54 protein-coding genes and 1 other annotated feature (1 of these 55 running past the window's edge) are annotated in these 57,671 nt (G+C 44.9%); of the genes, 14 read left to right on the plus strand and 40 right to left on the minus strand.

Annotation, left to right across the window (positions count from 1 at the left end):
- Together ATL39_RS15765 and tyrS are read right to left on the minus strand one after the other, a co-directional pair.
- Positions 1-270 (minus strand): helix-turn-helix domain-containing protein (locus ATL39_RS15765; protein ID WP_170146892.1); only part of this gene is annotated, 270 nt, incomplete at its 3' end.
- 68 nt (positions 271-338) lie between these two features.
- Entirely contained in the window at positions 339-1,616 is a 1,278-nt protein-coding gene (gene tyrS / locus ATL39_RS15770) for a tyrosine--tRNA ligase (protein ID WP_281270906.1), read from the minus strand.
- 71 nt (positions 1,617-1,687) lie between these two features.
- Positions 1,688-1,888 (minus strand) — a binding site (T-box leader).
- 127 nt (positions 1,889-2,015) lie between these two features.
- Between tyrS and ATL39_RS15775 the strand changes: the two genes are divergently transcribed.
- Positions 2,016-5,483, plus strand: a complete 3,468-nt coding sequence (locus ATL39_RS15775; protein ID WP_211327005.1) for a transglycosylase domain-containing protein — start codon at positions 2,016-2,018, stop codon at positions 5,481-5,483.
- 66 nt (positions 5,484-5,549) lie between these two features.
- On the opposite strand, the gene acsA is transcribed toward ATL39_RS15775, so the two are convergent.
- A complete protein-coding gene (gene acsA / locus ATL39_RS15780; RefSeq protein WP_120194344.1) occupies positions 5,550-7,268 on the minus strand; it encodes an acetate--CoA ligase in 1,719 nt (572 codons plus the stop codon).
- Between the two features lie 232 nt (positions 7,269-7,500).
- Between acsA and ATL39_RS15785 the strand changes: the two genes are divergently transcribed.
- From ATL39_RS15785 to ATL39_RS15795, 3 genes are read left to right on the plus strand one after another with little or no spacing between them, the layout of a single operon-like run.
- On the plus strand, positions 7,501-8,133 hold the full coding sequence (locus ATL39_RS15785; protein WP_120194345.1) for a GNAT family N-acetyltransferase: 633 nt from the start codon (positions 7,501-7,503) through the stop codon (positions 8,131-8,133).
- A 22-nt stretch (positions 8,134-8,155) separates the two neighbouring features.
- Complete coding sequence (locus ATL39_RS15790; protein ID WP_120194346.1) at positions 8,156-8,797, plus strand: acetoin utilization AcuB family protein; 642 nt, start codon at positions 8,156-8,158, stop codon at positions 8,795-8,797.
- Positions 8,797-9,969: an acetoin utilization protein AcuC gene (locus ATL39_RS15795; RefSeq protein ID WP_120194347.1), complete on the plus strand. Its 1,173-nt coding sequence runs from the start codon at positions 8,797-8,799 to the stop codon at positions 9,967-9,969. Before ATL39_RS15790 ends, ATL39_RS15795 begins: the two co-directional genes overlap by 1 nt.
- A 127-nt stretch (positions 9,970-10,096) precedes the next feature.
- Here ATL39_RS15795 and ccpA read toward each other — a convergent pair whose 3' ends face one another.
- From ccpA to ATL39_RS15860, 13 genes are all read right to left on the minus strand, one after another.
- Positions 10,097-11,101, minus strand: a complete 1,005-nt coding sequence (gene ccpA / locus ATL39_RS15800) for a catabolite control protein A (RefSeq protein WP_120194348.1) — start codon at positions 11,099-11,101, stop codon at positions 10,097-10,099.
- Between the two features lie 261 nt (positions 11,102-11,362).
- The gene (locus tag ATL39_RS15805; RefSeq protein WP_120194349.1) at positions 11,363-12,439 is read right to left on the minus strand and encodes a bifunctional 3-deoxy-7-phosphoheptulonate synthase/chorismate mutase; all 1,077 of its coding nucleotides are present in this window, start codon (positions 12,437-12,439) and stop codon (positions 11,363-11,365) included.
- A gap of 220 nt (positions 12,440-12,659) precedes the next feature.
- Positions 12,660-13,109, minus strand: coding sequence for a YtxH domain-containing protein (locus ATL39_RS15810; RefSeq protein ID WP_120194350.1), 450 nt, complete (start codon positions 13,107-13,109; stop codon positions 12,660-12,662).
- A 5-nt stretch (positions 13,110-13,114) separates the two neighbouring features.
- Positions 13,115-13,573 carry a DUF948 domain-containing protein gene (locus ATL39_RS15815; protein ID WP_120194351.1) on the minus strand — a complete coding sequence of 153 codons (459 nt, stop codon included), beginning with the start codon at positions 13,571-13,573 and terminating at the stop codon, positions 13,115-13,117.
- Positions 13,574-13,762: 189 nt separating this feature from the next.
- Positions 13,763-15,070 carry a UDP-N-acetylmuramate--L-alanine ligase gene (murC, locus tag ATL39_RS15820; protein ID WP_120194352.1) on the minus strand — a complete coding sequence of 436 codons (1,308 nt, stop codon included), beginning with the start codon at positions 15,068-15,070 and terminating at the stop codon, positions 13,763-13,765.
- 122 nt (positions 15,071-15,192) lie between these two features.
- Complete coding sequence (locus ATL39_RS15825) at positions 15,193-15,852, minus strand: hypothetical protein (RefSeq protein WP_120194353.1); 660 nt, start codon at positions 15,850-15,852, stop codon at positions 15,193-15,195.
- A 17-nt stretch (positions 15,853-15,869) separates the two neighbouring features.
- Positions 15,870-16,970 carry a nicotinate phosphoribosyltransferase gene (locus ATL39_RS15830; protein ID WP_120194354.1) on the minus strand — a complete coding sequence of 367 codons (1,101 nt, stop codon included), beginning with the start codon at positions 16,968-16,970 and terminating at the stop codon, positions 15,870-15,872.
- A gap of 157 nt (positions 16,971-17,127) precedes the next feature.
- Complete coding sequence (locus ATL39_RS15835) at positions 17,128-17,316, minus strand: hypothetical protein (protein ID WP_120194355.1); 189 nt, start codon at positions 17,314-17,316, stop codon at positions 17,128-17,130.
- A gap of 195 nt (positions 17,317-17,511) precedes the next feature.
- Positions 17,512-20,025 (minus strand): DNA translocase FtsK, encoded by a 2,514-nt coding sequence (locus tag ATL39_RS15840; protein ID WP_120194356.1) that lies wholly within the window; start codon positions 20,023-20,025, stop codon positions 17,512-17,514.
- A 103-nt stretch (positions 20,026-20,128) separates the two neighbouring features.
- Positions 20,129-20,761: a YtpR family tRNA-binding protein gene (ytpR, locus tag ATL39_RS15845; protein WP_120194357.1), complete on the minus strand. Its 633-nt coding sequence runs from the start codon at positions 20,759-20,761 to the stop codon at positions 20,129-20,131.
- Between the two features lie 69 nt (positions 20,762-20,830).
- A complete protein-coding gene (locus tag ATL39_RS15850) occupies positions 20,831-21,631 on the minus strand; it encodes a DUF1444 family protein (protein ID WP_120194358.1) in 801 nt (266 codons plus the stop codon).
- An 80-nt stretch (positions 21,632-21,711) separates the two neighbouring features.
- A complete protein-coding gene (locus tag ATL39_RS15855; protein ID WP_120194359.1) occupies positions 21,712-22,038 on the minus strand; it encodes a thioredoxin family protein in 327 nt (108 codons plus the stop codon).
- A 19-nt stretch (positions 22,039-22,057) separates the two neighbouring features.
- Positions 22,058-23,068 carry a PTS sugar transporter subunit IIC gene (locus ATL39_RS15860; protein WP_120194360.1) on the minus strand — a complete coding sequence of 337 codons (1,011 nt, stop codon included), beginning with the start codon at positions 23,066-23,068 and terminating at the stop codon, positions 22,058-22,060.
- A 129-nt stretch (positions 23,069-23,197) separates the two neighbouring features.
- On the opposite strand from ATL39_RS15860, the gene ATL39_RS15865 reads away from it, so the two are divergent.
- Complete coding sequence (locus ATL39_RS15865; protein WP_120194361.1) at positions 23,198-23,638, plus strand: YtoQ family protein; 441 nt, start codon at positions 23,198-23,200, stop codon at positions 23,636-23,638.
- Positions 23,639-23,684: 46 nt separating this feature from the next.
- Here ATL39_RS15865 and ATL39_RS15870 read toward each other — a convergent pair whose 3' ends face one another.
- Positions 23,685-24,197, minus strand: coding sequence for a DUF84 family protein (locus ATL39_RS15870; protein ID WP_245961012.1), 513 nt, complete (start codon positions 24,195-24,197; stop codon positions 23,685-23,687).
- 1 nt (position 24,198) lies between these two features.
- Positions 24,199-25,272 carry a M42 family metallopeptidase gene (locus ATL39_RS15875; RefSeq protein ID WP_120194362.1) on the minus strand — a complete coding sequence of 358 codons (1,074 nt, stop codon included), beginning with the start codon at positions 25,270-25,272 and terminating at the stop codon, positions 24,199-24,201.
- A 149-nt stretch (positions 25,273-25,421) separates the two neighbouring features.
- Here ATL39_RS15875 and ATL39_RS15880 point away from each other — a divergent pair, with 149 nt between their 5' ends.
- A complete protein-coding gene (locus ATL39_RS15880) occupies positions 25,422-25,727 on the plus strand; it encodes a PepSY domain-containing protein (RefSeq protein WP_120194363.1) in 306 nt (101 codons plus the stop codon).
- Between the two features lie 88 nt (positions 25,728-25,815).
- Here ATL39_RS15880 and ATL39_RS15885 read toward each other — a convergent pair whose 3' ends face one another.
- The 8 genes from ATL39_RS15885 to pulA form a co-directional block, all read right to left on the minus strand.
- Complete coding sequence (locus tag ATL39_RS15885; protein ID WP_120194453.1) at positions 25,816-27,732, minus strand: PTS fructose transporter subunit IIABC; 1,917 nt, start codon at positions 27,730-27,732, stop codon at positions 25,816-25,818.
- A 29-nt stretch (positions 27,733-27,761) separates the two neighbouring features.
- Positions 27,762-28,676 carry a 1-phosphofructokinase gene (pfkB, locus tag ATL39_RS15890; RefSeq protein ID WP_120194364.1) on the minus strand — a complete coding sequence of 305 codons (915 nt, stop codon included), beginning with the start codon at positions 28,674-28,676 and terminating at the stop codon, positions 27,762-27,764.
- On the minus strand, positions 28,673-29,428 hold the full coding sequence (locus tag ATL39_RS15895; protein WP_120194365.1) for a DeoR/GlpR family DNA-binding transcription regulator: 756 nt from the start codon (positions 29,426-29,428) through the stop codon (positions 28,673-28,675). The genes pfkB and ATL39_RS15895 overlap by 4 nt, the downstream gene beginning before the upstream one ends.
- A 312-nt stretch (positions 29,429-29,740) precedes the next feature.
- Complete coding sequence (locus ATL39_RS15900) at positions 29,741-30,583, minus strand: YtnP family quorum-quenching lactonase (protein WP_120194366.1); 843 nt, start codon at positions 30,581-30,583, stop codon at positions 29,741-29,743.
- A gap of 78 nt (positions 30,584-30,661) precedes the next feature.
- Positions 30,662-31,303, minus strand: a complete 642-nt coding sequence (trmB, locus tag ATL39_RS15905) for a tRNA (guanosine(46)-N7)-methyltransferase TrmB (RefSeq protein WP_120194367.1) — start codon at positions 31,301-31,303, stop codon at positions 30,662-30,664.
- Between the two features lie 21 nt (positions 31,304-31,324).
- Complete coding sequence (locus ATL39_RS15910) at positions 31,325-32,266, minus strand: carbohydrate kinase family protein (protein WP_120194368.1); 942 nt, start codon at positions 32,264-32,266, stop codon at positions 31,325-31,327.
- A gap of 68 nt (positions 32,267-32,334) precedes the next feature.
- Positions 32,335-33,183, minus strand: coding sequence for a phosphotransferase family protein (locus ATL39_RS15915; protein WP_211327006.1), 849 nt, complete (start codon positions 33,181-33,183; stop codon positions 32,335-32,337).
- A gap of 41 nt (positions 33,184-33,224) precedes the next feature.
- Complete coding sequence (gene pulA, locus ATL39_RS15920) at positions 33,225-35,372, minus strand: type I pullulanase (protein WP_170146971.1); 2,148 nt, start codon at positions 35,370-35,372, stop codon at positions 33,225-33,227.
- Between the two features lie 105 nt (positions 35,373-35,477).
- Here pulA and purU point away from each other — a divergent pair, with 105 nt between their 5' ends.
- On the plus strand, positions 35,478-36,344 hold the full coding sequence (gene purU, locus ATL39_RS15925) for a formyltetrahydrofolate deformylase (RefSeq protein WP_120194370.1): 867 nt from the start codon (positions 35,478-35,480) through the stop codon (positions 36,342-36,344).
- A gap of 24 nt (positions 36,345-36,368) precedes the next feature.
- Here the strand turns inward: purU and ATL39_RS15930 are convergent, their stop codons facing one another.
- From ATL39_RS15930 to ATL39_RS15940, 3 genes are read right to left on the minus strand one after another with little or no spacing between them, the layout of a single operon-like run.
- Positions 36,369-37,313 carry an NERD domain-containing protein gene (locus tag ATL39_RS15930; protein WP_120194371.1) on the minus strand — a complete coding sequence of 315 codons (945 nt, stop codon included), beginning with the start codon at positions 37,311-37,313 and terminating at the stop codon, positions 36,369-36,371.
- A 51-nt stretch (positions 37,314-37,364) separates the two neighbouring features.
- Positions 37,365-38,054 (minus strand): LrgB family protein, encoded by a 690-nt coding sequence (locus ATL39_RS15935; RefSeq protein ID WP_120194372.1) that lies wholly within the window; start codon positions 38,052-38,054, stop codon positions 37,365-37,367.
- Positions 38,047-38,412 (minus strand): CidA/LrgA family protein, encoded by a 366-nt coding sequence (locus ATL39_RS15940; RefSeq protein ID WP_120194373.1) that lies wholly within the window; start codon positions 38,410-38,412, stop codon positions 38,047-38,049. The genes ATL39_RS15935 and ATL39_RS15940 overlap by 8 nt, the downstream gene beginning before the upstream one ends.
- 75 nt (positions 38,413-38,487) lie before the next feature.
- Here ATL39_RS15940 and cysK point away from each other — a divergent pair, with 75 nt between their 5' ends.
- Both cysK and ATL39_RS15950 read left to right on the plus strand, forming a co-directional pair.
- On the plus strand, positions 38,488-39,420 hold the full coding sequence (gene cysK, locus ATL39_RS15945) for a cysteine synthase A (RefSeq protein WP_120194374.1): 933 nt from the start codon (positions 38,488-38,490) through the stop codon (positions 39,418-39,420).
- A gap of 241 nt (positions 39,421-39,661) precedes the next feature.
- Positions 39,662-39,880, plus strand: a complete 219-nt coding sequence (locus ATL39_RS15950; RefSeq protein WP_120194455.1) for a DeoR family transcriptional regulator — start codon at positions 39,662-39,664, stop codon at positions 39,878-39,880.
- A 78-nt stretch (positions 39,881-39,958) separates the two neighbouring features.
- Here the strand turns inward: ATL39_RS15950 and ATL39_RS15955 are convergent, their stop codons facing one another.
- The 5 genes from ATL39_RS15955 to ATL39_RS15975 all read right to left on the minus strand — a co-directional run bounded on the left by ATL39_RS15955 (position 39,959) and on the right by ATL39_RS15975 (position 44,721).
- Positions 39,959-40,678 carry a pseudouridine synthase gene (locus ATL39_RS15955; RefSeq protein WP_245961013.1) on the minus strand — a complete coding sequence of 240 codons (720 nt, stop codon included), beginning with the start codon at positions 40,676-40,678 and terminating at the stop codon, positions 39,959-39,961.
- Positions 40,656-41,330: a hypothetical protein gene (locus tag ATL39_RS15960; protein WP_120194375.1), complete on the minus strand. Its 675-nt coding sequence runs from the start codon at positions 41,328-41,330 to the stop codon at positions 40,656-40,658. The genes ATL39_RS15955 and ATL39_RS15960 overlap by 23 nt, the downstream gene beginning before the upstream one ends.
- Positions 41,331-41,386: 56 nt before the next feature.
- Complete coding sequence (ftsW, locus tag ATL39_RS15965; RefSeq protein ID WP_245961014.1) at positions 41,387-42,523, minus strand: putative lipid II flippase FtsW; 1,137 nt, start codon at positions 42,521-42,523, stop codon at positions 41,387-41,389.
- Positions 42,524-42,601: 78 nt separating this feature from the next.
- The gene (locus ATL39_RS15970) at positions 42,602-44,218 is read right to left on the minus strand and encodes a putative polysaccharide biosynthesis protein (RefSeq protein ID WP_120194376.1); all 1,617 of its coding nucleotides are present in this window, start codon (positions 44,216-44,218) and stop codon (positions 42,602-42,604) included.
- A 104-nt stretch (positions 44,219-44,322) separates the two neighbouring features.
- On the minus strand, positions 44,323-44,721 hold the full coding sequence (locus ATL39_RS15975; RefSeq protein ID WP_120194377.1) for a secondary thiamine-phosphate synthase enzyme YjbQ: 399 nt from the start codon (positions 44,719-44,721) through the stop codon (positions 44,323-44,325).
- A 125-nt stretch (positions 44,722-44,846) separates the two neighbouring features.
- Between ATL39_RS15975 and ATL39_RS15980 the strand changes: the two genes are divergently transcribed.
- On the plus strand, positions 44,847-46,121 hold the full coding sequence (locus ATL39_RS15980) for a BaiN/RdsA family NAD(P)/FAD-dependent oxidoreductase (protein ID WP_120194458.1): 1,275 nt from the start codon (positions 44,847-44,849) through the stop codon (positions 46,119-46,121).
- Positions 46,122-46,154: 33 nt separating this feature from the next.
- Here the strand turns inward: ATL39_RS15980 and ATL39_RS15985 are convergent, their stop codons facing one another.
- Together ATL39_RS15985 and leuS are read right to left on the minus strand one after the other, a co-directional pair.
- The gene (locus ATL39_RS15985) at positions 46,155-46,535 is read right to left on the minus strand and encodes a potassium channel family protein (protein ID WP_120194378.1); all 381 of its coding nucleotides are present in this window, start codon (positions 46,533-46,535) and stop codon (positions 46,155-46,157) included.
- Positions 46,536-46,818: 283 nt separating this feature from the next.
- A complete protein-coding gene (leuS, locus tag ATL39_RS15990) occupies positions 46,819-49,239 on the minus strand; it encodes a leucine--tRNA ligase (protein WP_120194379.1) in 2,421 nt (806 codons plus the stop codon).
- Between the two features lie 254 nt (positions 49,240-49,493).
- On the opposite strand from leuS, the gene mnmL reads away from it, so the two are divergent.
- The 3 genes from mnmL to ATL39_RS16005 all read left to right on the plus strand — a co-directional run bounded on the left by mnmL (position 49,494) and on the right by ATL39_RS16005 (position 51,643).
- Entirely contained in the window at positions 49,494-50,459 is a 966-nt protein-coding gene (mnmL, locus tag ATL39_RS15995; RefSeq protein ID WP_120194380.1) for a tRNA modification radical SAM protein MnmL/YtqA, read from the plus strand.
- The gene (gene mnmM / locus ATL39_RS16000; protein ID WP_120194381.1) at positions 50,456-51,016 is read left to right on the plus strand and encodes a tRNA 5-(aminomethyl)-2-thiouridylate-methyltransferase MnmM; all 561 of its coding nucleotides are present in this window, start codon (positions 50,456-50,458) and stop codon (positions 51,014-51,016) included. Before mnmL ends, mnmM begins: the two co-directional genes overlap by 4 nt.
- 69 nt (positions 51,017-51,085) lie before the next feature.
- A complete protein-coding gene (locus ATL39_RS16005) occupies positions 51,086-51,643 on the plus strand; it encodes a beta-class carbonic anhydrase (RefSeq protein ID WP_120194382.1) in 558 nt (185 codons plus the stop codon).
- Positions 51,644-51,678: 35 nt separating this feature from the next.
- On the opposite strand, the gene ATL39_RS16010 is transcribed toward ATL39_RS16005, so the two are convergent.
- On the minus strand, positions 51,679-52,737 hold the full coding sequence (locus tag ATL39_RS16010; RefSeq protein ID WP_120194383.1) for a tetraprenyl-beta-curcumene synthase family protein: 1,059 nt from the start codon (positions 52,735-52,737) through the stop codon (positions 51,679-51,681).
- Between the two features lie 55 nt (positions 52,738-52,792).
- Positions 52,793-53,569 (minus strand): alpha/beta hydrolase, encoded by a 777-nt coding sequence (locus ATL39_RS16015; protein ID WP_120194384.1) that lies wholly within the window; start codon positions 53,567-53,569, stop codon positions 52,793-52,795.
- A gap of 102 nt (positions 53,570-53,671) precedes the next feature.
- Between ATL39_RS16015 and ATL39_RS16020 the strand changes: the two genes are divergently transcribed.
- On the plus strand, positions 53,672-54,214 hold the full coding sequence (locus ATL39_RS16020) for a gamma carbonic anhydrase (protein ID WP_120194385.1): 543 nt from the start codon (positions 53,672-53,674) through the stop codon (positions 54,212-54,214).
- 55 nt (positions 54,215-54,269) lie between these two features.
- Here ATL39_RS16020 and ATL39_RS16025 read toward each other — a convergent pair whose 3' ends face one another.
- Together ATL39_RS16025 and fdhF are read right to left on the minus strand one after the other, a co-directional pair.
- Positions 54,270-54,794, minus strand: coding sequence for a helical membrane plugin domain-containing protein (locus ATL39_RS16025; RefSeq protein WP_120194386.1), 525 nt, complete (start codon positions 54,792-54,794; stop codon positions 54,270-54,272).
- Positions 54,795-57,671: the 3' portion of a formate dehydrogenase subunit alpha gene (gene fdhF, locus ATL39_RS16030; RefSeq protein ID WP_120194387.1), read on the minus strand. It continues 105 nt past the right edge of the window; 2,877 of the gene's 2,982 nt are visible here — the last part of the coding sequence; its start codon lies off the right edge, out of view; the stop codon is at positions 54,795-54,797. It abuts the gene before it with no gap.

Below are 57,671 nucleotides of genomic sequence, written 5' to 3' on the forward strand. Positions count from 1 at the left end.
GAGGCCGAAGGCCTCCGCCGTCTCCTGAAGGGAAGCTCCTCTTTGTTTTCTCCAGTATAAAACATCCCATTTAAAGGAACCAGTGTAGGTGCTTTTTTTCGTTTTTCTTTTTAATCCCTCTCGGCCCAAGAGTCGATAAGCATCGACCCATTCTTTTATCGGACTCATGGACGGTAGCCCATACTTTTTAGCCAACCGTTTATATCCTTTAGGACCGCGAAGGTATTCCTGAACCAGTTGTTCTTTAAACGCATCACTATATTTAGCCAAAGAAAACACCCCAAACGTTAGATTTTACTCTAACTTTTGGGGTGCACTACCAACCGGCTGCTTTTTTTCTACTTAAATGATACTAGCGCGTATTTCTTTTTTCCTCTTCTAACAATAGTGTACCTGCCGCCGATTTTATCTTCAGCGGATAATTGTTTTTGCAGGTCGGTGCACCGGTCACCGTTTATATATACAGCTCCATTTGTAATATCTTCTCTAGCCTGTCGTTTGGAAGGCGACAGTTTTGCTTCAACAAGCGTATCAATTAAACCGGGCTCTTCTTCCGCCCCTGCCTGATGGGTAGGAACATCTTTAAATCCCTGGGCGATTTCTTCTGCGGAAAGCTTCTTCACATCGCCTCCCCCAAATAAGGCTGTGGAGATATTCTGTGCCTGCTCTACTGCTTCTTTACTATGAACAAATGCTGTCAACTCTTCAGCCAGCTTTTGCTGGGCTTCTCTTTTTTCCGGTGCTTCCTGCATTTTCTGTTCATATTCTTTTATTTCTTCCGCCGGAAGGAACGTAAAGTAGTGTAGAAACTTAATAACGTCTCTATCATCTGTATTTATTAAGAACTGGTAAAACTCATACGGCGTCGTTTTAGACGGATCGAGCCAGATTGCTCCTCCTTCTGTTTTACCAAACTTTGTGCCGTCTGCTTTTGTAACAAGGGGAATGGTAAAGCCAAATGCTTCTGCTTTCTGTTCTTCATCCGCACTTTTTCTGCGGATAAGCTCGAGCCCTGCCGTAATATTACCCCACTGATCGCTGCCGCCGATCTGCAGGCGGCAGTTTTTTTCTTTAAACAGATGGAGATAATCCAGGGATTGAAGAATCTGATAGCTGAACTCTGTAAAAGAAATACCATTCTTAATTCTCGATTCCACTGATTCTTTAGAAAGCATATAGTTGACGCCAAAATGCTTTCCAACATCCCGTAAAAACGTAATAACGCTCATTTCCCCAATCCAGTCGAAATTATTTACAATCTCTGCTCCATAGTCTCCCGTAAAATCAAGATGCTTCTGCAGCTGGCTGCGGATTCTCTCGCTGTACATTTTCACTACGTCTTCTTCATTCAGCGACCGTTCCACGCTTTTCCCGCTTGGATCCCCAATAAATCCTGTTGCGCCTCCTACTAAAGCAAGCGGCTTGTGCCCGGCCAGCTGAAACCGGCGCATTGTAATAATAGTAAGCAGGTGACCGATATGAAGACTGTCACCTGTGGGATCGAATCCGCAGTACAGCGTAATGAATTCTTCGTTTAAAAGTGCCTCCAGCCCTTCCCTGTCAGTAACCTGATTTACTAGTCCTCTTTGTTCCAAATCCTGTAAAATAGTCATTATGTCTCTCCTTTTTTGATTTAACCACTCATACGCTGCGGCCATCAGGCAAATAAAAAAAGCCCGCTTTTAATAAAAGGGACGATGTTTACCGCGGTACCACCCTTTTTTAAAAGCAAAGCTTTTCACTCAAGCCGTTAACGGCGGCCGCCGTCTTCATTTACTAAAGAAGCTCGGATAACGTAATTCACTTTTTAATATGTACCGGCTTTCACCAGCCGCCGGCTCTCTGATACAGGGATTAAAAAGCTACTTCATTTCGTCTGCGCTTTTGTATTATTTACGATAATCACCATTTAACACCGTTTTTTCTGAGATGTCAAGCATCGATGCCGATGGCCTCTGGTTTAAATATAGGTCTTTTTTATGCTATAATGAGCTAGAAATTTAGGGGGTCGCTGCATGAAAAATTTTTTATACAAAGCAAATAAACGAGTGGATTGGTTTAGAGGAAAACAGCTGGGAGAAGAATCTTATTCCCGTTCCAATATTATTATAAATATTGTTCTTGTTGCTGTCATTGCTGCTATTTCGTCTATCCTTTTTATCGGATCAGTCGGTGCCGGCTTTTTTGTATCTCTGGTCGATGATCAGGAAGCACTGAATGAAGAGGAAATGCGGGCGGAAATTTATGATTATGAGCAGGCCAGTGATATGTATTTTGCCGGTGGTGAATCTCTCGGCAACGTTCCTGCCGATATTGAAAGAAAGCAGGTACCACTTGATGATATTTCCGATAACCTCGTAGATGCAATCATTGCCACTGAAGATGAAGATTTCTATGACCATGACGGCATCGTGCTTACTGCTTTGTTCCGGGCTACATACCAGGAAATGAGCAATGCAAGCGTCCAGACCGGGGGCAGTACGTTAACCCAGCAGGTTATTAAAAATCAAATTTTAACCAACGAAGTAAGCTTTGAAAGAAAAGCAAAAGAAATTCTGCTTGCCCTTCGTCTTGAAGGATACCTGAGCAAAGAAGAAATTCTGGAAGCCTACCTCAATCTGGTGCCTTTCGGCCGGAATGCAAATGGATTGAATATCGCAGGCGCCCAGTCTGCAGCTGAAGGAATCTTTGGCGTGGAGGCTTCAGAACTCAATATCGCCCAAGCTGCCTTTATTGCAGGACTGCCCCAGAATCCATACGGATATACGCCTTTTGAAAATAACGGAACAGTTAAAGACGAATTCGAAGCAGGCATTAACCGAAAAAACCGCGTATTAAATGATATGAATGAAAAAGGCTACATTTCTGAAGAAGAGTACGATGAAGCAATGGCTTATGATATTGAAGAAAATTTAGCAGAGCCAAGTGATACCGTTACAGATGAGTACCCTTATATCACTAGTGAAGTTCAAAGAGAGGCATCGACAGTTCTGCGCGAGCAGATGCTTGAAGAAGACGATGTAGATCTGGATGCAATGGATGAAGAAGAACGTCAGCAGACGCTTGAACAATATACGGCGGATGCAAGAGAAGATCTCGCCATCGGTGGATATGATATTCATATCACAGTAGATAAAAGTATATATGACGGCATGCAGGAATCCATTGAAAGCTCTACGTGGTTCGGTCCGGATCGCACGAACGGTGACATAACCGAGCAGGAAGAAGTCGGCGCAATGATGATTAATAATGAGACAGGAGCCATCATCAGCTTTGTCGGCGGCAGAGATTATGAAACCCAAAATCTAAATCACGCTACACAAACGTTCAGACAGAACGGCTCCACTATGAAACCGCTCCTTTCCTACGGTCCTCTGCTGGATAGTGGCGAACTACATCCAGGTTCTACTGTAGCGGATGTACCGACAGACTATACTACCGGAACCGAGATCAACAATGCCGGCAGTGGTTTTGAAGGTTTTATCCCTGTCCGCGAAGCACTTCAGCGCTCGCAGAATATTCCTGCGGTCAGGAGTTTCTGGGAGCTGGATCAGGAGGAAGCTAAAGATCACCTGGAAAGTCTTGGCTTCACGAGACTTTCTGAAGAGGAACCCGTTGAATCAACCGCTCTGGGCGGCCTGGAGAACGGTGTTACCGTATCGCAGAATACGAACGCTTTTTCGACATTTGCTAATGAAGGCCAGTACCATGAGAGTTATATGGTAGAACGTATCGAAAAGAAAAATGATGAAGAAGTAACCTACGAACATGAAACGGAAGAAACAGAAATATTTTCACCACAGACGAGCTATTTAATGGTTGATATGCTCCGTGATGTTCTTGAATCACCTGGTACAGCCTCCCAGCTCTCTTCCTACCTCGATGCTGACGGAGACTGGGCCGGAAAAACGGGAACAACAACCGATCAGGTAGACGCCTGGTTTGTAGGAATGAACCCGGAAGTCACGATGGGCATCTGGCTGGGCTATGATAACCGTGAACAGCAGAATCAGCTGGAAAGCCCCTACAACGGCTATTCCTACAGTGAACGCACCCAGAACATATGGGCGGACTTGATGAATGCTGCAAACGAAGCAAACCCTGATGCCATAAATACAGACAGCACCTTTGCAGAACCTGATGGAATCGTTGAACAAGAAATATGCGGTTTATCCGGCCTGCTTGTTTCTCCGATGTGTGAAGAAGCAGGACTCGCTGTAACAGATTTAATGAATGAAGAATTTGTACCAACGGAAGAAGACGACAGCCTGCAGGAAGGCGACCTCGTAGAAATTGACGGAAGCACCTACACTGCCTACGATGAAACACCGGATGACTTTACTCTATCAGGAATTATTATGGATGAAGATTACTTCGAAGATATTGATAACCCGGCAGAGTATTTCCCTGAAGATATAGGAGATATTACGGTAGACCGGGAAGCACCTGATAATGAAAGAGATCCTTCTACTGTTTCAGGGGTATCAGGCAGCGGAGACGAGCTTACCTGGTCGGAACATTCGGATGATGATATTGTCGGCTACAGGATATATGAAGGCAGCAGTGTTGAAGATACTGTTGTAGGAAAAGACAACACTTCCGCCAGCGTTGGATCCGGTACTTTCACTGTCAGAGCCGTAGATACCCGCGGAAGAGAATCTTCTAATTCTGCAAGCACAGACATTTCTTCCGGAACAACGGAGACAGACGACGAAGAATCAAGTAATGATGAAAGCACGGAAGACGAAAGCACTGAATCTACGCCTTCTACTACGCCGGACGAAGATTCCGGAGAATCGGAAGAGTCTTCTGAAGAAAGTTCTTCTACTACAGAAGAAGAAATAAACAGCACTGAGCAGGAACAGGAATCTCCTGAAGAAAGTCCACAAGAAGAAAATAACGACGAAAACAATTCTTCAAATGAAGAAGATTCTGGAAGCAGTAATGGTTCAAATGAAGAGGAAAACTCTTCCGACAACGGCGGCAGTGAAGAACAGACACCTTCAGATAATAATACTGACCCGCCGGCTGAAGAGGATTCTTCTCCTGAACCTGCTGAAGAACCAGAGACTCCGGAGGAATCGGAAGAACCAGCCCCTGAACCGGAAGAAACTCCAGAAGAGCCGCAGGAAGAAGCCCCTGTGGAAGAACCCGCCGATACCAATGGATCAGGTTCAGAAACGGATGAGTCCTCCGGCTCAGAGACTCCGCCTGAGGAAAGCAGTGGTACCAGCACAGAGTCTGAAGAGGAAACCGGTTCTCAAGGCAGCGGCTCTACTCCGGTAAATCGGGAAGAAGAGGAAGAAACTGAAGAAGAAACAGAACCCGATACAGATCCGGAACCTGATTCCAGTCCGGAACCGGATTCCAGTTCGGAATCTGATTCTAGTTCAGAAACGGAGAACAGTTCCGATACCCAGGCAAATGCTGAACCTGAGGAAAATACTGAATCAGAAGACAGCCCGGAACCAGAGGAAGAATAAACCATTTTCCGATCAACTCTCACTAAAACCCCCATTCCTTTTAGGAATGGGGGTTTTTAGCGTATATTATTCTTCCATTGTAGATAGATCACCTGTTGGAAGATCAAGTTCCCATGCTTTAAGCACACGTCTCATGATCTTTCCGCTTCTTGTCTTAGGAAGTTTGTCTCTGAACTCAATTTCACGTGGAGCCGCATGAGCTGCCAGTCCTTCTTTAACGAAGACCCTGATCTCTTCTTTCAGCTCATCAGTTACTTCATAACCGTCGCGAAGCGCAACAAATGCTTTAATAATTTCGCCTCTGACAGGATCCGGTTTACCTATTACTCCGGCTTCAGCAACAGCAGGATGTTCAACCAGTTTGCTTTCTACTTCAAACGGTCCGACACGTTCACCGGACGTCATAATTACGTCATCAATTCTTCCCTGGAACCAGAAGTAGCCGTCTTCATCCATATACGCGGAGTCACCGGAAATGTACCAGCCTGCCACCTCGAAATAGCTGTTAAACTTCTCTTCATTGTTCCAAATCGTTCTCATCATGGAAGGCCATCCGCTTTCTATAGCCAGGTTACCCATTCGATTTGCCGGGAGCTCTTCGCCCTGGTCATTTACAATCGCAGCTTTTACGCCTGGAATCGGCTTGCCCATAGAACCGGGCTTTATTTCCATTGATGGGAAATTACAGATCATCTGCGCCCCTGTTTCAGTCATCCACCACGTATCATGAATACGAAGGTTGAATACTTCTTCGCCCCATCTTACCACTTCGGGATTAAGAGGTTCGCCTACGCTTAAAATATGTCTTAATTTGGAAAGATCATATTTTTTTACTACTTCATCCCCTGCGCTCATCAGCATTCTAAAGGCTGTTGGAGCACTGTACCATACTGTTACTTTATAATCCTGCAGTGTCTGGTACCAGTCCTGCGGGCTGAAACGGCCTCCTCTCACTACGTTGGTAGCTCCGGCAAGCCATGGGCCGAAAATGCCGTAGGATGTTCCTGTAACCCAGCCTGGGTCGGCTGTGCACCAGTATACATCGTCGTCTTTTAGATCAAGCACCCATTTTGCTGTCTGGTAGTGCTGCAGCATAGCATTATGGACATGAAGCACGCCTTTTGGCTTACCTGTAGAACCGGAAGTATAATGAAGAATCATTCCATCTTCTTTATCCATCCATTCCGGCTCGAATTCGTCGCTGGCGGCACTCATTCTTGAATTAAAGTCCAGATACGGACCTTCTTCTTTTACATCTTCTCCGTAAATAAATACCGTATCGAGTGCAGGAAGATCATCTACAGGCACTCTTTCCAATAAAGTAGGCGTTGTAAGAAGACCCTTTGCACTGCTGTCTTCCAGGCGGTCTCTGACTGCGCCTTCCATGAAGGCTTCAAACAACGGCCCTACAATTGCTCCTGCCTTAATAGCACCCAGAATAGCAAAATACAGCTCGGGGGACCTTGGCATGAAAATAAATAAGCGGTCTCCTTTTTCGATTCCTGCTTCTTTTATCATATTTGCTGCTTTATTTGTATGCTTTTTCATCTGCTCAAACGTATATTCTTCATTTCGTTCAGCGTCGCTGTAATACAGTGCTATTTGATCTTTCTTTTCAGGCATATCCGCGTACCGGTCAATCGCTTCATGAGCCAGATTTATTTTACCTGTCTCATACCAGGAAAATTCTTTCTCAATATCCTCCCATTTAAATGTCTTCACTGTATCTTCATAACTTTTTAAATTGTGATCTCCGTCTCTTGGAGGAAGCGCTTTCAGTTGCATTGATGATCGACCCCTTCTGCTAAATGATATGTGTTCTATTACACATTATAATATAATATGAATATTTCTTCAATTTATAATCTGGCAAATTTAGGCTTTCTGACGCTGACTATTAGTTACTGTAGGGATTCTGCCGAAGAAATTCCCTTAAATCCCCAATATTTTTTTCAGGTGTTGTATAATAAAAGTAATTCTATCATTAGTTCATTATATGCTAAAAGGTGGTACTTGGATGAACCATAAGAAGAAATACTATTCGAAGGAACTGGAATTCAACGGCAGAACACTGCTTATTGAAGGTCCTATATCCGGAAAAAAAATTCATGAGTACGAACTGCACGAAGGACTGGTCGCTTTCCGTTCTCCATCTGAACAAAAGAAAGCGCTTATTAGTATTGCCGACCTTCCCGAAGGCCGTATTAACGTTGTAGTGGACGACAACACAATTGTCGGTTACGTCACGTTTGTGTATCCGGATCCCCTGGAACGCTGGTCGGAAGCAGAAATGGAAGAACTCCTTGAACTTGGTGCGATCGAGGTAGCAAAAGACTACCGGGGAGCTAAACTAGGCTCCAATCTGCTTACTTTCTCCATGCTTGATGATGCGGTGGAGGATTTTATTATCATCACAACAGAATATTACTGGCACTGGGATTTAAAAGGAAGCGGCCTGAGCATTTGGGAATATCGAAAAGTAATGGAAAAAATGATGAATGCCGGCGGTCTCGAATGGATGGCAACAGACGATCCGGAAATCAGCTCCCACCCGGCCAACTGCCTTATGGTACGTGTCGGCAGCAGAGTTTCCCAATCTTCCATGCAGAAATTCGATGCTATCCGGTTCACTAACCGCTTCATGTACTAACTGCAAAAAGGAGGACATAAATATGCTCGTTGAAGAGATTATGAAAACAGACATGGTAAAAATAAACAAAGATACTACCATTCAGGAGGCAATGGATCTGCTGCAGAAACACCGTATCCGTCATATTCCTGTTGTTGATGAGGATATGCTGATTGTAGGTATCGTTTCCGACCGTGACATAAGAGATGCGAGTCCATCTGTGTTTCAGCTGAATGCTTTGAAAGAAGAATTAAACCGTCCTGTGTCGGATATTATGAAGTACCCTGTTATTACAGCCCACCCGCTCGATTTTGTAGAGGAAGCAGCCGTTGTATTATTTGAAAACGATATCAGCGCCCTCCCTGTCGCTGTTGACGATAAACTTGTCGGTATGCTGACAGAAACTAAAGTTCTTCATACTATTGTAAAGCTTACCGGGGCCCATCAGCCTTCCTCACAAATTGAGGTAGTCGTTCCAAACATTTATGGTCATCTGGCTGACCTGTCAGCTTTATTCAAAAAGCATAAAATTAATATAACGAGCGTACTCGTTTATCCAAGCGAAGACCTCACACATAAAGTGCTTACCTTCCGGGTTCAGACGATGGACCCCCGGCCGACCATGAGAATGATTGAAGAAGCAGGCTATCATGTAAAGTGGCCTCACTTTCCGGGGATAGAGTAATGACTAAGGATGCTGTTTTCGTCTATTCAGAGGACCAGATGCAGTATAAGTTTAATGATGACCATCCTTTTAACCATCTGCGTCTTCGTTTAACCTATGACCTTCTTCTTTCCCTGGATGTTATTCAGGAAGACGACATACTTACTCCCCGTATGGCAACAGACGAAGAAATTAACCTCTTTCATGATGACGCTTACATTGAAGCTGTTCAGGCAGCTGGTAAGGGTACATTGAGTGAGGGAATTGCTGCCAACTACGGGATAGGTACAGAGGATACCCCTATTTTCAAAAATATGCATGAAGCATCTGCCCTGCTCGTAGGCGGTACACTGACCGCCGTAGACGCCGTTATGCAGAATAAAGCTCAGCACGCCCTGCATCTTGGCGGCGGGCTGCACCATGGGTTCCGCGGCCGTGCTTCAGGCTTTTGCATATATAACGACAGTGCGATTGCGATTGAATACATGCGCCGTCATTACGGAGCCCGTGTGCTGTATATTGATACCGATGCCCATCACGGCGATGGTGTGCAGTGGGCGTTTTATGACACGCCGGATGCCTGTACTCTTTCCATTCATGAAACGGGCCGGTACTTATTCCCCGGCACTGGAAGCGTTAATGAAAAAGGACAGGGCCAGGGATTTGGTTTTTCTATTAACGTGCCGGTGGATGCTTTTACGGAAGATGATTCGTTTATCTCCTGCTACGAAACGGCGATAGAAGAAGCTGCTGCTTTTTTTAAACCTGACGTCATTCTCACTCAAAACGGCGCGGACGCTCATTACTACGATCCTTTGACTCATCTGTCCTCCACTATTAAAACATTCGAAATGATCCCCCGCCTAGCGCACAAGCTTGCGCATAAATACTGCGGAGGAAAATGGATTGCCGTAGGCGGCGGAGGATATGATATCTGGAGAGTTGTACCAAGAGCATGGTCTATGCTGTGGCTGGAAATGATAAACCGTCAGGATCTTTTAAAGCATCCAATCCCGCCTCAATGGATAGAAACCTGGCAGGAGCAGTCGCCGCACCCGCTTCCGGATAAATGGACAGATCCGGAAGATATGTATGAGCACATTCCCCGTCAGGCAGAGATAACCGGAAAAAATGAAAAAACACTGGAAAAATCGCTGTACTATATTCGAAATGAAAAGAAAACGAAGAAATAAAAATAAGGCACCGCTTCTGTCTGCAGGCGATTATGAACGCTTCAGCCGCAATAAAATCCCATATAAAAAAGCTGCGTCTCTCAAACAGAGATGCAGCTTTTTCTGCGGACCAAACTATTAAGTCCTGTTATTTCAGCGTACTTGAGTTTCTATATTCCAATCTATGCGGAAGTACTACTACTTTTTCATCTACTTCTTCTTTGTTCATATACTTTGTCAGCAGTCTCATCGATACCGCACCAATATCATACATAGGCTGCACTACTGTCGTCAGTGTTGGTCTCACCATAGTTGCAAGACGCGTATTATCAAAGCCAATTACTTCTACTTCTTCCGGCACTTTTTTTCCTTGATCCTGAAGGCCGTGAATAACTCCTAAAGCCATCTCGTCTGTTCCTGCAAAAATAGCACTCGGCGGATTGCTCACTTTCATGAGTGTATCTGCGGCCTGAATACCGGAATCATACGTATAGTCGCCGATGGCTACTAAAGAGTCATCAAAGTCGAGGTTTTTTTCAGTAAATGCTTTTTTGTAGCCGCTGAACTTCTGAAATCCGTTCACCGGATCCTCGAGAGAACCGGACACCATACCTACACGGCTGTGTCCAGCCTCTATAAGCTCTGTCACTGCATCAAAAGAAGCCTGCTGGTAGTCAATGTTCACTGAAGGAAGTTCGCCGTCCTGATCCACTGTGGCAGCCAGTACTACCGGCACAGGAGAACGCTTGAACTGCGTCACATGTTCTTCCGTGATTTCACCGCCCATAAATAAAATTCCATCCACCTGTTTTTCCAACAGCGTGTTAATCAGGCTGATCTCTTTATCCTTATTCTGATCGGAGTTGCACAGAATAATATTGTACTTGTACATGGTTGCAATATCTTCAATACCACGGGCTAATTCAGCGAAAAAGATATTGGCAATGTCCGGGATAATGACTCCTACCGTGGTTGTTTTTTTGCTCGCAAGTCCTCTTGCGACAGCATTTGGACGATACCCCAGCCGTTCAATGGCATCGAGCACCTTTTTTCTTGTTGCCGGCTTTACATTCGGGTTTCCGTTTACTACACGGGACACCGTAGCCATCGATACTCCCGCTTCTCTTGCTACGTCATAAATAGTTGTATTCAATGAAAGGCCTCCTTTTTTTCCATCTTTACTTCATACATTTATTGCTATCATATTATAACTTAAGGAGGTTCTGCAATTCCTTTAAGCCTTATTCTTGTGTATTTCATGAAAATTTATTAATTTTTTCATAAAATATTTCCTATACGATCTTATTCTATTTTCCTGTGTATAGCAAATAATAAAGCGTTTTATCCAAACAAAAACAAAAGAGGCGAGAATCGAACCAGGTCGATTACTCTCCTCTTTTATCGTTTGAATCGTTTAGTATTTGTATAGTCCTGAGTCACGAAGCGATGTCAGGAAATCCTGGAACTGTGGAATGTTCATCTGCTGGGCAGAGTCGGAAAGCGCTACGGCAGGATCCGGGTGTACTTCCGCCATAACAGCATCTGCTCCAATAGCAAGTGCAGCTTTCGCTGTTGGAAGAAGCAGGTCTCTTCTGCCTGTTGAGTGTGTTACGTCCACAAGGACCGGAAGATGGGTCTCCTGCTTTAAAATAGGCACGGCTGAAATATCAAGCGTGTTGCGCGTTGCTTTTTCATACGTACGGATACCGCGCTCACAAAGCATAATGTTTGAATTACCTTCGGAACTGATATATTCTGCTGCATTGATGAATTCATCAATCGTCGCAGAAAGGCCTCTTTTCAACAATACAGGTTTATCTACTTTACCAACTTCTTTTAAGAGTTCAAAGTTCTGCATGTTTCTTGCGCCAATCTGGATAACATCGATGTATTCTGTAGCCATTTCTACATCTTTCGGGCTTACAATTTCGCTGATAACAACCATATCAAGTTCATCTGCTACTCTTTTAAGAATTTCGAGGCCTTCTTTACCGAGACCCTGGAAATCATAAGGAGACGTTCTCGGTTTAAACGCTCCACCTCTGAGAAGCTTCAGTCCCTGCGCTTTCATTGCTTTAGCTACTTCGTATACCTGCTCGTAGCTTTCTACTGAACATGGGCCAAGAATAAGGCGCTGATTGCCGTCTCCTATAGTCTCTCCTTTAAGATCAACGATAGTATCTTCCTGTTTCTTTTTACGTGATACAAGAAGGGCTTTACGGTTGTCATCTTCCTGAATTTCCAGACTTGCTTTGAAGATCTGCTTAAATAAATGCTGAACCGTAGACGTTTCAAAAGGTCCTTTATTGTTTTCAGCAATTAAATCAAGCATGTTTCTTTCTCTTACCGGATCAAATCTATTTTTACCTCCTGTATCTTTCACCTGGCCGATTTTTTTAGCCAAAGAAGCTCTTTCATTAATCAAATCCAAAATTTGAAGGTTTACTTTATCTAGCTCGTCTCTTAGTGCATCCAGCTGTTCGTTACTCATAACCTGCTCCACTCCCTAGTCTTTTCTGCTTTTTATGATTATACTGCTATTATAAACGAAGTTTATTACTATGTCAGCCTTTTTTTCTTTATTAATTAGACGCTTTTAAGCGTTAAAGCGTTTTATGCTGAATCAAAAGCTTTTATTCAATAAATTTTGTTATAAAATTTTGTTTGATCCCATTAAAAAGCCCGCATTTTTAGATGCGGGCTTTTTCCTTTTAATTTGAAGGTTTGTTATTGTTCAAGTCGGATTGAAGTTTTTCTACTTCTGATTTAATTTTTGAAGACTGCTCGCTGTCTGCGTGCTCCAGCTCTTCTGTTAATTCATCAGCAAGCTCATCCGCCGTTTTCTCTGAATCGCTTTTCACGTTGCCGGCTGCATCGGATGCAGCTGACTTTACTCTGTCATAAAATTCATTGGAGTTTTCGCTGACGCTTTTGGCAATAGTAGATGATTTTTCCTTAGCTGTAGACGCCCACTGCGATCCTTTATCATAAGCGGTGCTTGTGAAGTCGGAAGTTCTGGTGGTAGCTGATTTGGTGCTGTCCGTAATATCAGTACGGAGTTCGCTTCCAGACTTAGGAGCAAGCAGCAGTGCGGCGCAGGCGCCTGCAATACCGCCAATCAGCGTGCCAATCAAAAAATCTTTTGAATTAGTATCTGCCATTTTGATTATCCCCCAGTCGTCGTATTCGTATTTTGAGCCGTTGATTCGGGATGCGGCTGTCTTGCCTGCCATCTCGTGTATAAGTCAATAGCTGCGTTTCCCCACTGCATTGCGCGGGCTACCTGATCAGACTGATGTTTGGACTGCGTCGTAACGGTATCAGACATTTCTTTAAAAGTGTAATTTATTGATTGCACTGAATCACCAACATCTTTCAACGACTCAAACAGTCCATTCAAAGATTGGGATTTTTTCTGTACATCATCCACAATTAATGTTGATTTCTGTACAAGATGTTCCGACTCCGTTGTGATACCTTCTACTTGTTTCTCTACACGGTCCAGCGTTCCTGCCACGTTCTGCATCGTGCTTGAAGCAGCTTTAAGCGTCTGGACAATGAATATAACAAGCACAGCAAACGCTATTGCAACGATTAATGCGCTTATGTAGAGTAAGATTTCCATAAACGTACTGCACCTCCTTCTTTACCTATTTTAAATACCACTCTTACTGGAAAGTGAAACATTAATATTATCATTCTTTCTCTATTTTAACTAAATTTTCTTATAAGAAAAGAAGGTTTTATCTTTTTATTGAATTTTCCTCCGTCTTTCATAAAAAAAAGCACCTGTATCTTAACAGGCGCTTTATCTTTATTCCGGCACGTTCGCTACATTTTCGTAGGCCTTTTGAAATTTTTGAATATCGCCGGCACCCATGAATAAAATAACGCCGTCTTTGTGCTTACTAAGCTGATCCATATCTTCTTCGGAAATCAAAGAGGCTCCTGGAATTTTTCTCTGAAGGTCTTCGATTGTTAATTCTGTATTCTGCTCACGGGCAGATCCAAATATGCTGCAAAGATAAACATGGTCCGCCTGCTTCAGGCATTCTGCAAAATCATCCAAAAATGCCTGGGTTCTTGAGAACGTATGAGGCTGAAAAACAGCAATTACTTCTCTGGTGCTGTATTTCTGCCGGGCTGATTCAATGGTTGCCTTAATTTCTGTTGGGTGATGGGCATAATCATCGATCAATATTTGATTGTCGACTTTCTTCTCTGAAAACCGGCGCTTCACGCCGCCGAAGCTCTCCAGCTGTTTCTTGATAATTTCTGCCGGCATTTCCTCATAGTGGCAGAGTGCAATAACTCCCAGTGCATTGAGCACATTGTGGCGGCCAAAGCCGGGAATGGAGAACGTACCATAACGATCTCCTCTAATATGCACATCAAATGAAGTGCCCGCTTCACTCGTCTGAATATTATCCGCATTAAAATCATATTTACCATCAATGCCGTAATACATAATTGGGACAGAGGCATGCAGGCTCTGCAGGTGCTCATCATCACCACAGGCTACAATACCTTTTTTCACGCCCTGTGCCATTTCCTGAAAAGCATCGACTACATCGTCTACGTCTTTAAAGTAATCGGGATGATCAAAATCAATGTTTGTCATAATCGCATAATCCGGCTGATATTCCAGGAAGTGACGACGGTACTCACATGCTTCAAACGCAAAAAACGCACTGTTTTCCTCGCCTTTTCCTGTCCCATCTCCAATTAGATAGGAAGTCGGTTTATATGCTCTCAGCACGTGGGCTAAGAGACCTGTCGTTGACGTCTTACCGTGGGAGCCAGCTACGGCAATAGAAGTAAAACGGTTTGCAAATTCTCCGAGAAACACCGGGTATTCCATAACAGTCATACCCAATTCTTTTGCACGCTTTACTTCTTCATGATTTTCCCCGTAGGCAGCTGAAGAGATAAGAACCTGGCCTTCCTTAATGTTCTCTTCCTGAAAGGGATAGATGGGAATGCCTCTTTCTTCGAGAGGAAGCTGTGTAAAGAATGGCTTCTCTACATCAGAACCTTGTACTGGTATCTTCATATCATGCAGGATTTGTGCCAACGCACTCATTCCTGATCCTTTAATTCCAATTAGATGGTGCGTATTCATGTTAAATACCTCCAGTATTCATCCTGCTGTAGGGCAGGGACCTTTAAATCAAGTCTCAGGCAAACACTTCATCATTATAGCAGATAGGTGCCTGCCGTCCAATAAATGTCCTTATAATCCTGCTAATGACCTAGAACATGCCTGTACCATATAATACCATGATCTTTTGCAAAAAGTCTCTTGTATTCCGGGGAACGCCTGCCATTTTTTTCGCTGTTCCAATAATAGTCTGCTTCTTTTTCATTTAAGCAAACCGGCGCCGGTCTATGAAGGGAATACGTTTTGCCGCGGTATGTAATCGTTCGTACGAGCACAACGGGTAATGGGAAGGGATCAGCTGCTTCGGATGGAAATAGATGAACGGTTGATTTAGAAGGGGTCTCCAGAAAAAACCGCCCATCTAAAATGGAACCTTTGCGTTCATTTATGGAAAATAGTTCAAGAGCTGACACCATAATCAGCGCAGCCAGCTGGCGCTGGGTCGAAGAAAGCGAGGCTGCCTCCGCTTTAATAAACTGATCAAACAGCCTGGAGCCCGCGACGCTTTTATAGTCGTATTTCATCCAGTCCAAAAAATTTATATTCCATTCCCCTTGTTCGAGCTCAGCAGTCGGACACCCGGTCCATTCTTCAAATAAATGTTTCGCCCTCACTTTTTCACGAAGATTGGTATGGGCCTCCACCCATTCCGAAAAACGGCTCAATAAAGAAATCAGCGCTTCATCCGCCTCCGCCTGCTGCTGCTTTTTGTATGCCTGAAAATCAGGAATATCATTTGACATGAGGCACCCCTGCTTTTCTAATTAATTTTTTCCAAACGTGGATTCGGCCGGTGTTTCCTGCCTGATTTTGCTTCATGTTCTCCATTAAGAAGCACGTTGTCACCTGTGAAGCCAATATGAATTTTAAGAAGGCTGCCCCCGACCCCGTACATATCAATCGGAACCTGCTGGTCTTCATACATCGCGATCCGGTCGACTGTAAAACCGCCGCTGGCTACAATTTTCACATGCTGAAAACCTTCTGCATCAAGTGCTTCACGAAGAGCGAATATAAGCTCCGGATTAACGCCTCGTGGATCAAAAGCCCCCATCACTTCCGGGTTTCTGCAGAAATACTGATCTACTACTCCGTTGGATGTGTCCACTCGCACTCCTTTTAAATCTTCTCCAAAGGCACGGGCTACTTTTAATGCATCCGTAATAACATCATTATTATAATCAACCAGCGCCATCAGCTCATCTTCCGGATATGTCTCCTTGTAAGCTCTCGTAGCTTCAACGATATCTCCCTGGAACAGCTGAATTAAAGCGTGGGGCATCGTTCCCATTCCTTTTTTTCCCCACCATTCGCTCATCGCATGCGTAGCCTGGGCCGTTGAACCGCCTATATGTGCGGAGTAGCCGTCTCCTGCCTGCTGCGTAAAGTGATCATCTCTGTCGCCCATAAAAATGACTGGCTTCTGCCTGCCGGAACGACGGGCTGCTTTTACTACGTCATATACGTTTGTTGCCACTGAAGTTCTTCTCGCGAAAATACCATCGATGACCCCTTCCAGAAAACCAAAGTTCTGATAAGGTCCTGTTACAGAAAGAACTGTCTCATAAGGAGCCACTTTATCTCCATCTTTTAAAGACAGAATCTCCAGGCTTTCCGGATCTTCCGCAAATGTTTTAATTAAAGCAATGACTTCATCCGTGCCGCACAGTACCGCATTTTCTTTTTGAAAAAACTGCGTAGTAACAATATCTTTGGTTTTATACTTTCTGGCAATTTCTCTTGTTTTTAAAAAGTAAACAGCAGAAAACCAGCCTTCTCCCACCCGCTCATCAAACTTGAATGTCTTATTTGTTAAACGGCTGATCTCTCCGCGCATCTTATATTCTATTTCTTTTGGCATAAACAGACTCCTTGTATACTGGGCCTTTACGATAGTTTCGGGGCCGTATCTTTATTTAGTAGATAATCTTAAAATGAAGTCCGCGCATGATGCCGCGGACTTCATTTGATTGATAGGCAGTATTCCAGATAACGGTGCCTGCCTAAATCGTATTCATTTAGTGAATCAAGGCGGTTTTTCCTTGTTCCATAATAACTGCTTCTACTATTTCCTGTGCATCTTCTGCTTTCACGCTGCCAAATCCGTACTGCAGCACAATCGAAATATTTTTTTCGTAATCTGTTAACAAAGCCAGAACCTCCGGATAAACAAACTCCAAAAGAATGTTCAGCTGAATCTGTTCCATAAGAGCTCCCTCCCTGGTTGTAAGAAATCAGCTTGCCTGGAAAGCATGACAGCAGTTCCGCATAAGCGGCCTGCCTGTTTGTTTGAAGCCTTAGGAAAATGGTTGTTACATTTGTTATCTCTTATCATATAGAACCTTAAAGTAATTGACAAGACTTTGCATTTAAAAGGAGAAATGCAGGGCACCTGCCAGGTCTTAGGAGTGGCTCATGTCTTCTAGTTCTCTCGGCGAAACAAGTACCTTTCTCGGCTTGCTTCCCATAGCTTCTGACACAAATCCTTTTGCTTCCATCAGGTCAATCAGCTTGGCTGCCCGGTTGTAGCCGATGGAAAACTTTCTCTGAAGCAGGGAGGAGGAAGCCCCGCGGTGCTCGCTGACAAACACGCAGGCTTCTTCAAATAAATCATCCTGGACTTCAACAGCTTCGGTCTGCTTTATTAATTCATCCTGTTCGATAAAGTAATCCGGCTTGCTTTGATTTTTCACGAAATCTGTCACTGCCTCAATTTCTTCATCGGTTACAAACGTACCCTGAACCCGAATCGGCTTGGGCGCTCCATTTGGATAAAACAGCATATCGCCTTTTCCGATCAGTCTTTCTGCTCCACCCATATCAAGAATCGTACGTGAATCAATCTGGGAAGATACCGCAAACGCTGTTCTGGAAGGGATATTGGATTTAATCAATCCGGTAATAACATCTACAGAAGGACGCTGGGTCGCAAGAAGCAGATGAATGCCGCATGCCCTTGCTTTCTGGGCAATCCGGCAGACTGAATCTTCTACTTCCTGAGGGGACACCATCATTAAGTCGGCTAATTCATCAATCACAATGACAATGTAGGGCATTTTAGACGCATAATTTCCCTGCTTTTGCATTTTTTCGTTATATTTTCTGCTGTCTCTTACTCCTTCATGCGCAAGTTTTCTGTAGCGGTCTTCCATTTCCTGAACCGCCCATTTCAGACCTGCTGTTGCTTCTTTTGCATCATGAATAACCGGAGTCACGAGATGGGGAATATCTTTATAGGCAGCGAGTTCCACCATTTTTGGATCGATCAGCATCAGCTTTAAATCCTCTGGAGAAGCTTTATAGAGCAGACTTATCAATATAGAGTTAATACAGACACTTTTCCCTGACCCTGTAGCACCGGCTATCAGCCCATGGGGCATCGTCTGCAGATCTGCTGTAATCGGGGCACCGGATATATCAAGGCCAAGCGCTACCGTCAGCGGAGACTCGCTGCGGATGAATACGTCCCGGCGCAGAATCTCTCTTAAAAATACAGGCTGGCTTTCTGCATTAGGCACTTCGATTCCAATGGCATTTTTCCCCGGGATCGGGGCTTCCATCCGAAGATCTTTCGCAGCCATAGCAAGCTTAATGTCGTCTGTCAGATTAGTGATCTTATTCACTTTCACTCCCGGCGCCGGTTGAACTTCGAACCTTGTAACGGAAGGTCCTTTTGTTACTTCGGAAACCACGGCTTTTACATTAAAATTGCGAAGCGCTGCTTCAAGCTGCTCCTGCTGTGCGGCCAGTGATGCCTCATCATCATTTGAGACACGAAGCGGCGGGTTTAATAAAGAAAGAGAAGGATAAATATAGCCGCCTTTGTTTTTTCTGCCGGCCGGCTGAGAGTTCAACCTCCGTTTTGCAGGCATCATTACATTATACGGATTCTTTTCCCGTGTTTCTTCTGAAGCGGTTTCCGGCCTGGTTTCTGTTGCTGTGCTTGATGGTTTTTCCTGGGAACGTGTCTCTTCGAAAGAAAGAGTACGCACCTTCGATTCTTCTTTTCTGCCGGTCTGTTCATTTATTTCGTCTTTCACTTCGATGACCGGAGCCCGGCGCGCTTCTATTTTCCGCTTTTCATTCGGCTTTGGAATGTCTATTTTTTCACCAGCGGGGGGATTTGAAGGTTGCTTTTCTTGTTCCTCCGGGTAAAGATAAGCTTTTTTTTTAAGCTCTTTCTGTTCGAAAGAAGGAGGTGCTTCCGTTTGTTTCTGTTGATATTCCCGGTTTTTCTGCTCATCGGCCTTCGGTATATCTGTTTGTTTGTATTCTGGTTTTTTCTTTAACGAGTCGCGGTGCAGCGGGAAATTTTCATAACCAAATACAGGAGAAGGAATGTGTCGTGCTTTAAAGTCCCTCCCCTGGAAGTAGCCTGACTCTGTCTTGTCGGAAGCGGCCGGTTCATGAACCGGGTCCATCCGCTTCTCCGGACGTTTTGGCTTCTGATAAGGTTCTGCCGGACGTTTTTCTGTTCTTTGTGATGGTCGTTTCTCTGTTTTTGGAACGAAAGCCGGCCTGTCTTTTTTATTCCGTTCAAACGCAGGTATATCATAGATGTTCTGCCGGCGCTGTCTGGCAGCGCTGTTTGCTTCCTGTTCTCCCGGCTCCTGCTGTTCCACGTCTGCTTCTGTTTCATCGAGGGACAGCGGAAAGCGGAATTGACCTTTCTGCGGATAATGATGAAGTACACGCTGTTCTTTTTTCTTTTCTCGTTTAAATGGTTCCACAGGCTCTGCCTGATTTATTTTTTTATCTGTCATATTTATAGGAGTTAAAGGGGGCTGTTTCACGCGGCCCTTCTGATTAGGTTCACTTGTTGGTTTTTCATTTTTTTCTTCAATATAATCATTTTCATCTTCGCCGAGAAAAAATGATTGAAGGGACTGCATCCATCGTTGAAATGATCCGGCCATTTATATTTCACTCCTGTCGGTGTTAAGCTTAAGTATCAGCCGTTCTTTCTCTATTGTAAAGGAGCAGGAAAAAATCCACTAGCCCCGCTAGTGGATTTATTCGTTATTTTTCACTTTTTTTTGCGTGATATTGGGATAAAAAGTCCTCTCCGGTCGTATATTCTTCATTTAGGATATAAATTCCCTCTTTTTGAAGGTGGGAAGGCAGGACAAGTTCTTTTGCAGAACAAATCATTCCGTTGGAAGCCACGCCGCGGAGTTTTGATTTTTTTATTTTCATTCCAGTCGGCATATAGGCACCTGGAAGCGCAACGGGCACTTTCTGGCCTTCTTCGATATTGGAAGCTCCGCAGACAATCTGCGTAGTTCCGCTGCCGATATTAACCTGACAGACGTTCAGCTTATCCGCATCCGGATGCTTTTCAATCTCCTCAAGATAACCTACTACAAAAGAAGGTTCAGCCGGCACTGCCACCGTTTCTTTCACTCCATTTTCATCGAGCGCCTTCTGGATTAACGCCACCAGCTCTTCATCCACTGCAAGCATTCCCTCCCCGTGAATCGTTCCATAGGAAGAAGCGGAAAAGATTGTATAACCGGTCGTTTCCTTTGTTTGTTCGTGGTAAAGCCTCGCTACGCTGCCGAGTACTTCTGTTTTTCTTTTTTCTTTTGCAATTTCTTTTAAAGAGACAAGTAGTGTATCTCCAATACCCTGTTTGTTATAAAAAACGTTCATGATTGTAAGCTCTCCTTTTTCTGCACATTCGTACCATATTGTACCACAGGTCCGCTGAAAAATGAGCCTTTAATTACGGTCCGGCTTCTTCTTTGCCAGTATAAACACAGGTTCTAGTTTACCATCAGCGTACGTGAAGGAAAGAGCGGTTACCGGCACTTTGCCATCGTGGAAAAAGCGGAACACAATCTGGCCGAGCACATCAAAGCCCTGCTGGTTTTGAATATCCGCAAATATAAGGCTGTCCTGATGCGGAACAGCTACAGCAAGCTCTCCGGATGTTTTAGCATCCATTTCTTCAAGAAGCTTCTCGTTTAAGATCCGGCTTGCATCATACCCGTCTTTTGCATTAACGAAATAAAAAGTATTTCCCGCAACCGTTTCTGTTTTGTAGGATACCTCAAGCGAGCGCAGATTAAACAGCGCAGCTTCTTTAATTGTCTGTTCCGACAAACCTTCCGCTGCCAGAGCATCTTCATCAAGCAGCGTATAGGCCTCTCCCATATCAAGAGCATAGTATACTCTTGTTTCTGCAGTATGATCGGATGTTAACAATTTCTGCCCGTTTCCTTTTTCCGTCGGAAACGAGGTGGAGCGGATAACCGGATAAATATAGGCTTCGCGTCCTTTAATCTTAATATCTTTTTCCATTGCTTCCAATGAAACGGTAATAAAACGAACCGCATCCTCTACCGATTCCTCCGCCTTATCCCCGTGTTTTGCCAGCCATTTATTCAGATCAAGCTCTACCCCTTTTTTAATCGTTGTATGATCTACCCGGAGTGTGGTGGTTTCTTCATCATAGGACATGACCCGGTTTTTGCCGGCCAGCTCTTTTTCAAGTATTGATTTCAATTCATTAATTTCCATATTAACGGCCTCCTGACCTTGTTACATGCAAACGGCGCTTCACAGAACCTGCTGTAGATAGCGCCGTTTATCTTATTATTTTACGCCTTTTCTTTTAATGATTCATCAAGAAACTGCTTAATTTCTTCCGGTGTTTTTCGATCCCTGCTTACAAAACGATGGAGTTCACTGCCCTTTGAAAACGTTAGAAAACTTGGAATTCCCATAACACCCTGTTCCTGGCAGATCTCAATAAGCTCATCTCTGTCCAGATGATAAAAAGTAAAGGAAGAATACTCTTCTTCAATAGCAGGAAGCTCCGGTTCAATGACGCGGCAGTCCGGGCACCAGCCGGCAGAGAACATAATAACTGCGGCTTCTTCTTTGATCGCTTCATTCCATTCTTCTCTAGTGTGTATATTTTTCATATGGCTGACACTCCTTTTTTTATCCTTGATCTATTTTCATATCCCCTAGTTTAATCCAATTTCGTTTCCGCATCCACTCAGAGAGGCTGAGACTGATCACGGCCGGCCCCGCGATCTGCAGAAGAAAAATAAGACCGACAATCCCCCAGGTCCAGCCCATACTCTCAAGCGTCATGATAGGACCAACCAGACCGCTTGTACCCATCCCTGCACCGGCTGCGTTGTTTTCCATTAAAAAAACCATCGTTGATAATGGAGCAAACACAGCCCCTGCCACTGTAGGCGGAATAAGTATTAAAGGGTTTTTAATAATGTTGGGGACCTGCAGCATAGAGGTTCCGATTCCAAGAGCTGCCAGACCGCTTACTCCGTTTTCCCTATAGCTGCTTACGGCAAACCCTGCCATCTGGGCGGCACATCCTACGGTAGCCGCTCCGGCCGCTATTCCTTCCAGCCCGAGCATAATAGCTATAGCTGCGCTTGATATCGGCGCAGTGAGCGCCAGTCCCATGAGCACCGCAACGAGTATTCCCATTATAAACGGCTGCTGGGCTGTTGCCCACATAATCAACTCGCCGAAGGTAACAAGCGCACTCTGCAGGACGGGTCCTACAAACGAAGCCACTGTAAATCCGGATGCAATAGTTACAAAAGGCGTTACAATAATATCGAGCTTTGTTTCCTTAGAGACGAGCTTACCAAGCTCAATAGACAGGAGAGCGGCAATAAAGGCTCCAGCCGGGCCGCCAAGCTCTGCCCCGGCTGCTCCTGTCACTACCGCCGAAAATAAAACGAGCGGCGGTGCTTTCAAGCCATATGCTATGGCTGCCCCTATAGCAGGGCCCATCAGTCCCATGGCAAGAGTACCCATATCTATAAAAAAGGGCCAATTCACCTGTTCACCAACTGTTTGAATAATTAAACCGATAATAAGGGAAGAAAATAAACCTAAAGCCATATAGCTCAGCGCCGTCACTCCGTATGTCTTTACAGATATGTTTACACCCTTACGCAAAAAAAAGGACTTCATCCAAGAGCCTCCTGTCATTTACTTTTCTTCAACTTCTCTATTATAATAATCCACTCTCCGGATTACAAGCAGGTTTTATGTAAAGCGAAAAAGGCTATGAATAGGGAGAGACAGAAGGAGGAATCATTGATGCAGTTAAACGTATATCTAGCCGGCCAGATACATGACAACTGGCGAGAGGACTTTCGGAAGAAAGCAGAAGATAAAAACCTTCCGCTCACCTTTTCCGGACCAATGGAAAATCACGAGCGCTCTGATAATATTGGGGAAGAAATTTTAGGAAAACAGCCAAACTCCATCGCAAAAGATGAAGCAGCTTCGAGCTTTAATAATCTGCGGACACAGCTGTTAATGCAGAAATCCGATGTCGTTGTTGCATTGTTTGGAGAACAGTACAAGCAGTGGAACACCGCTATGGATGCAAGTGCCGCCCTGACCATGCAGAAGCCGCTTATTATTATCCGGCCTAAAGAACTGCACCATCCTGTCAAAGAACTGGCAAATAAAGCAAATGCGGTGGTGGAAACACCCGGGCAGGCGCTCCAGGCTTTGGCTTATGTGTTTGATTAAGCAGCAAAGAACGCTCCTCCCATAGCGGAGAAGCGTTCTTTTTCTTTTACTGCTGCCTGAAATGCTGTCTCTGTCCTTCCAGCAGCTGCACGATGTGGGAAAACATAGACGTTCTCGAGATCATCCCATTTGTAAACACGCCGACAGCTCCTTCTTGATGACTGACTCCGCTTCGTGAGGTATAGTCGTCCATAATGTCTTTAAGCTCTTTTCCTTCCCGGAGAGAGATGAGAAATTCTTCAGGCAGTGCCAGTCTCGCCCCGGAAGCTGTATATACCCGGCTTCCATCAGCAAGAGCGCCCCAGCTGCATAAATACAATGTGCCGTCGACCAGCATAATACCGCCCTCCAGGCCAATTCCCCAATTTCCTTCATCTGAGCAGGCCCGGGCCCGTTCTATCGCTCCCTGCCTTGTTTCCTGATCGCTCATCGGCTGCTCGCTGATTGTTACCTCCACAGGCTTTCCTATTACCTGTAAAGCTTCGGAATACACAGAACGAACGGCATTGATTTTGGTTTCGTTTAAAGACCCGACTGTAATTAATGGAGACGGGTTCAAATTATACCTGGCTCCTAATGCTGTCCAGGGTGGACTGATCGGTATTCTGAACCAGTTTCACGATCAGTTCCTTCGCTGCTGCATAATCATCTACGTGCATAATCGAGGCTGCCGTATGAATATAACGGGAGCAGATGCCAATGACTGCTGAAGGCACTCCTTCATTTGTTGTATGCACCCGTCCTGCATCTGTTCCTCCCTGCGACATAAAAAACTGGTAGGGAATGTTATTTGATTCTGCGGTATCCAAAACAAAGTCACGCATGCCGCGGTGTGTAATCATCGTCCGATCAAATAAACGCAGGAGGGCTCCTTTTCCAAGGTGTCCAAAGGCATCTTTTCCACCGGTCGCATCGTTGGCCGGACTTGCATCCAAAGCATAAAATATATCCGGCTTGATCATCTGCGAAGCGGTCGCCGCTCCGCGCAGCCCTGCTTCTTCCTGCACCGTAGCGCCGGAATACAACCGATTAGGCAGTTCAGCATGCTGCAGTTCTTTCAAAAGCTCAATAGACAAGCCTGCTCCGTAGCGGTTGTCCCAGGCTTTAGCCATAATTTTCTTTGGATTAGCCATAGGTGTAAATGGGCAGATCGGCAGAATCGGCTGGCCGGGACGGATCCCGATTTGGGAGGCATCTTCTTTATCATCTGCTCCAATATCTATGTACATACTCTTCAAAGGCATTGGCTTGGAACGCTGCGACTCTTCGAGCAGGTGAGGCGGTGTTGAACCAATTACCCCGGTGACGGGTCCGTTATCTGTTAAAATCTGCACCCGCTGTGCCAGAAGCACCTGGCTCCACCAGCCGCCCAGTGTCTGAAAATTGATCATTCCTTTGTCATTTATGGATTTTACCATAAAGCCTACTTCATCCATATGTCCGGCTACCATCACTTTAGGGCCGTCTGGATTTCCTGTCTTTACGCCGAAAACGCTCCCCAGGTTATCCTGAATAACTTCCTCGCTGTATTTGGCAAGCTCGGTTCTCATATAGTCTCTCACCTGATGTTCAAACCCCGGCGCTCCCGGGAGTTCTGTAAGTACTTTAAACATATCCATAGTTTCCTGATTCATGTTGTACTCCTTTCGTGACTCAAACGATTTGGTTTTATTTTACCGAAGGTTTAACTTTTTATCTACCTTGGGAATATATAGACATTGGAAAAAATCATTCCATACGATATAATAAGTGGAAACGAGAAATGGAAAGGCAGGTTTGAATAATGAAAACAAGCGATATTCTAGTAGGGGTCGGCGTTGGAATCGTAGCTGGCTATGCTTTAAGTGAATGCACTGCAAAGGACCAAATCTCGCCCGAAAAAGCCTTGAAAAAGGTAAAGGAAAACGTGAAAGATCACATTTCCATTAACGGCTCCTGGATTCATATGACTCCGGAAAACTACAAAAAAGACCAGCTGGAATACCGGGTTTACCGCGGCGGCCTTTCTAGTACCAAAGAAGGCAGAACAAGCCAGATGGACTTTATTGTGGATGCCAAAACCGGCACCATTCTTGAACTTTCTTCTTAAAACAGATGTATCCTCCCTGTACGGTTTTTGTGCAGTGGAGGATTTTTTCATGCAAAAAAAGAGCTCCCATACGGGAACTCTTTCTTTTTTATGCGCGGATAGGTTTTTTAAGAATCGCGAGCAGAAGCATTGTTACAACAGATCCGATCAGGATCGACAATGCATACAGCCACGGGCCGCCTCCCTGCACAGCGTTTAGGAAGAATACGATAAATCCGCCGTGGGGAGCCAGAAGTTCTGAATTAAAGAACATTGCCAGGCCGCCGGCTGTAGCCGAACCAATTACTGCGGCCGGAATAACCCGGGCCGGGTCCGCTGCGGCGAATGGAATAGCTCCTTCTGTGATAAAGAAGCCGCCCATTAGATAGTTGGAAACACCGGCATCTCTCTGTTCTTTTGTAAAACGGTTTTTAAAGAATGTAGTAGCAAGTGCGATTCCGATTGGCGGAACCATACCACCGGCCATTACGGCTGCGTGCGGTGCGAAGTTGCCTGCTGTGATCATGGCGATACCAAACGTGAAGGCTGCTTTGTTAATTGGACCACCCATATCAACTGCCATCATACCGCCTAACAGAATACCAAGCAGAATAATATTTCCTGTACCCAGTCCTCCGAGCCAGTCCTGAAGGAAAATATTCAGGGTAGCTACCGGCGGAATAATAATAAAGTACATAATTAAACCGGTAATCATAATGTTTAAAACCGGATAGAACAAAATCGTTTTGATTCCGTCGAAGATTCTTGGAAGTCCTGCAAGAGCTTTTTTAATACCAAGTGCCATGTAACCTGCAAGGAAACCAGCAATTAGTCCTCCAAGAAATCCAGCTGTAACCGGATCTTCCCCAACGCCTTGTGTGGCCATTAAACCGGCGATCATACCAGGCGCAAAACCTGGGCGATCGGCAATGCTCATTGCGATAAATCCGGCCAGTACGGCAATAAAGAGTCCAAAGGCAAACTGTCCGCCGATGGCGTTAAGAGCTACAGCGAAAGTATTTTCCGGCTCGATGCCCCATAAGAAGGAGATGGCGATTAAGATACCACCGCCGACAACAAATGGAAGCATATTCGATACACCGTTCATTAGATGGCGGTAAATTGTGTTAATCACGCCTCGTTTTTCACCGGTGTTCTCTGATTTTGTATCTGATCCGGACGCTCTATGAATGGAAGCGTCTTTTTGTTTCGCCCGATTAAGCAGCTGTTCCGGTTTACGGATTCCGTCTGCTACCGGTACGGAAATAACAGGCTTTCCATCAAAACGGTCCATTTCGACTTTTGTATCTGCTGCGACGATAATCGCATCGGCATTGGCAATATCTTCATCGGTCAGACGGTTTTTCACGCCATCTGATCCATTCGTTTCCACTTTCAGGCGCATGTCCATTTCTTTGGCTTTCGCTTTCAGGGAGTCAGCTGCCATATACGTATGGGCAATACCTGTCGGGCAGGCAGTTACCGCAAGATATGTCGGTATGCCGGCATCTGCCGCACCTCCAGCAGGTGAAGCCTGGGCTGTCTGTTCTGCTTCGTCTTCTCCAAGTTTTTCTTTTTCTTTCTGATCGACTGCTTCCAGAATTTCTTCTTCACTGGAAGCCTGGAGCAGTGTTTCCCGAAAGCCTTCATCCATTAAAAGGGTGGAAAGCCTGGATAGTGTCTGCAGGTGGCTTTCATTTGCGCCTTCACTGGCAGCAATCATAAATACTAAATGAGCCGGCTGGCCGTCCAGTGATTCATAATCTGTTCCGCCTTTCGAGCGTCCAAAAGCGATGGAAGGTGTCTGCACCGCACTTGTCTTCGCGTGCGGTATAGCGATTCCTTCGCCGATTCCGGTCGTGCTTTCATTTTCTCTTGTCAAAATAGCTTCACGGTAACGATCCTTATCGCTCAGACGGCCTGCATCATCAAGCTTTTGTACTAACTCATCAATAACGCCGTTTTTTTCCGTAGACCGCAGATCAAGAATAATCGTGTCTTTCTTTAACAGTTCTGTAATTTTCATAACCATTCACCCCTCCAAATTACTATATGTTATAACCTTGTACACTCCATCTGCCCCAGCAGCTCTTCTACCTGTTCTTTTGTGCAGAACGTTTCTGAAAACGCAGTAGCACTTCCTGTCGCAACTGCAAAGGAGATAATATCTTCCGGCGTACTCTGCTTCTGGTGTTCATAGATAAATCCAGCTACAAGAGAATCGCCGGCACCTACTGAATTAAGCGGCTTTCTCGGCGGCACCTTAGCGATAAGCTGTCCTCCGTCATGCAGGTACAAAGCTCCCTCTCCAGCCATCGAGATTACTACATGATTCACACCAAAGTCTTCCCGAAGTCTGCTGCCGTAATGCACAGCCTGCTCCATCGTTTCTACTTCCGCGTTATACAGCTCCGCCAGCTCGTGATGGTTCGGCTTTACAAAATCAGGTCCTGCTTTTAATGCTTCCTTTAAGGCTTCTCCACTCGTATCCAGGTAACAGGTAATATTTTTTTCTTTTAACAGGTGGATCATTTCTTTATAAATCGTTTTCGGGAGGCTTGCAGGAACGCTACCCGCCAGAACAACACTATCTTCGGATGTTAATCCGGAGAGCTGGTCTTCAAGTTCCTTTATATTTTCTGCTGAAATCTCCGGCGAAGCACCGTTGATTTCGGATTCTGTATCCCCGCTGATTTTAATATTAATGCGGGTGTCACCTTCTACTTGAATAAAAGAGGAGGTAATACTTTCTTTTGACAAAGTGCTCTCAATATATCCGCCGGTGAATCCACCGACAAAACCAAGCGCTCTGCTCTCGGCTCCCATTCTCTGAAGCACCCTGGATACGTTAATTCCCTTGCCGCCGGGATATTTCCATTCACGGCTCGTCCGGTTTACGCTTCCTTCTTTAAAATGAGGGACTTCGATGACATAATCAACTGCTGGATTAAGCGTTACGGTATAAATCATATCTCCACTACCTTTACTCTGGTTTCCTGCTGAATTTTTCTGAGCTGATCTTTGTTGGCATAGCTGCTGGTGACGATCTGGGCGTCTGAGAGTTTTCCTACGTTTGCAAAAGAGACGTCGTAAATTTTTGAATGATCGGCAATGATCACGGCTCTCGTCGAATAAGAGATCGCTGTATGTTTGACAAGGGCTTCATCGGGATCAGGTGTGGAATACCCGTAGTAAGGATGAATGCCGTTAATACCGACAAAAGCTGTATCAAAGCGGAATTCCTTAAGCGTTGAAGCTGCCTTTTCTCCTGCCAGGGCTGCTGTGCCCGGCTTGGCACGGCCACCGGTCACATACGTTGGAATGTTATGCTGTAAAAGCAGCGGTACATGAGTAATCCCGTTTGTTACAACCGTTACCTGTTTGTCTTCTAAAAAAGGAATGAGTGCAAGTGTTGTTGTGCCCGCATCCAGAAATATACTTTCTTTTTCCTTCACCATGGAAGCTGCCCATTCAGCAATTTTATATTTTTCCGGCTGGTTTGCAGCTTCTTTTTCCGCAATGGTCGGCTCGTATATTTTCTGACGGGATAAAGAAGCGCCGCCGTGCACCCGCTTAATGAAATTATCTGATTCAAGATCATTTAAATCTCTTCTTATCGTGGATTCGGATGCCCCGGTTTTATCAACGAGATCCTGAATCGACACGACTTCTTTGAGTTTTAGCTCCTGAACGATGGCTTCTTTTCTTTGAGCATGCAGCAACTTCTTCTCCCCCCTTTGTATGCAGTTTTCAAAAAGTAAGCGTTTACTTTTTGATCCTCTGGATGAATTAATGATCTCTTAAAAAGATAATAACACCACTTTCATTCAAAATCAATCAAAATAAATCATAAATAGGCAATTATTTTTTAATATCATTCATTTTCATTCAAAATTGGTCATTAAATCACAAAAAAAACAGCCATCTGGCTGTTTTAACGGGTTAAATGGATATTTTATTTATATAATCGTGACGCCGGGTTATTGCTAACCTAAAATAATGTAGATAAAAGCGCAGAAAATACGTTCAGGCCTTTAATTGCTCTTTTCTATTGTTTGTTTTGGCTGGCCGCTGCTGTCGTATTGAATTGCCCGGTACTTATAGTCATGATAAAAAGTAAACCATGCTTCGTTATTGTAGCCTATATCCATATATTTTTGTTTGACGGCAATGGAATCCATAGGATAGTCATCATAAGCCATGACCCAGAGTACATTCTGGTGGGCATGGGTGCCCATATTATCGGCCATATGAATCAGCATATTATCTTCCTGTTCAATCGTAAGCAGGCTGATTCCTGCACTGTGTCCACCTGTCCACTGCAGCTTCAGGCCGGGCAGAAGTTCCAGTTCCGTATCAAAAAGTTTTACCTGATGCTCAATTGGCTTCCAGTTTTGTTTCCAATACGTACTTTTGGAACGGATATTGGGATTTGTAAGCTCCTCCCACTCTTTCTGTGAAATATGAACTGATGCTTCAGCAAAAGCCGGAACTTCCTGTTCGTTCTCCCATTTCACCAGCCCTGCGCAGTGGTCAAAATGCATATGAGTCATTAATACGTCATCAATGTCCTCCGGCTGAAGCCCGAGTGATTTTAGATCTTCTTCTACAAAGGATTCTTCTGTAATACCTAGATTTTTCATTTGTTTTTCATTAAATCTGCCGTTTCCGAGTCCGGCTTCCAGCAGAATATTCTTTCCATGTCCTTGAATTAAAATAGGATCTGACCTTAATTCAATCTGGTTATTTTCATTAACGGGATATTTCTTTGACCATAATGCTTTCGGAACAACCCCGAACATAGCCCCGCCATCGAGATGGGTTACGCCTCCACGAAGCCAGGTCAGTGTGTAATCCCCAATACGAAGTGTGTCCATGCGGCAGTCTCCTTTCTATTTATGTAATCGCTAACATTATTTAGTATATCATTAAAGAGAGGCCGGAGCCCCTCTTATCTATTGAAAACGGGCGCGCAGCATGTAAATCGGCTGGCCCTTTTCGGCAAATTTCGCTTCATATTCTGTCATAATGTTTCCTTCTGCTTCTTCGCTGTGATGCAGATCCAGTCTCACTGTTTCAAATTTCATACCAAATTGGCTCATGCTTTCCAGCGAATACTCAAACAGCCCCTGATTGTCGGTTTTAAACTGAATCATACCATCTGGTTTGAGAACTTTCTTATATAGTTCTAAAAACAATGAATAGGTAAGCCTTCGTTTCTCGTGTCTTTTTTTAGGCCATGGATCCGTGAAATTAATATACAGCTGATCCACTTCGTTTTCCGCAAACATCTGATCCAGAAAAAAAACATCGCCGTTGATAAAACATAAATTATCCGGTTCTTCCTCAACTGCACGCTGCACACCGGTTACAAGCACACTGTCGTACACCTCAACGCCGATGTAGGAGATATCGGGGTTTGCCAGGCTCATGTCATTTAGAAACTTACCTTTTCCGGTCCCTACTTCCACATGAATCGGCCGCTCGTTTCCAAATTCTTTTTTCCATTGGCCTGCAGGCGCATCTTCGCCGAGCTTTACATATTTTTTATTTTCGTTAATATAGTCCGAAGCCCATGGTTTATAACGCAATCTCATAGCATAATACTCCTTGTTTATTTATTTTCGTCTGTTGACGTCTTCTCTCGTAGGAAGAGCGGCCATAGCCCCTTTCACAGAAGCGGCCAGTCCTCCCGACACACTTGCTGCACGGGCAATATCCATCCATTCTTCCTTTGAAAGATGTTGGATTGGCTGTCCTTTTTCAATGATGGCGCTCAGCAGGCCGGAAACATAGGCATCTCCCGCTCCCGTTGTGTCTACCGCATCTACCTTTTCGACAGGAACGTCCCACTTTTCTTTTCCCACGATAAGGGTGCTGCCCAGCTCCCCTTTCGTAATAATAAGAACGGGAATATTATATTTCTGCATCTGTTGAAGCGCACTGTCCTCATCTGCTTCCCCACTGATAAGCTCCAGCTCTTCTTCTGATACTTTAACAATATCTGCTTTTGGAAGCATCTCCTTAATCTGTTCAACAGCTTCTTCTATCGACGGCCACAGGGCCGGACGGATATTTGGATCAAAAGAAAGAAGCATCTGCTTTTCCCTGGCAGAATTTACTGCTTTATAGGTGGCTCGGCGGGCGCTGTCTCCTATTAATGAAATAGAACCGTAATGCAGGACAGAAGCTTTTTCAAATAGATCTTCTTTAATATCTGCTTCTTCAAGCAGCTGGTCTGCAGCCGGATTAATGTAAAAATCAAAAGCTCGTTCTCCATTACTGCTGTTGGTTACAAACACGACGCCTGTTTTTGTCTCTGTTGTAAAAGAAATCATTTCTGTTTTAACACCAAAGCTTTGAAGCGTATCAAATAAAAACCTTCCCATTACGTCCTCTCCAAGCTTGCCGGCAAAATAGGAATCGATCCCCATTTTTGCCAGGCCGACTGCCACATTAGCCGGAGCCCCGCCAGGGCTTTTAATAAACTGGGAGTTGGAGCTGTCTGTTGGAATAAAGTCAATTAAAGCTTCGCCTAAACAAATCACACCTGATTTCATTGTAGTTCCTCCTTATGTATGATTCTGGAAAATATGCCTCTCTGAGAACCAGAGAGGCATAGGTATCATTATTGTTCCCGCTTTTTTTCCGCGGTAGTTTTAAAAGAAGCTGTCTGTAAATAAGTGATCCATTGGGAAGCAGTCAGCAGGTCATTTTTGCGCTGATGCTCCAGCGCCTGCTGCAAAGCATGGGACACAACGTACCAGTTCATCTTTGTTTTCAGGGTTTCTGTTAACGATAGTCCGTAATGATCAAGCCATGCTGTCCATTCTTTTTCGGGGATATATTCATGAAGAAGCAGACCGATGTCATAGGCCGGATCTCTGACAGAAGCACTGTCCCAGTCGATAAGATATAGATCTCCCCGGCTGTTTACGATCCAGTTATTATGATTCATGTCTCCATGGCAGACGACCATTTTAGCCGGTGAAACGTACTGAAGTTCTTCTTTTAAATAACAAATGGCATCCGCCATGGCCGGATGTTTTTCCTCGAGATTATGATAGCAGTTCTCTAATTCTTCGACGATAAGCTCCGGTGTTCTCGGCTTATTGCCGATACGCTGAAACATATCCAGCAGCTCTGCCGAAGAATGGATTTTTGAAAGAAGCTCTGCCACCTGCCGCTCGCCCATATCTTTCGCGCGCAGTTCCCTGCTGTTGACCCACTTTTGTGCTGTAATCACGTCCCCATTTTCCAGGCGCTTTGTCCACAGAAGTTTTGGAACGATTCCTTCTGCAGAAAGAACAGCTAAAAAAGGAGAGGAATTTCTTTTCAGAAAAATTTTCCGTTCACCCATCCAGGCAATGTAGGCTTCCCCGCTTGATCCTCCTGCCGGCTTTACGTTCCATCCGTCTCCTAATTGAAATTCCAATATATTCACTCTCGTTTTGTTTGTGTCATCTGAGTTTTTCATAATGGAATCCTTTATTATTTATTCGCCTGTACAGGCCTTTTTTATACTTGCGCAACAAGAACAACGGTGCTCAACGGCGGTATCGTTATCTCATTAGAGCGAATCGTTCTTAATGGTATCAAAGAAGCTATATCTCCGTCAACGATCATATGAAACGTTTTCTCTTCATTCAGCGGAAGCGTCTGTTCAAGCGGAGAGGCATTAAAAAACAGCTGCAGCTCTTCCACTTCATTTTCCCACTTCACCGCTGTACAGCCATTTTCTGTCGACAGTACTTCAAAAGCACTGCGGACTGCTTCCTTACTGTCCAGACGAAGCACTGCATATTTTTTTCGGATCTCCAGCAGGTTTTTAATATAATTTATAGATTCTGCATTGCGGTTCTTCTGCTCCCAGTCCAGCTGATTGATCCATATCGGCGATTTGTAGCTGTTTTCCACCTCATGCTTTGTCCGGTAGAACTCCTGTCCTGCATGGAGAAAAGGCACTCCCTGCGAAAGAATGACGATAGAAGAAGCAAGTCTGTGCATCCGTTTAATGTCTTCTGTTTCCATTTCCGGCCTGGTCTGCACGAGCTGATCCCACAGCGTATAGTTATCATGGCATTCCACATAATTAATGGACTGCTGCGGCGATTCAAACAAGGGACCCTGCTCCATTTCTTCCAGTACAGAGCCGCTCAGGTAAAAAGGAAGCTCTGAGGCATTTTCTCCTCCTCCGTTCACAAATCCAGGGTTTTCCAGGTCCATGTGGCTGCCTTTGGAAAAATCCCTGACACCGTCATTAAAAAAACCAACGGCCGGGAGTTCGCCGGCATGCTCGAGTGTGGCTCTCTGCTCTGGAGGCAGGCTCGTATCCAGATCCCATCCTTCCCCATAAAATAGGCTGTCTTTCTTACGTTCGGAGACCAGTTCTTCTGCCTGGCGGATAGTTTCGATATCATGAATTCCCATAAGGTCAAACCGAAAGCCGTCTACATGATAAAAATCCATCCAATGCTTTAAGCTGTCCAGTATATACTTTCTCATCATTCCCCGTTCCGAAGCTGTGTCATTCCCAACACCGGTTCCATTTGATAACTCTCCTGAATCGGTAAAGCGGAAAAAATAGCCGGGCACCAATATAGACAGCGGAGACGTCTCTGCATTGTAAAAATGATTGTATACGACGTCGAGCACAAGCCGGAGGCCGTGGGCATGAAGGTGGTTAATAAACTGCCAGCATTCTTTCACTTTTGCTGTTGGATCGAGCGGATCGCCTGCATAGCTTCCTTCCGGTACAAAGTGGTGAATCGGGTCATATCCCCAGTTGTAGGCGGGCGGATATTCTTTTTCGTCTATGCTGCCAAAATCCTGAAGCGGCAGAATTTGTACATGTGTAGCTCCCAGATCTTTAATATAGGTTAAGCCGGGAGATACGGCTTCTCTGTTTTTCCCCATTTTGGTCCATGCCCCGAACTTCCCTTTCTGGTACATGCCGCTTTTGTAATGGGCACTAAAGTCTCTCATATGCACTTCATAAATAACGGCATCCACCGGGCTGGAAAAGGCGGGAAGTGACACAGGTTTTCCAAGACCCAGCTTTTGTGTATCTATGACAACAGAAGCGTGGCCGTTTACCGTTGACGAGACCGCGTAAGGATCTGCGGTCCGATGATAGTCCCCGTTAATCAGCACTTCATACTGATAAGCCGCTTCATGTAGAGACCGTATCGTGGAAAATCGGTAAACCCCTTTTTCGGTACGTTTCATCGGCAGTCGTTCCAGTACAATATCGGTGTTGCCCGTATCTACTAAAAGAACGTACGCCTCCTCTGCTACAGGGGTCCAGACTGCGAAGTTTGTTCTGCTGTTCTCGCAGACGGCTCCGAGATCATTGCCATCGTAGTAATATTTCTCTTCAAATTCGGGGGAACGCGGACTTTCTCCGATTTCTACAATAATGTCCAGTTCTTCTTCTTCCGATAGAATCCGGTATCTTACACCTGCTTCCAGTTCTTCTGTCATATGAAGAACCGTCCTATCCTCCATTATTTCCATGTTTTCTATTTGCAGCTTTTCTTCTTCATGACCCTGGACTATATACAGCGCTTCCATATTAATATCTGCCGTATGAATTATTGTTACTATCTGCAGGTTATTCATGAAGGCTTTAATCGTTCTGCTTTCTGTCGCAGCGGATGCATTCATCGTCTTTCGCTCCTCGTGTAATAATCTTTTTTTTCTATAGAAAGAGTGATATAGTATTATCCGTTCCATTATAAAAATGCAGTTCCAGCAAACAGGAGGATATTTATGAGTAATTCATCTCAGCATAGAGCAAGGCTTCTTATTTCATGCGCCGACCAGCCCGGTATTGTAGCGGCCGTATCCGATTTTTTCTTTAAACAAGGCGCTAATATCGTGCAGTCGGACCAATATACAACCGATCCGGAAAATGGCATGTTTTTCATGCGTATTGAGCTTGATACAAACCAGCAGGCTTCTGTACAGGAGCTTCGGGACGCTTTTTCCGCAGTCGCCGCTTCTTTCCAGATGGACTGGCGCCTCGAAGATGCACAAATAAAAAAGAGAATCGCCATTTTTGTATCAAAAGAAGATCACTGCCTTCTCGAGCTGCTGTGGCGCTGGCGTTCCGGGGAACTCGATGCAGAAATTCCCCTCATTATCAGCAACCATGAAACGATGAAAGATGTGGCAGAAAGCTATGGTATTTCTTTTTATCATATACCTGTTGATAAAAAGAATAAACAGTCTGCGGAGTCTGAAGCCTTAAGATTAATTGCTTCCCACCGTGTTGATGTTGTCGTTCTTGCACGGTATATGCAGATTCTAAGCGACTCGTTCGTCGAATCGCTTGAAAATAAAATAATCAACATCCATCATTCTTTTCTTCCGGCGTTTATCGGCGCCAATCCTTATCAGAAAGCATTTGACCGCGGCGTTAAATTAATTGGGGCCACAGCCCATTATGTAACAAATGATCTGGACGAAGGACCGATCATCGAGCAGGACGTCCTGCGCGTCAACCACCGTTATGCCGTAAAAGAATTAAAAGTAGCAGGCAGAAACGCAGAGAAGCTCGCTCTTGCCCGTGCAGTAAAATGGCACATTGAAGATAAAGTTCTCGTTAACCAGAATAAAACGATTGTCTTCCCATAAATGTGTTAAATCGGCCGTCCTCTTTTACTGATCAGAGGGCGGCCGATTTTTCATGCGTGATTGAGTAAGAGTATGCTTAAAAAGAGCTTCTGCCGCCTGTATTTGGGCGCGCTTCACAGGAGACGGATTTCTTTTTTTCGCTTCCAGCCAGGCGGGAAGCGTCTGTTTATCTATTAATTCAGCCGATCCTGCATACCCCTTCCGGTCGATAATCGAACCGGGGGCAATTATTTCTTTTCTGATAGGGAGCTCAATGCCGTCTGCTTCCATAATAGTTGCAGCCATGCTCGTCATTCGCTGCATAGGAATAGCGGGATTAAGGGTTTTGGTAATAGTGCCTTCTGCATATTCATTCCAAAATCTTCCTGTTGATGTATCAAATACGCTGTTCATTTTTCCTTCCAAAAGAAACATGCAGATAATTTCTGTCGGTGTTATCACAATAATATCCAGTTCTACAGGCGCACTTTTTATATGAAACACTGGACGGAATAATACAAAAAAGTTGTCCGGCCATTCTCTTAGGAAATATTTCAAATGCTGGTTATAACGAAGTGATGGAGCAATAGTTGATTCCTCCAGCAGAGACGAACTTGCCCACCGCAGCTGCGATTGAAACAGCTCTTCGTAAAACGCTTCAATAAGCTGTTCTTTTGTTTTTCCCCGGTAAAACGCAAGAATATCCTGCTCCGGCGGGTTCTTTTCAGGCATAGCAGCTTCTATAGTCGTACGGCAGCGTTTTTTTAGAATCGTTCTTCTGAAAAAATTCTCTTTCGCTTTAAACCATTCTTCTTCCACCGGTTCCGGTTCTTCCAGAGGTTCATTGATAGAAGAGGTGTTGGCTTCGAGCCAGGCTGCTTTCATTTTCTTCCAGCGCTCCTGTTTAAATCTGGAAAACTGGCTGGAATAATGGTACATATCAAGCTCATACCGTGATGCATAGTCAGATAGCTTTAAAAGCTGGGCCATAAACGCTCTCCTCTCTTACTATATAGTATACACAATCTCAGGCCTTCTTATTTAAAAAACGAGAAAAGCGAGCAGAGGAGCGATGATTGAAACTATAATTGCACTGACGGTCATCGCAACAGAACTGGCTGCTCCTTCTTCTTCACTATTTTCAAGTGCTTTTGCGGTTCCAATAGCGTGAGCTCCGCTTCCCATTGCCATTCCTCTCGCAAAGGGGTGAGTAATACGAAACCATTTAAGAATGTAAGGTGCCATCATCACCCCGCCGATTCCTGCTATCATAACAAATACTGCCGCAAGAGCCGCTATACCCTCCAGGGACTCAGCTACGCTCATAGCAATAGGTGCCGTAACGGATTTTGGCAGTACAGAAGCAAGAAGCTCCTGCTCGTTTGTAACTAATATGGAAAGACTCCATCCCGAGGCAGTTCCCGCTGCAGCACCGACAGCTGAGCTGCAGAGAATAGGAATAAAATAGCGCCTTAGTAATTTCCGTTGACTATACAGCGGATAGGCGAGAGAAACAACAGCTGGTCCCAAAAAATATTCGATCCACCGGCCTCCCTCCATGTAAACAGGATAGGAGATGTTTCCCGCCTCCAGCACTCCGATAATCAGCAGCGTTCCAATCAGGACAGGAAGCGTGAACGGAGAGGGAAAACGTTTGTACAGCTGCTTTGCCGCTATGTACATTCCTATTGTCAGCATAATCATTAATACAGCAGTGATCACATTATTCATGTTTCTGCTTCCTCCCCATCAACTGCTGCGCCGTTACGCCCGCCAGCGCCATAACGATAAAAGTACTCACAAGCGTAATGCCTACAAGCCATATACCCGATCCTGTAAAGAGTGAATAATACTGCATAATGCCGACCGTCACCGGCAGAAAAATCAGCGGCATGTTCCGGAGCACAAGAGCGGTTCCTTCCTGAATCCAGCGTGGATCCAACAGGCGCGCTGAAAATGCCATAAATAATAAAATCATTCCAAGTATGCTTCCCGGCACCGGCAGATGGAGCCACTGCTGAAGCAGAGAGCCCGCACCATAAAATAGAAATAGAACAGCAATATGTAGAATCAGGCGAAATAAAGCCATATAGTGGGACACCTCTTTACGATATGGTAAAATTCTGTTGAAGTCTTGATAAAATGCGCAGAAAGCAGGGATTGCATGCTTGTTGTAAACAATGTATCAGAATTAGTAGGAAACACGCCACTAGTTAAATTAAACAGACTGCCCGAATCCGGCGGCGCTGATGTTTATTTAAAACTTGAATACCAGAATCCAAGTGGCAGCGTAAAGGACCGCGCTGCTTTAAATATGATTAAAACAGCAGAAGAGCAGGGCCTGATTCACAAAGACACTGTTATTATTGAGCCCACCTCAGGCAATACTGGTATCGGGCTTGCAATAACCGCGTCTGCCCGCGGGTATCAATCTATTTTAGTTATGCCCGATACGATGTCGCTCGAACGGATTAATCTGCTGAAAGCTTATGGAGCAAAGGTGGAACTGACGCCGGGAGATAAAAAAATGCCCGGAGCGATTGAACGCGCTCACGAACTGGTTAAAGAAATCCCCAATGCCTATATGCCGATGCAGTTTGAAAACGAAGCTAATCCGGAAGCCCACCGTCTGACCACAGCGCTCGAGATCAAAGCAGCTGTAGAAGAAATAGGCAGGCCGCTCGCCTCTTTTGTAGCTGCATCCGGTACCGGCGGCACGATTACAGGTACCGGCGAAAAATTAAAAGAATTCTATCCTGATCTTGACGTGCTCGTCGTAGAGCCTTTCGGCTCCCCAGTGCTTTCAGGAGGAAAACCGGGTCCGCACAAGCTCGTTGGTACAAGCCCCGGCTTTATCCCTCCTATACTCAACCAGAAGGTTTACAGCCGGATTGATACAGTAACCGATGAAGATGCTTATCATATCACAAGACGGCTGGCCAAAGAAGAAGGGATCCTGGTGGGACCTTCTTCAGGCGCCGCCTGCTATACTGCTTTAGAAAAGGCAAAAACCCTTTCGCCTGATGAAATAGTGATTGCGATCGCCTGTGATACTGGAGAGCGTTATTTGAGCACGGATTTATTTGAGTTTGAATAAATAATAGGTAAAAAGACTCCATATATTAAGATTATATGGAGTTTTTTTTAGAAAATTGGAAAACCTTCGGAATTATTGTACAATAAGAGAGTAAAGGGTGCTGTTTTTTTGTAAAATATATTATCAGCTGTATACTCAATACACTCTAGTTATACCATCAGACCCAGAACCCATTGACCTATTACATAAAGCAGCTTCCCTCTACAACGTGCTTTATAAATCATGGATAAGGAGTGGTTTTTTGAGAACTTCAACCGACCGTATGATCACGCGAGTAAAGTCCATCTATATTTATATCAAACAGAAGGGGACAGTGACAACGACAGAATTGGTTGACGAGTTCGGAATCACACAGCGGACGATTCAAAGAGACTTGAACGTTTTGGAGTTTAATGACCTTGTTCACAGTCCTTCCAGAGGAAAGTGGGCAACTACCCGAAAGCGCGTAAAAGCATCCTGATATGCTGAAAGCTGTTTCATCCTATGCTGATTGTAAAGCGCACAACCCTCCGGTCTGCAGCCGGAGGGTTGCTGTCTGTCAGGAATTCTGCAGCTCTTCTATTTCTTCCTCACGTAAATCCCTGTATTCTCCAGGCTTCAGCTTAGGATCCAGCGAAATGCTGCCAATTTGAATTCTTTTTAAAAACAGCACTTCCTTACCGACAGCGTGGCACATTCTTTTCACCTGATGAAATTTCCCTTCCGAGATCGTTATGTGCACCAGCTTCTCCGCCTCATCGACTTCCTCCAGAACAGCAGGCTTTGTCTCATATCCATCATCAAGAACGATACCTTGTGTAAATGCCTTCTTGTCTTCTTCTGTCACATTCTCGTCCAGCACGGCTTCATATACTTTGGCCACGTGTTTTTTTGGAGATGTAATCCCGTGGGCAAACTTACCGTCATTGGTCAAAATCAACAGCCCTTCAGTATCTTTATCGAGCCGTCCCACTGGAAAAGGACGGCGTACCAGGTCGTCCCACTCCAATATATTTACAACTGTTTCATGCATATCGTCTTCTGTTGCCGAAATCACACCCTGCGGCTTGTTCATCATCAGATATACGAATTCCCTGTACTCCACCGGCTCCCCTTTTACCGTTATCACATCTTTATCTGGATTCACCTGTGCAGAAAAACTTTTTATCTTTTTTCCGTCCGCTTCTACAGCACCCTGCTTTACGAGCTTTTTCACTTCCGTTCTCGTACCGTATCCCGTATGGGCCAGAAGTTTATCAATTCTCATTCTGCTCCTCATTCTGCTCCTCCTTCTGCTTCCAGATTTTCTTTACAAAGCCTCCATGTTCACCGCGGATGTGTGCATGTATAACCCCGGCCGGAATCTGCTGCAGGACAGCTGTTCTTACCGGCTCCGGAATGTTTTTGGCCGTGAGCTTTTTTTCAAGCTTTAAAATAAGGTCTACCGTCTCCTCCACTGCTGTCTGGTTCGCTTCGAGCACTTCTATTTCTTCTCCGTGTATTACGTTAAAAGAACCCTGAAGCCATTTTTCGAAATAGGTTTTTTCTGTCGGAAAGCTCTCCGGCACGACGAAAGTTCCACCGTTTTTTTCCAGATCGGCCTGGAGGGCGTGACCGGCAAATTTTGCCGGCACTATCGTATAACCGGGATAAAGCGTCTGAATATCTTCTGTCCGGATAGAGGTTGACGTAATATAGATTGCAGCGTGTTCAGGAAATGTATGAATGTTTTCCTCTAAAAAAGATAGAGCCGCTTCTTCTGGAAGCGCAATAATAACATTTGTATATTCTGGAAACGAAACCGGCGGTATATAATACGCATTTATATTTTCATCTACGTGCTGTTTTGTCCTGTTATAGACAGGAAGCGGTTTATCCGGATGGGCATTGACCATCATTTTTGCAAGTTTTCCAAATCCGATTATTAACATAGATAATTCTCCTTCGTATTATAAAAGTAAAAAGGAAAAACGCTACCTATAACAATCTAGATAGCGCTCGATTCCTGGGCGGACTTTTTCCGGTCCAACGATGTATATTTAGAAATATTAGCTAGAATACCGAGCAGAATCATTGTTACCAGAAGCGAGGATCCGCCATAGCTCATCAGCGGAAAGGTAAGCCCTGTAATTGGCATTAACCCTGTAGCAGCACCGGCATTAATGACCGCCTGGCTTAAAAGCTGGAAGACAATTCCGAAAGCAAGCAGCGTACCAAACTGGCTGCGGTTGCGAATGCCAATTAATGAGCCTCTCCAGGCTATTATTCCAAGACACAACAATATGAAACCAATCCCGAAAATACCAAGTTCTTCCGCCACCACTGCCAGAATAAAATCTGTATGCGGTTCCGGCAGAAAGTGCATTTTCTGTACACTCTGCCCGAGCCCTGTGCCGAACAAACCGCCGTGGGCAAAAGCAATATATGATTGGATAAGCTGATAGCCGCTTCCACTCGCAGCCTCTGCGACTTCAAAAGGATCGCGGAATGCGGTCAGACGCTGCACCCGGTATGGCTCAATTGCGGCCAGGATACCAATTACAACAGCTGCCACCGCTCCAAGACCGGCAATATGGCTTATTTTAGCACCTGATAGATATACGATAACCCCGGTTGTCATAATAATAGAGGCGGCCGTTCCTATATCAGGCTGAAGGGCAATTAAAGCAAATATGACAACAATCATAACAAGCGGAGGCAGAACGCCCGTCACTAATCGATTGATATACGTTTGTTTTTTTGAGTATACGTATGCTAAGTAAATAATCACCGCTATTTTAACAAATTCAGCAGGCTGAACCGTAAACGGCCCTATACTAAACCAGCTTGTTGCTCCATTTACTTCATTGCCGATTATTAGAACCAGAGTAAGCGATACAATTGATATCAGCATCATAAAAGGAATAAATACCTGGAAACGCCGGAAGGGAAAATGCATAAAAAAGATAAACATCAGGGTTCCCAGAATAAAAAAGATAAGCTGTCTTTGAAAAAAGTGCGCAGGATTGTCATATAAATCAATAGCAAGCGGGAAACTGGCGCTGTAGATCATAACCAGCCCAAAAATGGCGAGTGCAAAAGCAGCCCCGATCATCCACCAGTCGTAATTTTTATATTTTTGCACGTTGATTATTCACCTCAGAAGCCTTTCTTTTTAGAGTATAGCATGCACTATGCATCGCTGCCTTTACGCAGAAAGCATTTATTTTTTAAGAATAGAAAATCTGTCTCCGAGAACCTTGCCGGCCAGGCCGATTTTCACAGTAATAATGAAGTAAAGAAGGATACCTGTGACCATGGCAAATAGTTCTATCAGAAGCGCATTCATCCAGGAAACGAGCGGGAACAGCTGCTCTGCTCCTTCTTTAACGATAATCACTCCAAGACTCATCACAATCGTAACCGCAGCAATTAAAATGGTCCGTTTGATTAAAGGACGAAAATCAAAATCAGCGTACTTCGCGATAATTACCAGATTGAAGATAATGGCTGCGGTAAATCCGAGGAACGTACTGATGATAGCTCCCATGGAACCGAGTGCGATTAAAAGCGGATACGTTAAAATCAGTTTTATTAGAATTCCCACTATAAGCGAAAGCACAGCAAAGCGCTGCTGGTTAATGCCCTGCAGCATCGCCGCACTCACAGAAAACAGCGAAAACAGAATCGCTACCGGCGCATAATAGCGCAGAATATATCCTCCGACTTCAATATCATTTAAGCCGAACAAAAGCGCAAATGTAGGATATGACAACAGCATTAATCCCGCAGATGCCGGTACGGCCAAAAAGATAATAATCTGGAAAGCCTGTGTAATCTGGTTCTGCAGAACCTCATCATTCTGACTCGTAAACGACTTGGTAATTGCAGGAATCAACGTTACGCTCATAGCTGTTGCAATAGCTACCGGAATCAGAATCAGGCGGTGTGCCGAACCGGAAAACACGCCGTACATCGTTTCTGCTTCTCCGAGCGTATAGCCGGAAGCGGTAAGCGCATTGTTAAATGTAAATAAATCCACGAGCTGGAACAGCGGAATAGCCAGCCCAACAAATGAGAACGGGAGGGCGTACATAATAAGCTCTTTGTACATATTAGATAACGGCAGGTTGTGATCAACCGTGCTTTCATTTACCTGCTGATCAATAAAGTGCTTTCTTTTTTTCCAATAAAATAGTAATACAGCCAGTCCTCCAAGACCGCCGACAAAAGCGCCGAATGTAGCAAATCCTACCGCTGTACCAAGGTCTCCATCCATTATGTAAAGAACAGAATACGCCATGCTTAGAATAAATACGATACGAATCAGCTGCTCAAGAACCTGGGAAACAGCTGTAGGCCCCATAGACTGATTGCCTTGGAAATAGCCGCGGATTACTGCCATCGCCGGTATAATGATCAATGCAACACTGACCATCCGGATAACAAACGTAACATCTATCAGGGAGTTCCCATCCAGGTCGCTCGGATCACTAATAATCCATCCGGAAATGACGGGTGCCATGGAGAATAATACCAAAAATGCAAGGAAGCCGGTAATACTCATAAACAGAATGCCGGTTTTCAACAGGCGCTGGCCCGTTTTATAGTCTCCCATGGCATTATATTTGGAAACGAATTTTGAAACGGCCATCGGCACACCGAGAGTGGCCATACTGAGCAGAATTACATAGGGCTGGTAGCCGTATTGGTAAAGAGCCAGCCCCTGCTGGCCCACCATTGCTACAAAAGGGAAAACATATATCATGCCTAGAATTTTTGAGGCGAACGTTGCCATCGTTAATATCATCGTACCACGTAAAAATTTCGAGTCGGTCATACATTCATCTCCAATTAGTTACTAAATCTCATCCTTGAGAATTTTACCATAATTTTCACTGAGAATCTTGTAAATCATTGGAGAAGAACAAATATTTTATCTTATTACCCTATCATTGCTTTTAAATAATAGGTTCTTGTGCGAGGGCCGTCAAATTCGCAGAAATAGATTCCCTGCCATGTACCGAGCACTAATGCTCCGTCAGCAACAATAATCGTCTGCCCCGTCCCTACAGTGCTTGCTTTCAAATGAGAAGCCGTATTCCCTTCCGCATGGCGGTACTTTTCATGATCCCACGGGTATACTTCATCGAGTCTCATAATCATATCTTTTTTTACGTCCGGATCTGCATTTTCGTTCACCGTAATACCTGCGGTTGTGTGGGGGCAGTACACTGTAATTGTTCCATCGCTGACAGCCTGTTCTTTTACATATTTTTCAACTTCTCTTGTAATATCAATAAATTGATCTCTTGTTTTTGTTTTCAGCTGCATTTTTTTCATTGCTTTCCCAGCTCCTCTTCGCTGCCGCTCCCATAGTAGGAGACAGCATGATTATTTGTTATGATAGGATTACTTCAAAAATACACGTTGATGACAATATGTTTATACAAGGAAAGGATATCATAATGCGATACGATACCATAGTGGTAGGAGGAGGACCTGCCGGCCTGATGTCAGCAGCAGCGGCTGCTGAACACGGGGCACGCGTCCTTCTGCTTGATAAAGGAAAAAAACTCGGACGCAAGCTTGCTATTTCCGGCGGAGGACGCTGTAATGTCACAAACCGGATGGAACTTAAGCAGCTTATTGAGCATATACCCGGTAATGGAAAATTTATGTACAGCCCTTTTTCCAATTTTAATAACGAGGACATTATTGCTTATTTTGAAGGACTCGGCATTGAGCTGAAGGAAGAAGACATGGGTCGGATGTTTCCGGTAAATGATAAAGCCGTCACCGTCGTGCAGACTCTTTTACAGGAACTCGACAGGCTGGAAGTGGAAACGAGAAAACAGACAAAGGTTGCTTCTCTTCTGATTGAAAATGGCAGAATTGAAGGGCTGGTCCTGGAAAACGGAGAAAAGCTGTATGCTCCTTCTGTCATCATTGCGACCGGAGGCAAATCCGTTCCGCAGACAGGAAGTACCGGAGATGGTTATCCGTGGGCGGAAGCTGCGGGTCATACGATTACGGAGCTTTATCCGACCGAGGTTCCGATTACGTCCAGCGAACCGTTTATCCAGCAGAAAGTGCTGCAGGGGGCATCATTTCAGGATGTGGCTTTAACCGTCATGCAGCCTAAAGGAAAAAAAATCAAAACCCACCGCGGCGGATTTATCTTTACTCATTTTGGCGTCTCCGGACCGATCAGCCTGCGCTGCAGCCAATACGTTGTAAAGGCATTGAAAAAATATAAAACGGACACGATACCTTTATCACTTGCGCTGTATCCGGACAGCAGCCCGGAAGCTATTTTTCAGCAGTTTATTACTCTTAAAAAAACAAACGGCACAAAAAACAGTAAAAATGCGCTGAAGTCGTGGCTGCCGGAAAAAACACTGCTGTTCTTTCTCGAACGTGCCGGTATAGCTGCCGACGAACCGTTGGACACGATAACAAACGATGCCCTGCGAAAGCTGGCTGACCTCCTGACAGACTTTCGGATTGAAGCAGATGGCACGCTGTCGATTGAAGACGCGTTTGTTACCGGTGGAGGCATTTCCATTAAGGAAATTGATCCAAAGCGGATGGAATCGAAAATGACGGAAGGACTGTTTTTCTGTGGGGAAATTCTGGATGTGCATGGTTATACAGGAGGCTTTAACATCACCTGTGCTTTTTCTACCGGTTATTCCGCCGGTACAGCCGCCGCTGCAATGAAAAATACAGCACCTTTGTAAAAAACAATTAAAACTGGTCAGGCTGGATGCTTTTCACAGATCATCTTCCTCCTTTTTTTGAAGCCGTTTTTCTCGTTTAGCAGCTTTATCTCTCAGTTTTAACTGTTGCATGTAATAGAGAATTTTTGTTGCAAACGCTAAAATCAATCCAACACCGCTCAGTATGTAAATGATAGCAAATATTTTCCCAAAGTCCGTTTGTGGGGAGAAATCACCATAACCAACCGTTGCCAGCGTAACTACACTGAAATAGAGCGCATCCAGCATTGATAGTCCTTCTACGTTACTGTAGAACAATGTTCCGGAAAGCAGCATTCCCCCGGTAAGAGATAGCAGCACCTGAAATTCCGACTCTTTTAAACCTTCAAAAATAGCCTTAACTATACGGCGAAATACTAAAAGAAACGAAACCATGCTACACTCCCCCTTTTTTTCCTTGTAACAAATTTCGCCGTCCTGGTGCAAAAATCCTTTTTCATCCTATTGCCAATAAGTACAGTGCTTTGAAGGAAATTTTTGACAAGATTTTTTACGAGAAAAAGCAAAACTCTAAAAAAGCCGCTGATTTTCCAAAAAACATGGAAAATCAGCGGCTTTATTTATGATCATCGACTTAAAAAACCTAACGGTGACAGATTTTTAACAGCCACTTTTTTAAGAGGTTAGACTTTCTTTGGCTTCACACGTTCTACAGCCATCAATTAGCTACAATATTCACAAGCTTTCCAGGGACTACGATCACTTTACGGATCGTTTTGCCTTCGGTTTCTTCTTTGATTTTTGGCTGTGCCATAGCAAGTTCTTCCGTCGCTTCTTTATCTGCTTCTCTCGCGATCAGCAGTTTGGATTTCACTTTGCCGTTTACCTGTACAACAATTTCTACTTCATCTTCTACGAGCATGTTTTCATCATAAACCGGCCAAGGCTCATAGGTAATCGTGCCTTCATGGCCGAGATACGACCAAAGCTCTTCTGCAAGATGGGGGGCAATTGGAGACAGAAGCTTTGTAAACCCTTCTATGAAAGGCTTAGGAAGTTCTTCCTGCTTATATGCTTCATTTATAAAGATCATCAGCTGGCTGATGCCTGTATTAAACCGAAGATGTGTGAACTCCTCAGTAACTTTAGCAACCGTTTTATGATACGTTTTTTCGAAATCGCCGGACGGTTCTTTATTCGTAACTGCCTGGCTTAATTCGTTATCATTTTTGATAAATAGACGCCATACTCTGTCGAGAAAGCGCCGGGCACCCTCTACCCCATTCTCTGACCAGGCAATCGAGGCGTCAAGCGGCCCCATGAACATTTCATACAAACGCAGCGTATCCGCCCCGTGGGTTTTAACGATCGTATCCGGGTTTACTACATTGCCTTTGGATTTACTCATTTTTTCATTGTTTTCCCCAAGAATCATGCCCTGGTTGTATAAGCGCTGGAACGGTTCCTTTGTAGAAACAACGCCAATATCATACAGCACCTTGTGCCAGAAACGGGCGTATAACAGATGCAGCACCGCATGCTCGGCACCGCCGATATAGATATCGACCGGCATCCAGCGTTTGAGTTTTTCTTCATCTGCCAGCTTTTCCGTATTATCCGGATCAATATAACGAAGGTAATACCAGCAGCTTCCTGCCCACTGCGGCATCGTATTGGTTTCACGGCGTCCATTCATTCCTGTTACTGGATCCGTAACTTCGAGCCAGTCTTTTGCGTTGGCAAGAGGAGACTCTCCCGTACCGGATGGCTTAAACTCATCCATATCCGGAAGAACGAGTGGAAGCTCTTCTTCCGGAAGCGCGCTCATACTGCCATCCTCCCAGTGGATAACAGGAATTGGTTCACCCCAGTAGCGCTGGCGGCTGAAAAGCCAGTCGCGCAGCCTGTACGTGACTTTCTTTTCCCCGGTACCCTGCTCTTCAAGCCATGTAATCATCGCTGTAATTGCTTCTTTTGTGCCAAGGCCGTTCAGAAAACCGGAATGGATATGGGCACCATCACCTGTATATGCTTCTTCTTCAATGCTGCCGCCTTCCAATACTTGAATAATCGGCAGATCGTATTTTTTCGCAAATTCATAGTCACGCTGATCGTGGGCGGGAACGGCCATAATAGCACCGCTTCCGTACGTTGACAATACATAGTCCGCAATCCAGACAGGGACTTCCTCTCCGGTCACCGGATGAATGGCATACGCTCCGGTAAATACGCCGCTTTTCTCTTTCTGCAGCTCCGTGCGCTCCAGATCACTCTTTGTAGCTACTTCTTTTTGGTACGTCTCTACGGCCTGCTTTTGTTCCGCTGTCGTAATAGCAGGCGTGAGCTCATGTTCAGGAGACAGCACGCAGTAAGTGGCTCCGTACAATGTATCAGGACGTGTCGTAAACACGGTGAAAGACTTCGTGGAGCCTCTCACGTTAAAAGTGACCTCCGCGCCTTCCGAACGTCCAATCCAATTACGCTGCATGTCCTTAATGCTTTCCGGCCAGTCGAGGTCTTCAAGATCCTCAAGAAGACGGTCGGCGTATTCAGTGATCTTAAGCATCCACTGTTTCATCGGACGGCGTTCCACCGGGTGGCCGCCGCGTTCGCTTTTTCCGTCAATGACTTCTTCATTAGCCAGAACGGTCCCAAGTGCCGGGCACCAGTTTACGGCGATTTCATCCATGTATGCCAGGTTTTTATTGTAAAGCTGGATAAAAATCCACTGGGTCCATTTGTAGTAATCCGGATCCGTCGTATTAATTTCGCGGTCCCAGTCATAAGAAAACCCCAGAGATTTAATCTGGCGTTTGAACGTGTCGATATTCGATTTCGTAAAGTCACGCGGGTGCTTCCCGGTATCCAGGGCAAACTGCTCTGCCGGCAGGCCGAATGCATCCCAGCCGATAGGATGAAGCACATTGTATCCCTGCATCCGTTTCATTCTGGATAAAATATCGGTGGCCGTATAACCTTCCGGGTGGCCTACATGAAGCCCTGCGCCTGATGGATAAGGAAACATGTCCAGAGCATAATAATCCGGATTATCATTTTGTTCATCTTCTAAACGGAAGGTTTTGTTTTCTTCCCAGTACTGCTGCCATTTCTGTTCGATTTCCTGATGCGGAAATGCCATGTTTACAGCCTCCTCTTTCTCTATATCACGATTATTCCTGTGTTTTTTACCGCAGAGATACTATGTATAAATACATTATATCGTACTTTCGCTTTCTTCACTGAAAAATGGTAATCAATATATGATATTTTATGGATTAACCCCTTGCCTGTCAAGGCAGAGCAGGTATAACCCTATTCCATCGCTGGGTTTTCAAAAATAGGCGTGATAGAATAAAGGATACACTAGATTTACTTATACAGGGAGAGATACACATGAATGCAGATACAGCCTCTCCGCTATTTTGGGGAGACAAACGATATTATACATGGAATCATCAGCTGAAAAATCATTTCGGCGAAAAAATTATTAAAGTTCCTCTCGACGGCGGCTTTGACTGTCCCAACCGGGACGGATCTGTCGCTTCCGGCGGCTGTACGTTCTGTTCCCAGAGAGGTTCCGGGGATTTTGCCGGAGACCGGGGAGAAGATATTATTGATCAATTTCACACGGTAAAAAACCGGATGAACCGAAAATGGAAAAAAGGAAAATATATTGGATATTTTCAGGCCTTCAGTAATACCTATGCCCCGGTAGAGGAATTAAAGGTGATGTTTGAGAGCATTCTTAGACAGGAGGATGTTGTCGGGTTATCTATCGCTACGCGCCCCGACTGCCTGCCGGACGACGTCGTTGAATATCTTGCTGATCTGAATCAGCGGACGCATCTCTGGGTGGAGCTGGGCCTTCAGACTGTGCACGAACGCACCGCCCTGTTAATTAACCGGGCCCATGACTATGAGTGCTATAAAGAAGGCGTGGAAAAGCTCAGAAAGCACAATATTAACGTCTGCGCCCACGTGATCAACGGTCTGCCTCTGGAAACGCCTGAGATGATGCTTGAAACGGTGGAAGAAGTAAGCCGGCTCGATATTCAGGGCATTAAGATTCATCTGCTGCACCTGCTGAAGAAAACCCCGATGGTAAAGCAGTATGAAAAAGGACTTGTCGAGCTGATGTCACAGGAAGACTATATTCAGCTGACCGTAGATCAGATTGAAAGGCTCCCTGCTTCCATTACGATTCACCGCCTGACCGGCGACGGGCCGGCCGAGCTGATGATAGGACCGATGTGGAGCATGAATAAGTGGAGCGTATTAAATGGAATTGATGATGAACTGAAAAGACGCGGCAGCTGGCAGGGTAAATTTGCTGCAGACGTTCAGGAGACTTCCCGATGAAGATGCCGGGCGTTCTTCCGTTCGGACGTCTTCTTTTGGAAAAATACCTTCATAAAGGGGCGGCAGCCATTGATGCGACGGCCGGAAAAGGCGCAGACACTTTATTTCTGGCTGAACGTGCAGACCTCGTGTACGCCTTTGATATTCAAAAACAGGCTATTGATGCGACAGCCCAGCGCATTAATCAGGCAGGATATACCAACGTACACCTTATTCATGACAGCCATGAAAAAATACTGGAATGGGTGCCTCAGGAAGTGATCAACAATACAGCTGCGGTTGTGTTTAATTTAGGCTATCTTCCCTCCGGGGATAAAAGCATCACGACGACAACCTCTTCTACCATTCAGACGCTGGAAAATATGCTGCCTTCCCTGCCTAAAGAATGCGGCATTCTTATTACAGCTTATCCGGGACATACAGAAGGCGCGCGCGAACAGAACGCCGTAGATAAATACATTTCTGCATTGAACCAACATTCCTTTCATGCAGCTAAATACCAGTTTATCAATCAGATAAATCATCCGCCTCTTGTATATGCTTTGGAAAAAAGATAAATCTTACTATATAATAATGAAAGTGCGGTGCAGACGCCGTACAAATTTACCAGGGAAGGGGCCGTAATAATGCCAACGATTGATTCCATTATTGAATTTAACCGGACATTTGTAGAAAACAAAGAATATGAGAATTATGAAACATCAAAGTTTCCCAACAAAAAGCTGGTTGTTTTAACGTGTATGGATACCAGGCTTTCAGAGCTTCTTCCAAGAGCGATGAATCTGCAGCAGGGAGACGCCAAAATCATCAAGAATGCCGGTGCTGTTCTTTCTCACTCTTATGGAAGTATTATGAGAAGTATTATTGTAGCGCTGTATGAACTACAGGCAGAAGAAATTGCTGTAGTTGGTCATTATGGCTGCGGCATGACCGGTCTGGAGCCGGAACCTCTTCTTGAGAAAGCATACAAAAATGGATTAACTGAAGAAAAAGTAGCAGAGATTGAAGCTTCCGGCAACAACGTCCGGCAATGGCTGAAGGGCTTTGAAAATGTGGAAGACAGCGTACGCCAGAGTGTAAATATTATACGCAGGCACCCCTTTCTTCCCGCAGGCACCCCGGTGCACGGGCTCGTCATTTCTCCAGAAACCGGCGCTTTAACCGTAGTAGATAAAGCAGAATAAAAAGAAGAGCTCTGCCGGCCGGCAGAGCTCTTCTTTTATGTTGTTTTACGAAACACCCAGGAGTTTAAATAGAAAAAGGCTGTGGGAAGCCCTCCAAAGCGGATAAAGCGGCCGGCCGTTTTTTTCAGTTCCGGCCGTTTCTGGACCTTTTCATCCGCTAAATAGATGGCGATAATGCCTTTGTTTAATAACGAATGAAACGCTGCATCAGGAAGGCGCTTTAGACGCTTTTCGCCCTCCTGCTTGAATAATTCCATCCGGCGCACCATCGTTTCTTCATTCTCATAGTAGGTACAGAAATTCAGTTCGTCGTCCTGAATATCCTCTTCCTGATCGATGAAGTAATCAAGCAGTATATGCATGCCCTGCACGTAAGGGAAATAGCTGTTTTTAATGGCCTCCGCCTGCCACTCCGCAAGATGGCTCCGTGAAGCATAGGCAGCAAGAGCATAAATACCAAGGGTAGAACCCGTAGACGCACTGAACTCGTACCAGAACATATCGGGCACATGATGCTTTTCTTCTTCGAACCATTCCGTTAAAAGTGATTCCCGATCTTCTTTTTTCACATGTTTGTAAACCTGCAGGTTTCTATAATGCAAAGAGAGCTCTTCCATCGAAGGACGGGCATGGGAGAATCCCGGAAAAACCGAAACATGCTGCTGACAGGCTTCTACGAGCTCCTGCAGGAATCCATTATCTTCGGATTGCGGATGATGTTCATAATATGGATAAGCTTTCTCTTCCGGAGATAAAGCGATCCGAAGCGCTTCATGAAGCGAACGAAAATCCCTCTTATCAAAAGAATCGGTCTCATCACATAAACTATCCAGATAATCACAGATAATCTGATATGCTACGATAAAACGAAGCAGGTCTTCGCGTATCTCTTTTCTTGTCAAAAGAGCATACACGCCTCCTCCTTCGCTGTGAAACGTATTTTCGTTAATGCTGTTCAATGCATGCCCGCGGAGATCCGCATTCGGAATGCCTGCTGCTTTTACGCGCCATTCATCCAATATCGTATGGACACGCGGCACGATTTCTTTTTTTATGTGGTACATCAAAGTCCACATCGTTGTTGGGGCGCTCACTATAATTAAATCCTCCTATTGCATAATAAAATATAAAACACGATGCCATTGTACCCTATAATCTCATATGAATGAAATACATCATAAATCGGAATATTTCTTCACGCTCCGGTTCATTCAGCAATTCGTGGTATAAACCTTTCCACTCCCGCAGGGAACGATCCGTGATTTCAAGCTTGTTAAACCAGTGGTGTGTAGCATGTTTATCTACAATTAAATCAGTGCCTGCCTGCATCACAAGCAGAGACACATCCGGGAATTCCAGGGCATCTGCATGGCTCTGTTTCATCGCTTTGATCAATTCCTGATACCATCTCACCGTCACGGTCGATGTGTTCCACTCATCCGTTTCGTAGGAGGCCCGGGCCTCTTCATTTCTTGTAACATCCGCCGCCTGAATACCGGAATTGGAACTAAAGGTCGGCTTTAGACGATGCAGCATTTTTGTGCTTAAATCTTTCATTCGACCCGGCGGCTGATACAGGCTTAAACACGGAGACGACAATACAACTCCCCGGATCCGCATGCGTCTTTCCATCAGGATGCGGATCGTAACCAATCCTCCCATACTATGCCCGAATAAAAAAACAGGCAGGTCATACCCTGCAGCTTCTGTATACCAGGTGAATACGGCATCTATGTACTGGTCAAAGCTGTCCACATGCCCTCTTTTTCCACGGGTTCTTCCGTGTCCCGGCAGATCCCCGCTTACGACGTTAAACCGCTGGCGGTTCAGCTGTTCAATCATCCACTCATACCTTCCATGGTGTTCCCCGTTGCCGTGTACAATAACGACGGTCGCTCTCGGCCTTTCGACTAACCATGTTTTCATCACGTTACTGACCCGCCTCTCCTGCTTACTTCTCTGTTTATTTTAATTTTGATACACTAGTACTATAAGTGTACAATATATTGACTCATATAGGAGGACTTCATGAAAATATATCCTTATCACGGCATTTATCCAGAGATTGCATCCAGTGTCTACCTTGCAGATTACTCCATTATTACTGGTGATGTAAAAATCGGAGAAGAATCAAGCATATGGTTTCATACAGTAATCCGGGGGGATGTAGCTCCTACTATTATCGGAAAACGGGTCAATATTCAGGACCACTCCGTGCTGCATCAGAGCCCGAAGAATCCCCTTATTTTAGAAGACGATGTAACGATAGGCCATAAAGTAATGCTTCACAGTGCAATTATTCGTAAAAACGCATTGATTGGCATGGGAGCTACCATTCTGGACGGTGCGGAAATAGGGGAAGGTTCTTTCATTGGAGCGGGCAGTCTCGTTCCTCCCGGAAAAAAGATTCCTCCTCATTCACTTGCATTCGGAAGCCCGGCTAAAGTCATACGCGAGCTGAATGAAGAAGACCGAAAAGATATGGCGCGCATCCGCCAGAGCTATGTAGAAAAAGGCCAGTACTATAAACAGATAGCAGAAGAAGAAAATAAAAAACAGCAGAACAGCTGATATTTTCTGCATACCAAAAAGCACCCATCCATAGGATGGGTGCTTTTGTTTGGTTTTATACGTCTGTATCGGGAGCTTTTTTCTCATTTGGCATCGCTTCGCTTTGAGCCGGTGCCTGCCCCATTCCCTGCAGGAAGCTTACCATCAGGGTAACGGTGCGGTTGACTTCCGGATCCCTAAGCAGCTTTAGCAGAGAGAAAATATTTGTTTTGTGTGGATTTTCCTCTTCTTCGGAAACCCGCTCCAGCCCATTGTTTAAACGGTCCAGCATAGGCTTTATCTTATCTACATCAATAGAGCCCGCAAGACCGCCCATTAGAAGAAGATTTTTGATGCTTTTCGTGACACCCGGCTGATCAATGGTTTTCACGAGAATATCCATCACTTCTTCTCCTTCTTTCAGCAGGCCGTTAATAATAGTCAGAACGCCATTACTCTGTAACCCGTTCAGAATTTCAATTGAGCTTAGAATTCCTTCTTTATTAGCTAGAAGAACTTCTTCAATTTCTTTTAAGTCCTGTTTCTTTTGTTCTTCTTCACTGAGGGTGCGTCTTTGAATAGAAGTAATCGGCTCTGCCATTTAAGACTCCCCCTTTTTCACTAAATCTTTCGTGAGGCCGCGGTTTTTCTTAACCGTATCGCCCGGGAATTCGTAATCATCACGTTTCCATTTACGGTGTACTTCCACCCCTTGCTGAGGCTGTGGATTACCATAACGGAAGTTATGCTTCGGAAGCGGCGTTTCACCTTCTGTTTCCAGTACTTCCATCTTAGCTTTTACTTCTTTGTATGCCGGCGTATCGGTATCTTTATCCGAATAGCTGCTTGTTAACAGGTTAATAGCCGCATCTCCGCTGTCATTCATTGATACATACAGCTCATTGCCTGCTACTCTCTCCGTTACAATACATCTTACTTTAATGGCACCGTATGGAGAAATAATCCGTACAAGAGAGCCGTCCTTCACATTGCGTTCGATTGCCAGTTCAGGAGAAACTTCAACAAAGTTATTCGGCGTTTTGTCTTTAATACCCTGAGAACGGTACGTCATATTTCCTTCATGGAAGTGCTCAAGCATTCTGCCGTTGTTTACATGCAGATCGTACTGCTCTTCGTATTGTACAGGCACTGTCCAATCTACAGGGTACAGTCTTGCCTTGCCGTCAGGGAACGGAAATTCGTCCAGGAACAGTACCGGTGAATCCGTACCGTCTGCAAATACCGGCCACTGCAGGCTGTTATAACCTTCCAGGCGGTCATAGGAAACTCCTGCAAAGATATCTGCAAGTGAAGCTGCCTCTGCCATGATTTCTGATGGGTGGGAATAGTTCCATTCAGCTCCCATTGCATTAGCCACTTCCATAATGATCTGCCAGTCCGGCTTGGATTCGCCCATTGGCTCCAATGCTTTGTAAAGTCTTTGGAAACGGCGCTCCGTGTTTGTAAACGTACCGTCTTTTTCAAGACTCGGGCTTGCCGGAAGTACCACGTCAGCAAACTGGGCTGTACGGCTGAGAAAGACATCCTGTACTACATAGAAGTCAAGCTTGGCAAGGGCATCCTGTACATAATTGATATTTGAATCAACCAGGCTCATTTCCTCTCCCTTTAAGTACATAGCTTTCAGCTTGCCGTCATGGATGGCATCAATCATTTCGTGGTTGTTCAAGCCTTTTTCAGATGGAAGGTCTACTCCCCACACATTTTTATATTTCGCACGTACTTCTTCATCCATTACGTCTTCATATCCAGGCATTTTGTCAGGCATGCTTCCAAAATCACTTGCACCCTGCACGTTATTATGTCCTCTAAGCGGATAAGCACCTGCACCCGGCTTGCCGTAGTTACCTGAAACGAGAAGCAGGTTGGAGATCGCTGTGCTCGTGTCGCTTCCTCCTAAATGCTGTGTAACACCCATAGCCCAGAGAATACAGGTTGTTTCTGCTTCATAAACACTTTTCGCAATTTCGATTATATCTTCTTTAGCTATTCCTGTTTTTTCAACGGCATAGTCAAGCGTGTACTTATCAAGGTTGGCTTTGAATTCATCAAGGCCGTTTACTCTCTCTTCAAGGAATTTCTTATCTTCCCATCCCTGATCAAGAATATATTTTGCTGCTGCGGAAAGCCAGATCAAGTCTGTACCCGGGTTTGGACGGACAAACAAGTCAGAGCGTTCCGCCATTTCGTGCTTACGCAGGTCAGCAACGATAAGCTTTTGATCTCTGAGCTTATGGGAGCTTTTCACTCTTGTTGCCAGTACCGGGTGTGACTCTGAAGTATTTGTGCCGACACCAATAACAAGTGCGGAATTTCTAATGTCTTCAATGCCGCCTGAATCACCGCCATAGCCTACGGTCCGGAAAAGTCCCATTGTTGCAGGAGACTGGCAGTAACGTGAACAGTTATCAATATTATTGGTTCCAATAACTCCGCGTCCGAGCTTCTGCATCAGGTACGATTCTTCGTTTGTTGTTTTTGAAGAACTGATAAAGCTGAGGGCATTAGGTCCATGTTCTTCTTTAATAGATGTGAATTTCGATTTAATAAGAGCGATGGCTTCATCCCATGTAGATTCTACAAAAGAATCGCCTTTACGGATAAGCGGCTTTGTTATACGTTCTTCACTATTTGTATAATCCCAGCCAAACTTACCCTTCACACAGGTTGAAATTCCATTTGCCGGTGCTTCTACCTGCGGATCTATTTTTAATATGTCGCGTCCCTTAGTCCAGACGTCAAAGCTGCAGCCTACTCCACAGTAAGTACATACTGTTTTTGTTTTTTCGATGCGGCTTTCACGCATAGCGGCTTCCATATCAGAAATGGCAAGAATAGAACTGTAGCCTGTTTCCACCTGCTTCGTCACTTCGATCATTGGACGCAGTGTCTGCTGGTCAATTCCTGTCATGTAGCCTGCTTCTCCCACCATGGATTTTTCAATGAGGGCGTTGCATGGGCATACTGTTGAGCAGTGACCACAGGACACACAGGAGGACTCATCAATCGGTACATCATTATCCCAGATAACACGCGGCTTCTGGCGCTCCCAGTCAATAGTAAGCGTTTCTGTCACCTGAACGTCCTGACAGGCTTCTACACAGCGCCCGCAGAGGATACACTGATCCGGATCATAGCGGTAAAACGCATTTGTGTTGTCTTCTTCGTAAGGTTTCGGTTCAAAAGGCTCGCTTTGGTGCTCTACTTTCATCTCTTTCACCGTATTATGTATTTCACAGCCGCCATTATTATAATCACAAACTGTGCAATACAACTCATGGTTATGCAGAATCCGGTCCATTGCTACAACTTGTGCTTCCTGTACATCAGATGATACAGAATCTACCACGTCTCCATCATTTAAAGGCGTCGAGCATCCTCTCACCATTTCCCCGTTCACTTTAACCATGCACGTATCACAGGTTTCAATGGCTCCAAGGCTTGGATGATAGCATAC

The organism is Sinobaca qinghaiensis (genome assembly GCF_003610495.1).
GTDB lineage: Bacteria > Bacillota > Bacilli > Bacillales > Marinococcaceae > Sinobaca > Sinobaca qinghaiensis.

Bases quoted from the DNA above. Each gene is read 5' to 3' on its own strand.
- ATL39_RS15775 (WP_211327005.1), top strand. From the start codon at position 2,016: ATGAAAAATTTTTTATACAAAGCAAATAAACGAGTGGATTGGTTTAGA.
- acsA (WP_120194344.1), bottom strand. From the start codon at position 7,268: ATGCAACTGAAAGCGCTTCCTCCAAGAGACGGAGATCACAATTTAAAA.
- ATL39_RS15785 (WP_120194345.1), top strand. From the start codon at position 7,501: ATGAACCATAAGAAGAAATACTATTCGAAGGAACTGGAATTCAACGGC.
- ATL39_RS15790 (WP_120194346.1), top strand. From the start codon at position 8,156: ATGCTCGTTGAAGAGATTATGAAAACAGACATGGTAAAAATAAACAAA.
- ATL39_RS15795 (WP_120194347.1), top strand. From the start codon at position 8,797: ATGACTAAGGATGCTGTTTTCGTCTATTCAGAGGACCAGATGCAGTAT.
- ATL39_RS15805 (WP_120194349.1), bottom strand. From the start codon at position 12,439: ATGAGTAACGAACAGCTGGATGCACTAAGAGACGAGCTAGATAAAGTA.
- ATL39_RS15810 (WP_120194350.1), bottom strand. From the start codon at position 13,109: ATGGCAGATACTAATTCAAAAGATTTTTTGATTGGCACGCTGATTGGC.
- ATL39_RS15815 (WP_120194351.1), bottom strand. From the start codon at position 13,573: ATGGAAATCTTACTCTACATAAGCGCATTAATCGTTGCAATAGCGTTT.
- murC (WP_120194352.1), bottom strand. From the start codon at position 15,070: ATGAATACGCACCATCTAATTGGAATTAAAGGATCAGGAATGAGTGCG.
- ATL39_RS15825 (WP_120194353.1), bottom strand. From the start codon at position 15,852: ATGTCAAATGATATTCCTGATTTTCAGGCATACAAAAAGCAGCAGCAG.
- ATL39_RS15830 (WP_120194354.1), bottom strand. From the start codon at position 16,970: ATGCCAAAAGAAATAGAATATAAGATGCGCGGAGAGATCAGCCGTTTA.
- ATL39_RS15835 (WP_120194355.1), bottom strand. From the start codon at position 17,316: ATGGAACAGATTCAGCTGAACATTCTTTTGGAGTTTGTTTATCCGGAG.
- ATL39_RS15840 (WP_120194356.1), bottom strand. From the start codon at position 20,025: ATGGCCGGATCATTTCAACGATGGATGCAGTCCCTTCAATCATTTTTT.
- ytpR (WP_120194357.1), bottom strand. From the start codon at position 20,761: ATGAACGTTTTTTATAACAAACAGGGTATTGGAGATACACTACTTGTC.
- ATL39_RS15850 (WP_120194358.1), bottom strand. From the start codon at position 21,631: ATGGAAATTAATGAATTGAAATCAATACTTGAAAAAGAGCTGGCCGGC.
- ATL39_RS15855 (WP_120194359.1), bottom strand. From the start codon at position 22,038: ATGAAAAATATACACACTAGAGAAGAATGGAATGAAGCGATCAAAGAA.
- ATL39_RS15860 (WP_120194360.1), bottom strand. From the start codon at position 23,068: ATGAAGTCCTTTTTTTTGCGTAAGGGTGTAAACATATCTGTAAAGACA.
- ATL39_RS15865 (WP_120194361.1), top strand. From the start codon at position 23,198: ATGCAGTTAAACGTATATCTAGCCGGCCAGATACATGACAACTGGCGA.
- ATL39_RS15875 (WP_120194362.1), bottom strand. From the start codon at position 25,272: ATGAATCAGGAAACTATGGATATGTTTAAAGTACTTACAGAACTCCCG.
- ATL39_RS15880 (WP_120194363.1), top strand. From the start codon at position 25,422: ATGAAAACAAGCGATATTCTAGTAGGGGTCGGCGTTGGAATCGTAGCT.
- ATL39_RS15885 (WP_120194453.1), bottom strand. From the start codon at position 27,732: ATGAAAATTACAGAACTGTTAAAGAAAGACACGATTATTCTTGATCTG.
- pfkB (WP_120194364.1), bottom strand. From the start codon at position 28,676: ATGATTTATACCGTAACGCTTAATCCAGCAGTTGATTATGTCATCGAA.
- ATL39_RS15900 (WP_120194366.1), bottom strand. From the start codon at position 30,583: ATGGACACACTTCGTATTGGGGATTACACACTGACCTGGCTTCGTGGA.
- trmB (WP_120194367.1), bottom strand. From the start codon at position 31,303: ATGAGATTGCGTTATAAACCATGGGCTTCGGACTATATTAACGAAAAT.
- ATL39_RS15910 (WP_120194368.1), bottom strand. From the start codon at position 32,266: ATGAAATCAGGTGTGATTTGTTTAGGCGAAGCTTTAATTGACTTTATT.
- ATL39_RS15915 (WP_211327006.1), bottom strand. From the start codon at position 33,183: ATGAAAAACTCAGATGACACAAACAAAACGAGAGTGAATATATTGGAA.
- pulA (WP_170146971.1), bottom strand. From the start codon at position 35,372: ATGAATGCATCCGCTGCGACAGAAAGCAGAACGATTAAAGCCTTCATG.
- purU (WP_120194370.1), top strand. From the start codon at position 35,478: ATGAGTAATTCATCTCAGCATAGAGCAAGGCTTCTTATTTCATGCGCC.
- ATL39_RS15930 (WP_120194371.1), bottom strand. From the start codon at position 37,313: ATGGCCCAGCTTTTAAAGCTATCTGACTATGCATCACGGTATGAGCTT.
- ATL39_RS15935 (WP_120194372.1), bottom strand. From the start codon at position 38,054: ATGAATAATGTGATCACTGCTGTATTAATGATTATGCTGACAATAGGA.
- ATL39_RS15940 (WP_120194373.1), bottom strand. From the start codon at position 38,412: ATGGCTTTATTTCGCCTGATTCTACATATTGCTGTTCTATTTCTATTT.
- cysK (WP_120194374.1), top strand. From the start codon at position 38,488: ATGCTTGTTGTAAACAATGTATCAGAATTAGTAGGAAACACGCCACTA.
- ATL39_RS15955 (WP_245961013.1), bottom strand. From the start codon at position 40,678: ATGAGGAGCAGAATGAGAATTGATAAACTTCTGGCCCATACGGGATAC.
- ATL39_RS15960 (WP_120194375.1), bottom strand. From the start codon at position 41,330: ATGTTAATAATCGGATTTGGAAAACTTGCAAAAATGATGGTCAATGCC.
- ATL39_RS15970 (WP_120194376.1), bottom strand. From the start codon at position 44,218: ATGACCGACTCGAAATTTTTACGTGGTACGATGATATTAACGATGGCA.
- ATL39_RS15975 (WP_120194377.1), bottom strand. From the start codon at position 44,721: ATGAAAAAAATGCAGCTGAAAACAAAAACAAGAGATCAATTTATTGAT.
- ATL39_RS15980 (WP_120194458.1), top strand. From the start codon at position 44,847: ATGCGATACGATACCATAGTGGTAGGAGGAGGACCTGCCGGCCTGATG.
- ATL39_RS15985 (WP_120194378.1), bottom strand. From the start codon at position 46,535: ATGGTTTCGTTTCTTTTAGTATTTCGCCGTATAGTTAAGGCTATTTTT.
- leuS (WP_120194379.1), bottom strand. From the start codon at position 49,239: ATGGCATTTCCGCATCAGGAAATCGAACAGAAATGGCAGCAGTACTGG.
- mnmL (WP_120194380.1), top strand. From the start codon at position 49,494: ATGAATGCAGATACAGCCTCTCCGCTATTTTGGGGAGACAAACGATAT.
- mnmM (WP_120194381.1), top strand. From the start codon at position 50,456: ATGAAGATGCCGGGCGTTCTTCCGTTCGGACGTCTTCTTTTGGAAAAA.
- ATL39_RS16005 (WP_120194382.1), top strand. From the start codon at position 51,086: ATGCCAACGATTGATTCCATTATTGAATTTAACCGGACATTTGTAGAA.
- ATL39_RS16015 (WP_120194384.1), bottom strand. From the start codon at position 53,569: ATGAAAACATGGTTAGTCGAAAGGCCGAGAGCGACCGTCGTTATTGTA.
- ATL39_RS16020 (WP_120194385.1), top strand. From the start codon at position 53,672: ATGAAAATATATCCTTATCACGGCATTTATCCAGAGATTGCATCCAGT.
- ATL39_RS16025 (WP_120194386.1), bottom strand. From the start codon at position 54,794: ATGGCAGAGCCGATTACTTCTATTCAAAGACGCACCCTCAGTGAAGAA.